The organism is Trinickia sp. LjRoot230, assembly GCF_964253315.1.
Lineage (GTDB): Bacteria > Pseudomonadota > Gammaproteobacteria > Burkholderiales > Burkholderiaceae > Trinickia.
In genome coordinates this window covers 230,136-287,806 of the sequence record NZ_CAXUQX020000002.1, presented here as the reverse complement: position 1 = coordinate 287,806, position 57,671 = coordinate 230,136, and the positions used below count along the sequence as shown (strand labels likewise).

The 57,671-nt window shown below is 60.6% G+C and carries 36 protein-coding genes and 1 pseudogene (2 of these 37 cut by a window edge); 20 read left to right on the top strand and 17 right to left on the bottom strand.

Going from position 1 to position 57,671, the window contains the following annotated elements; translation table 11 throughout:
- The 7 genes in view from ACSQ20_RS20375 to ACSQ20_RS20345 are tightly spaced (at most 49 nt apart) and all read left to right on the top strand, a layout consistent with a single transcriptional unit that may run on beyond the window.
- Nucleotides 1-3,600: the 3' portion of a tetratricopeptide repeat protein gene (locus ACSQ20_RS20375; protein WP_436023637.1), read on the top strand. It extends 327 nt beyond the left edge of the window; only the last 3,600 of its 3,927 coding nucleotides appear in the window; the start codon falls outside the window, past its left edge; its stop codon occupies nucleotides 3,598-3,600.
- 46 nt (nucleotides 3,601-3,646) lie between these two features.
- The gene (locus ACSQ20_RS20370; RefSeq protein WP_436023635.1) at nucleotides 3,647-4,198 is read left to right on the top strand and encodes a penicillin-binding protein activator LpoB; all 552 of its coding nucleotides are present in this window, start codon (nucleotides 3,647-3,649) and stop codon (nucleotides 4,196-4,198) included.
- Nucleotides 4,199-4,247: 49 nt separating this feature from the next.
- Nucleotides 4,248-5,660 (top strand): PelD GGDEF domain-containing protein, encoded by a 1,413-nt coding sequence (locus tag ACSQ20_RS20365; RefSeq protein WP_436023633.1) that lies wholly within the window; start codon nucleotides 4,248-4,250, stop codon nucleotides 5,658-5,660.
- A complete protein-coding gene (locus ACSQ20_RS20360; protein ID WP_436023631.1) occupies nucleotides 5,653-6,681 on the top strand; it encodes a hypothetical protein in 1,029 nt (342 codons plus the stop codon). Before ACSQ20_RS20365 ends, ACSQ20_RS20360 begins: the two co-directional genes overlap by 8 nt.
- Nucleotides 6,678-8,330, top strand: a complete 1,653-nt coding sequence (gene pelF, locus ACSQ20_RS20355) for a GT4 family glycosyltransferase PelF (protein ID WP_436023629.1) — start codon at nucleotides 6,678-6,680, stop codon at nucleotides 8,328-8,330. Before ACSQ20_RS20360 ends, pelF begins: the two co-directional genes overlap by 4 nt.
- On the top strand, nucleotides 8,330-9,703 hold the full coding sequence (gene pelG / locus ACSQ20_RS20350) for an exopolysaccharide Pel transporter PelG (RefSeq protein ID WP_436023627.1): 1,374 nt from the start codon (nucleotides 8,330-8,332) through the stop codon (nucleotides 9,701-9,703). Before pelF ends, pelG begins: the two co-directional genes overlap by 1 nt.
- A gap of 19 nt (nucleotides 9,704-9,722) precedes the next feature.
- Complete coding sequence (locus tag ACSQ20_RS20345; protein WP_436023625.1) at nucleotides 9,723-10,628, top strand: endo alpha-1,4 polygalactosaminidase; 906 nt, start codon at nucleotides 9,723-9,725, stop codon at nucleotides 10,626-10,628.
- A gap of 23 nt (nucleotides 10,629-10,651) precedes the next feature.
- Here the strand turns inward: ACSQ20_RS20345 and ACSQ20_RS20340 are convergent, their stop codons facing one another.
- Complete coding sequence (locus ACSQ20_RS20340; protein ID WP_436023623.1) at nucleotides 10,652-12,283, bottom strand: hypothetical protein; 1,632 nt, start codon at nucleotides 12,281-12,283, stop codon at nucleotides 10,652-10,654.
- Nucleotides 12,284-12,506: 223 nt separating this feature from the next.
- Complete coding sequence (locus ACSQ20_RS20335; RefSeq protein ID WP_436023621.1) at nucleotides 12,507-14,012, bottom strand: hypothetical protein; 1,506 nt, start codon at nucleotides 14,010-14,012, stop codon at nucleotides 12,507-12,509.
- Between the two features lie 447 nt (nucleotides 14,013-14,459).
- Here ACSQ20_RS20335 and ACSQ20_RS20330 point away from each other — a divergent pair, with 447 nt between their 5' ends.
- Both ACSQ20_RS20330 and ACSQ20_RS20325 read left to right on the top strand, forming a co-directional pair.
- Entirely contained in the window at nucleotides 14,460-15,275 is an 816-nt protein-coding gene (locus ACSQ20_RS20330; RefSeq protein WP_436023619.1) for a creatininase family protein, read from the top strand.
- Between the two features lie 83 nt (nucleotides 15,276-15,358).
- Nucleotides 15,359-16,495, top strand: a complete 1,137-nt coding sequence (locus ACSQ20_RS20325) for a hypothetical protein (RefSeq protein ID WP_436025765.1) — start codon at nucleotides 15,359-15,361, stop codon at nucleotides 16,493-16,495.
- A 21-nt stretch (nucleotides 16,496-16,516) separates the two neighbouring features.
- On the opposite strand, the gene ACSQ20_RS20320 is transcribed toward ACSQ20_RS20325, so the two are convergent.
- Both ACSQ20_RS20320 and gcvA read right to left on the bottom strand, forming a co-directional pair.
- Nucleotides 16,517-17,911 carry a methyl-accepting chemotaxis protein gene (locus ACSQ20_RS20320; protein WP_436023617.1) on the bottom strand — a complete coding sequence of 465 codons (1,395 nt, stop codon included), beginning with the start codon at nucleotides 17,909-17,911 and terminating at the stop codon, nucleotides 16,517-16,519.
- Nucleotides 17,912-18,357: 446 nt separating this feature from the next.
- Nucleotides 18,358-19,287 carry a transcriptional regulator GcvA gene (gene gcvA, locus ACSQ20_RS20315; protein ID WP_436023615.1) on the bottom strand — a complete coding sequence of 310 codons (930 nt, stop codon included), beginning with the start codon at nucleotides 19,285-19,287 and terminating at the stop codon, nucleotides 18,358-18,360.
- Nucleotides 19,288-19,360: 73 nt separating this feature from the next.
- Between gcvA and ACSQ20_RS20310 the strand changes: the two genes are divergently transcribed.
- The 5 genes from ACSQ20_RS20310 (at nucleotide 19,361) to ACSQ20_RS20290 (ending at nucleotide 25,431) form a co-directional block, all read left to right on the top strand.
- A complete protein-coding gene (locus ACSQ20_RS20310; RefSeq protein WP_436023613.1) occupies nucleotides 19,361-20,758 on the top strand; it encodes an aminotransferase class III-fold pyridoxal phosphate-dependent enzyme in 1,398 nt (465 codons plus the stop codon).
- On the top strand, nucleotides 20,755-21,552 hold the full coding sequence (locus tag ACSQ20_RS20305; RefSeq protein WP_436023611.1) for an enoyl-CoA hydratase-related protein: 798 nt from the start codon (nucleotides 20,755-20,757) through the stop codon (nucleotides 21,550-21,552). Before ACSQ20_RS20310 ends, ACSQ20_RS20305 begins: the two co-directional genes overlap by 4 nt.
- Nucleotides 21,549-22,694: an acyl-CoA dehydrogenase family protein gene (locus tag ACSQ20_RS20300; RefSeq protein WP_436023609.1), complete on the top strand. Its 1,146-nt coding sequence runs from the start codon at nucleotides 21,549-21,551 to the stop codon at nucleotides 22,692-22,694. Before ACSQ20_RS20305 ends, ACSQ20_RS20300 begins: the two co-directional genes overlap by 4 nt.
- Nucleotides 22,681-24,597 (top strand): AMP-binding protein, encoded by a 1,917-nt coding sequence (locus tag ACSQ20_RS20295; protein WP_436023607.1) that lies wholly within the window; start codon nucleotides 22,681-22,683, stop codon nucleotides 24,595-24,597. The genes ACSQ20_RS20300 and ACSQ20_RS20295 overlap by 14 nt, the downstream gene beginning before the upstream one ends.
- Nucleotides 24,598-25,077: 480 nt before the next feature.
- Entirely contained in the window at nucleotides 25,078-25,431 is a 354-nt protein-coding gene (locus ACSQ20_RS20290) for a hypothetical protein (RefSeq protein WP_436023605.1), read from the top strand.
- A gap of 104 nt (nucleotides 25,432-25,535) precedes the next feature.
- On the opposite strand, the gene ACSQ20_RS20285 is transcribed toward ACSQ20_RS20290, so the two are convergent.
- The 10 genes from ACSQ20_RS20285 to ACSQ20_RS20240 all read right to left on the bottom strand — a co-directional run bounded on the left by ACSQ20_RS20285 (nucleotide 25,536) and on the right by ACSQ20_RS20240 (nucleotide 38,716).
- Nucleotides 25,536-28,376: a hypothetical protein gene (locus ACSQ20_RS20285; protein ID WP_436023603.1), complete on the bottom strand. Its 2,841-nt coding sequence runs from the start codon at nucleotides 28,374-28,376 to the stop codon at nucleotides 25,536-25,538.
- Between the two features lie 231 nt (nucleotides 28,377-28,607).
- Nucleotides 28,608-30,968, bottom strand: coding sequence for a TAL effector repeat-containing protein (locus ACSQ20_RS20280; protein WP_436023601.1), 2,361 nt, complete (start codon nucleotides 30,966-30,968; stop codon nucleotides 28,608-28,610).
- A gap of 335 nt (nucleotides 30,969-31,303) precedes the next feature.
- Nucleotides 31,304-32,971 (bottom strand): hypothetical protein, encoded by a 1,668-nt coding sequence (locus tag ACSQ20_RS20275; protein WP_436023599.1) that lies wholly within the window; start codon nucleotides 32,969-32,971, stop codon nucleotides 31,304-31,306.
- 585 nt (nucleotides 32,972-33,556) lie between these two features.
- Complete coding sequence (arsB, locus tag ACSQ20_RS20270; protein WP_436023597.1) at nucleotides 33,557-34,639, bottom strand: ACR3 family arsenite efflux transporter; 1,083 nt, start codon at nucleotides 34,637-34,639, stop codon at nucleotides 33,557-33,559.
- The gene (locus ACSQ20_RS20265; protein ID WP_436023595.1) at nucleotides 34,623-35,138 is read right to left on the bottom strand and encodes an arsenate reductase ArsC; all 516 of its coding nucleotides are present in this window, start codon (nucleotides 35,136-35,138) and stop codon (nucleotides 34,623-34,625) included. Before ACSQ20_RS20265 ends, arsB begins: the two co-directional genes overlap by 17 nt.
- Before the next feature lie 19 nt (nucleotides 35,139-35,157).
- Nucleotides 35,158-35,595 carry an arsenic resistance N-acetyltransferase ArsN2 gene (gene arsN2, locus ACSQ20_RS20260; RefSeq protein WP_436023593.1) on the bottom strand — a complete coding sequence of 146 codons (438 nt, stop codon included), beginning with the start codon at nucleotides 35,593-35,595 and terminating at the stop codon, nucleotides 35,158-35,160.
- A 4-nt stretch (nucleotides 35,596-35,599) separates the two neighbouring features.
- Nucleotides 35,600-36,097, bottom strand: a complete 498-nt coding sequence (locus ACSQ20_RS20255; RefSeq protein WP_436023591.1) for an ArsI/CadI family heavy metal resistance metalloenzyme — start codon at nucleotides 36,095-36,097, stop codon at nucleotides 35,600-35,602.
- Nucleotides 36,094-36,429 (bottom strand): ArsR/SmtB family transcription factor, encoded by a 336-nt coding sequence (locus ACSQ20_RS20250; protein ID WP_436023589.1) that lies wholly within the window; start codon nucleotides 36,427-36,429, stop codon nucleotides 36,094-36,096. The genes ACSQ20_RS20255 and ACSQ20_RS20250 overlap by 4 nt, the downstream gene beginning before the upstream one ends.
- Nucleotides 36,430-36,554: 125 nt before the next feature.
- Nucleotides 36,555-37,736, bottom strand: coding sequence for a chromate transporter (locus tag ACSQ20_RS20245; protein WP_436023587.1), 1,182 nt, complete (start codon nucleotides 37,734-37,736; stop codon nucleotides 36,555-36,557).
- Between the two features lie 2 nt (nucleotides 37,737-37,738).
- Nucleotides 37,739-38,716: a chromate resistance protein ChrB domain-containing protein gene (locus ACSQ20_RS20240; RefSeq protein WP_436023585.1), complete on the bottom strand. Its 978-nt coding sequence runs from the start codon at nucleotides 38,714-38,716 to the stop codon at nucleotides 37,739-37,741.
- A 140-nt stretch (nucleotides 38,717-38,856) separates the two neighbouring features.
- On the opposite strand from ACSQ20_RS20240, the gene ACSQ20_RS20235 reads away from it, so the two are divergent.
- From ACSQ20_RS20235 to ACSQ20_RS20210, 6 genes and pseudogenes are all read left to right on the top strand, one after another.
- The gene (locus ACSQ20_RS20235; RefSeq protein ID WP_436023583.1) at nucleotides 38,857-39,918 is read left to right on the top strand and encodes a DMT family transporter; all 1,062 of its coding nucleotides are present in this window, start codon (nucleotides 38,857-38,859) and stop codon (nucleotides 39,916-39,918) included.
- A gap of 747 nt (nucleotides 39,919-40,665) precedes the next feature.
- Nucleotides 40,666-42,867, top strand: coding sequence for a type I secretion system permease/ATPase (locus ACSQ20_RS20230; protein ID WP_436023581.1), 2,202 nt, complete (start codon nucleotides 40,666-40,668; stop codon nucleotides 42,865-42,867).
- Nucleotides 42,851-44,275 carry an HlyD family type I secretion periplasmic adaptor subunit gene (locus ACSQ20_RS20225; protein WP_436023579.1) on the top strand — a complete coding sequence of 475 codons (1,425 nt, stop codon included), beginning with the start codon at nucleotides 42,851-42,853 and terminating at the stop codon, nucleotides 44,273-44,275. The genes ACSQ20_RS20230 and ACSQ20_RS20225 overlap by 17 nt, the downstream gene beginning before the upstream one ends.
- A gap of 244 nt (nucleotides 44,276-44,519) precedes the next feature.
- Nucleotides 44,520-51,182, top strand: a complete 6,663-nt coding sequence (locus ACSQ20_RS20220) for an Ig-like domain-containing protein (RefSeq protein ID WP_436023577.1) — start codon at nucleotides 44,520-44,522, stop codon at nucleotides 51,180-51,182.
- Between the two features lie 270 nt (nucleotides 51,183-51,452).
- Nucleotides 51,453-52,805: a TolC family outer membrane protein gene (locus ACSQ20_RS20215; protein ID WP_436023575.1), complete on the top strand. Its 1,353-nt coding sequence runs from the start codon at nucleotides 51,453-51,455 to the stop codon at nucleotides 52,803-52,805.
- Nucleotides 52,806-52,987: 182 nt separating this feature from the next.
- Nucleotides 52,988-54,052: pseudogene (locus ACSQ20_RS20210) on the top strand (IS3 family transposase); the annotation flags it as partial.
- A gap of 222 nt (nucleotides 54,053-54,274) precedes the next feature.
- Here ACSQ20_RS20210 and ACSQ20_RS20205 read toward each other — a convergent pair.
- The 3 genes from ACSQ20_RS20205 to cysN all read right to left on the bottom strand — a co-directional run.
- Nucleotides 54,275-54,799: an aspartyl/asparaginyl beta-hydroxylase domain-containing protein gene (locus ACSQ20_RS20205; protein WP_436023573.1), complete on the bottom strand. Its 525-nt coding sequence runs from the start codon at nucleotides 54,797-54,799 to the stop codon at nucleotides 54,275-54,277.
- 116 nt (nucleotides 54,800-54,915) lie between these two features.
- Nucleotides 54,916-55,824 (bottom strand): cupin-like domain-containing protein, encoded by a 909-nt coding sequence (locus ACSQ20_RS20200; protein ID WP_436023571.1) that lies wholly within the window; start codon nucleotides 55,822-55,824, stop codon nucleotides 54,916-54,918.
- 122 nt (nucleotides 55,825-55,946) lie between these two features.
- Nucleotides 55,947-57,671: the 3' portion of a sulfate adenylyltransferase subunit CysN gene (gene cysN, locus ACSQ20_RS20195; RefSeq protein ID WP_436023569.1), read on the bottom strand. 186 nt of this gene lie beyond the right edge of the window; 1,725 of the gene's 1,911 nt are visible here — the last part of the coding sequence; its start codon lies off the right edge, out of view; its stop codon occupies nucleotides 55,947-55,949.

Below are 57,671 nucleotides of genomic sequence, written 5' to 3'. Positions count from 1 at the left end.
GCACAACGGTATTTTGGATTGGCCGCCGAAGACCCGCGTCGTGCCGCGGCGCTTGCCGATTGGCGCACACGCATCGCGGCCGCATCCCAGGCTGACACTTCCGTGAGCGAACTGACATGGCTCGCGCAGCGTGCAGTGGAGGCAAACGATCCGCGCTTGGCCGCAAAGGTCTACGCGCGCTTGTCGCACGTCGATGCGGCCAGACGCAAAGAGTGGGACGCGAACGTCGCGCGTTATGCGCTTGAAAGCGGGGACTATCGCGCAGCAGCAGCAGCGTGGTTCCGGCAACAAGATGAGGCGGGCGATCGGGCAGAGATGCGTCGCTGCTTCTTCGCCGGCATTCACGCCCTACGTGCAGGCAACCTGATGAACGAGGCCCTCGATGCGGCAAACACGCATCTCGGCCCGCTTGCTGACGATTCGGCCACGTTGATCGAACTCGTGGACCTCGCGCGCGCGGCAAACCGTCCCGACGCTGTCGATCGCTTCGCGAAGATGCTTGCGCGTTTTGCGAAAAGCGATGCACCTGTGCGCGCTGTCGACGCATACGCCTATATGGACGGACCATTGCCGCAAAGGCCGCGATATGCGTCGGCCATCGTATTGGCGCGTGCGGGTGGTGAGCGGGGGCATCCGTATCGTGTCTTGCGTATTGCCGCCTCGGCGACCTCAGCTACTTCGGCGACCTCAGCTGCTTCGGCTACGCGTCAAGAGACAGCGAACAAAGCATCCGGCGATGTTGCCGATATCGTCTACCGGGCATTCGTTGAATCCGGCGACACGGCCAGCGCCGAGCGAATCGCCCGACAGCAAGTGGAGCGTGATCCGCGTTCGACGAAATGGACGCAGCGCTTGGCCGAAGTCGCGCAATGGAACCGCAATCCGGCATTGGCATTGCACGCGTGGCTTGCCTATGCGCGCCTGTCCAACGCGCCGGCCGCGTGGCAGAACGTGTTGCGCATGGCGCCCATGCTTGATGACGACGAGGCCTATCTGGCGGCTGCGATTCACGATGCCCGCACCTCGCCGGCCGACCTGAAAAAGCTCGATGCTGTTACGGCGGCCTATGAACGTCTGGGACGCCCCGATGAAGGGCTCGCGTTTTTGCGCTCAATGCCACGCACCGATCATGTCGATGCGCTCGATACACGCATTGGTCAACTGGCGGAACGCGCGGGCCATGACGATCAAGCGTTGGCTGCTTATCGCTCGGTGCAAGCGCATCGACCGGGCGATATCGACGCTGCGTTACGTACCGCGAGCGTGCTTTATCGACGAGGTGATCATCGTGCGTCGTTCGCAGCGTTGGCCGCCGTAAAGCATGCCGCCACCGATAAGAACGTGGCCTTTTGGCGTAACTATGGCGAGCTCGCAAGGCTTCTCAAGCGCGATCGTGAGGCGAACGAGGCTTACCGTCATTTGCTTGCCGGCGGCCAGGCAACGGGCGAAGATCTCGGCGACATGACGCATTTTTACGACGCCTACCCGATCGACGCAGGACGCGTCGCCGAACTGCGTTTTCACCGCGATCACAGCATGCTTGCGTTGCAAGATGCGCTTTCTTATTACACCGAGGCCGGTGCGATGGACCGCATCGCCGCGCTGCTCGCAACGCTCAGCTCGCAAGATCGAACGGCCGTACAAGCGTCGCCAGCGGTGCTCGGCGCCCGAGCGGAATACTTCCGGTTGACCGGCCATACGCAAGAAGCGATCGCCGATCTGCGCACGGCACTCGAGTTGCCCGGCGCGAGCGACGATTTGCGTGCGGCCTATCTGTGGATGTTGATCGACTTCGGCACCGACGCACAGGTGGCCGTTGCGCTGCGTCACATGCAAAGCGGCAGCGCATCGAGTGCATCGCTGTGGGGGCCGTTGGCCGCGGCGGCGATGCGAGCGCATCGGCCGGTTGTCGCGCTCGAATACCTGCGCCGTCAATCGGCGCTGCTTTCGCGTGATCCGCTATGGCTGCTCACGTATGCCGACGCTCAAGAGATGGCGGGTCGCGGCGACCTTGCATGGTCGATTCGACAACGCGTCTGGGAGCAGCTTGCGCGCGAGCGGCAGCAGCCCGTCGCGACCAATGGCCGCACACGTGCGCGACAAGCGGTGACGGCGTTGCGCGCGGCGCCGAGTGCCGATGCGCAGGACGAATTGCGCGCTCGGCGCGTGGCGCTGTCGACGACGTTCACCACGGGCGACAAATCGCTCGCTTTGCTCGATGAGTTGCTCGCCGATCGGGGCGTGAGCAATGCCGGACAAACGCCGGTGTCCTTGCTCGGTTCGGTACCCGGATTGCCGGGGCCGATGCCGGGAAGCGAAGCCGACGTGGCTCGCAGCCGACGCCTGCGTAATGCGGCGGCTAAGGAAGTGGCGATTGCGTGGGCCGTGTCGCACGAGGCGAATCCGCTTGCCAAGCGATGGCTGGCTCAGCAGTACGCAGCAAGATTGCTGCGACCTGCCGACGCGCAACTCACGATCGCGCTGGCCGACAACGACGTGCCTCAAATGGAGCGTCTGCTCGCAGCCGAACGTTCGCGCTTGCCGATCTACGATCGTATCGATGCGGCATTGGCCGCCGATCGGCCGGGCGAAGCAGTGCACCTCGCGTATACCGGTTTGGACGGTGCGCCCGCGGACGACGAATTGCATACGCGGTTCGTAGAGGCAACGATGGCGTGGCCGCAATCCATCGATGCGGGCGTGACGAACCATGTCGAGCATCCGCTCGATTACGTCGAGCAAACGCTGGCTGCGACCCGCAAGCTGTCGGAGCGCTACATGATCGGCGCACTCGGCGTTCAGCGGTTCCAACGCTCGACCGATTCGAGCCAGCTCGTCAATGTGCCGTCGGTTGACCGGTCCATCGCTTTCTCGCTGCAACGGCAGACACTCGATTCGATGCTGTCCGTGACTGCGGGCCGTCGCGAAGCGCTGAACAGTTTTTATACGCTGGAGCTTGCGGCTCAAGCGGGCCGCAATTCGCCGCTGACGCTCGGCATGCGGTTCGGCCGCAACCGGATGGCGGACGAAAATCAACTGCTCGCTATCGGCGGGATGAAGGATGAGCTCATTGGCGATGCCACTTGGCGCATCACGCAACGCATGTCGATCACGGGCAGCGTCGAGGCCGATCGCTTCTATAGCCAAGCGCGCAATTTCCTGGGCAGCGGTGTGCTTGCCACTGGCGAGATCAGCTACCGCATTCGCACCAACTATCCGGACTACACGGTGCGCCTCGTCGGTATGCGCGGCAACTATCACGCGAGCGGCAACGCGGATAGCCTCGTTTCAAGGCTCATTCCGCTTGCGAATCAACCTGCGACAGCGATTGATTTCATGCCGTCGACCTACACGCAATACGGGCTCTTTTTCGGCTTCGGCAACGATTTGCTGACGCGGTACACGCGCGCCTGGCGTCCGTATCTCGATGTTGGCATCGTGCACGACTCGAATCAGGGCTGGGGGCCGGGCGTCAACGTCGGATTGGCCGGCACCGTCTTCGGCGGCGACCACGCGGCGCTCTTTCTCGAGCATCAACGCGTGTCGCGTCAAGGTACGCCGGTCACGCAGGTAGGTGTTCGTTATAGCTGGTTTTATTAAGCCGCGAGGCGGTTTGCAAGTAACTGAATCAATGAGGAGTCATTCGATGAACAGCAAGAAAGGGTGGGGTCGCTCGATGCAACGGTTTGCGCTCCTCGCGCTGGCGGTCGCGACGATCGGCGCGTGCGGTACGATCCAGCAAACGGCAGCGCCGGCGTTGACTACGCAGGACTCGATCGCTGTCGTGCCGATGGTGAACTTTACGGAAACGCCGGCTGCCGGCGGCAACGCAGCGGCTATCGCCGCCGGCGTGCTGCGCGTCAATGGTCTCGCCAACGTACGCGTGGCACCGGCCGATGAACAATCGAACACGATGTTCGATACGGCGCAGCGCGAGCTCGGTGACAAGAAGCTTGCATGGGCGCGCGAGCAGCACATCAAGTATGTGCTCAGCGGCGCGGTCGAAGAGTGGCGCTATAAGACGGGCGTTGATGGCGAGCCGGTTGCCGGCGTGACGTTCGAGTTGACCGACACGGCATCGGGCCGTGTGGTCTGGAGTGCCACCGGCACGCGTTCGGGATGGAGCCGCTCGAGTTTGTCGGGCACTGCGTCCGCGCTGATTGGCGGCTTGCTTTCGCCGCTGCGCCCGCGCTCGTGAGCCCAAGCTTACACCGCGTTATTTTGGATCGTAGGACCGGGAGCCGATCATGACCACTGCCAGTGCACCGCTTGCTTCGACGCCGGCAAGGCCGCGCTATTCGAATCCTTTCGGAAATCTAGGGCGTTTGCGGCGGTTCATTGCGCCGGCGGTGGCTCGCCCGTTCGCGATTGTCGAAACGATTGCGTTCATGCTCGTCGTGCTCGCGCTGGCCCATTGGCTTGTGCCTGACGACCCATTGCTCGCGCATAGCGGCTTCCCGTGGCTATGGCTGGCACCGCTCGTTATAGCCCTGCGCTATGGCACGTTGCTCGGCATCCTTGGCGGTGCGTTGCTGGCCGCGGGTGCATTGTTGCAAAAACATGGCGTCGATGCAGCGTGGCAAACGCCGTTCATCGTGGGCGGCCTCGTGCAGACCATCGTTGCGGGACACTTCGGCGACACGTGGGGCAATCGCACGGCGCGCGCAACGGCGCTGAACGACTATCTGAACGATCGTCTTGTTGCGCTGACGAACAGTCATTACCTGATGCGGCTTTCGCACGAGCGCCTGGAAAAGGATTTGCTTTCGAAGCCGACGACGTTGCGCGACGCGATTACCGAATTGAGGCGCTTGTCGATTACACGCGGCCTCGAAGCGACGGCGCAGGAGCAAGGCGAAAGCGGCGCGATGACCGGTGCGCAAGCACTGCTCGAATTCGTCGCGCAATCGTGCCAGATCGACGTTGCAGGGCTCTTCCCGCTGCGCGACGGCAAGGTGATCGGTATACCGCTCGCTCATATTGGCGAGCCGTTCGAGCTCGATCTGCACGACGAGCTTGTTACGCGTGCGCTGGGGACCAAACAAGTTGCGCATTTGATGGACGCCGCCGAAACGGCGGCCGGCACGCAATTGCTCGTATGCGCGCCGCTCGTTGCGGCTGACGGCAGCACGCCAGCCGTACTCGCCATCAAGCGGATGCCGTTTCTTTCGCTCAACTTCGAGAACCTGCAGTTGCTGCTCGTCATGCTCGGCTACTACGCCGACGGCGTCGAGCATGCGGCGCTCGCACGCACCATCACAAGCGATGTACCCGATTGCCCGGTGGATTTCGCGCTCGAACTTGGGCGGCTTGCGAGGCTCGAGCGGGAGTGCGGCATCGCATCGTCACTCGTCGCGCTCGTGTTTCCGCAGGACGAAGCGGGTGATTCGCTGTTCGAGCATGTGCTACGACGCCGTCGCTCGCTCGATCTGATTTGGGCTGTGCGCAAGCCCGGTGCATCGGTCATCATCAACTTGATGCCTGCCACCGACAGCACCGGCGTCGACGGCTATCTTGCCCGGATCGAATCAAGCCTGCTGGCGCAGTTCCGGCTCGATTTCGAAAGCGCACGCGTCGGCGTGCACACGCTGCATTTGACCGACACCAAGCCGGGCAGCGCACTCGCTCGATTGCTCAAGCGAAGTGGCGTCGATGTCTAAGCCCGCCTACTATTTGCTCGTCGCCGGCGCATTGCTCGGGCTCGCCGCAGTGACGGCGCTTCAGCTCGTCGCGGTATGCGGTATTGTCAACCGCGTGGATCAGGGCGATCCGTTTTTCGCAGTGGTGGCCATCGCATTCGGTGGTGGCGCGGTGCAAGCACTGCTGTGCCACGCGCTGCTACCCGCTGCATATCGCGAGCCGCGCGGTTGGGCCTTACTGTGGCTATGGCTTGCCTGCTCGTTCGTGCCGCTGTTGGGCGGAATGGTCGTGCTTGCGAGCTGCGTGTGGGCCGCCTGGTTTCCGGGTGAAGATCATAAAGACCGATACGGCGATATCGCCGCTCCGCAGTTCGTGTCCTATCTGATCTCGCGCGTGTCGCACGGCGGAGGGGCTCGCTTGCAGGCGCGGCTCGTCAATACACAGGTGGCGGCACAGGATCGGTTGTCCGCGCTGGTGGCAATCCAAAGCATGCCGACGCGGACCACCGGGCCGTTGCTGCGTGATCTGCTGGCTGATCCGATCGAAGACGTGCGGCTGATCGCCTACGGCGCGTTGGATCGCGCCGAGAACGAAATCATGCAGCGCATTTTTCGCACGTCCGAAGCGCTCGAACAAACGCGTGCCGACGCTCGGGAAGAACGTCACACGCTGCACCGGCAACTTGCGGAACTGTACTTCGAGCTCGTTTATCAGAATCTTGTTCAAGGTGCGGTTTATCGACATACGTTGGAGCAGGCGGATCGGCATGCCACCATCGCGCTCGAAAACGACGACAACGACGCTGCGTTATGGCTGATCCGAGGCCGTGTCGCGCTTGCCAACAACCAGGCCGAGGCCGCTGGACGTTACATCGGCAAAGCAGAGGCGCGCGGCTTCCCGCGGGAGCGCCTTGTGCCGTGGCTTGCCGAGGCTGCGTTCTTGCGTGGCGAATACAGCCGCGTGTCGGAACTGTTGGGCTCGCTCGGTAACACCGCCGCGCTTCCCGTCCTGAAACCCCTCGTGCGCTATTGGTCAACATGAAATCGTCATTGCTTCGCCGCTCCGCCGATGCCGACGTTTGTCTGCTGCTGGAAGGCACGTTTCCGTATGTGCGCGGCGGTGTGTCGAGCTGGGTGAACGACATGATCCGGTCGTTTCCCGATACGCGCTTTGCGATTGCGTTTATCGGCAGCCGTGAAGAGGATTACGGCGCGCCCGCCTATGAATTGCCCGATAACGTCGTGCATTTCACCGAGCAGTTTCTTTACGAGTCGAAAGCGGTGGCCGACCACGGAACCGCGCGTGAAATTGCAGGCGACGAAAAGGCATTCAAAAAATCCGCGGAGTTGCATGCCGCGTGGCGCGGCGAACATCATGCCGACGGCGCGGTGCTCATGAAGGAGATCGCGGATTTGATCGGCGATGACAAGGCGCTCAACGAGAAGGCCTTCTTATCGAGCCGCGCTGCGTGGAATTACATCGTCGATCAATACGGCCGCAATTGTACGGACCCGTCGTTTACCGATTACTTCTGGACTGTGCGCATCATGCACCAGCCGCTATGGCACTTGGAACGTCTGGCGCGGACACTGCCGCGCGCCAAGGCTTACCAAGCGGTGTCCACGGGTTACGCCGGTTTTCTCGGTGCGCTGCTGCATTACCGGACCGGTCGGCCGTTGATCGTGTCGGAGCATGGCATCTATACCAAAGAGCGCAAGATCGATTTGCTTCAGAGCGAATGGATCAGCGATAACCGCGGCGCCTTCGAGAAAGACGTCTCCAAGATCAGCTATTTCCGGGAATTGTGGGTCCGTTTTTTCGAAGCGCTGGGCCGGATGGCCTACGATGCCGCCGATGAAATCGTAGCGATTTACGAAGCGAACCGGTTACGTCAAATCACCGACGGGGCAGACGCCGCGAGAACGCAGACCATTCCCAATGGCGTCGATGTCGATGCATTCGCTCCGTTCGTTGCCGAGCGCGCGCCGCGCAAGCGGCGTGTGGTCGCGATGGTTGGGCGCGTCGTGCCCATCAAGGATGTGAAGACGTTTATTCGCGGCATCTTTATCGCCTCGCGCACGATGCCCGATATCGAAGGTTGGATTGTAGGGCCCGAGGAAGAGGACCCGGTTTATGCGGACGAATGTCGCGCGCTTGCGCAGAGCCTGGGTCTTTCGGAACACATCGTGTTCCAGGGCTTTCGCCGCATGTCCGATATGTTGCCTCAGATCGATCTCATTGCATTGACGTCGATCAGCGAGGCATTGCCGCTGGTCGTGCTCGAGGGTTTTGCGGCAGGCGTTCCGGCCGTTACGACCGATGTCGGATCATGTCGTCAATTGATCGAAGGAGACTCGAGCGAGGACCGCGCCATTGGTACGGCTGGCGCGATCGTGCCGATTGCCAATCCTGCCGCGTTCGCACAAGCGGCGCTCGACATGCTCGGAGACGACGCGCGTTGGCAGCGTGCTCAGCAAGCAGCGCTTGCCCGCGTGCGGCGCTTTTACACGAAGCAGGCGATGATTGATCGATACCGTGCCTTGTACGAGCGGCTTTGCTCGCTGCCCGATCGCGAGCCCGGCACTGCCGGCGGCTCGCAAGCAAACCCTCGTGCCGGTTGTCCGATGCATGCGGGTAACGCAATCAATGCGGTGCAGCCGTCCCCGTCCCACTTGCCGGAGAAGCGTTAATGGCTGGCATTGGTTTTGAACTGCGCAAGATTTTGAAGGGTCAGACGTTGACGGGCGCTGCACGCGCCTACGCCTATGCGGGGCTGATCAGCTCCGGGCCGCTGATTCTATCAATCTTAGGAATCCTAATGATCGGGGTGATGAGCCTCGATTACACCATTCCGCGCTACGCGATTGTGCAATTTCAGGTGTCGGTGACTTATCTGATTGCGTGCAGTTTGATTGTGACCGGGCCACTGCAACTCTCGTTTACGCGCTTCATCTCGGATCGCCTGTTCGAAAAGCGCGACGACCTCGTGCTCTCGACCTACAACGGTGTTGTGCTGATCTCGACTTTGGCGTCGGGTGTCGTCGGGTTCATTGCAGTCGCGATCGGGTTTCGCGGCGAACCGCTGGCTTACCGCATGCTGATGATCGCCGGTGGCGTTGTCATCAGCAATATCTGGATTGCCGTCATCTTTTTGTCGAGCGTCAAGCAGTATCGCCAGATCCTGTTTGTCTTCGTCGTAGGGTACGCGTGCACGGTGGCGTTTTCGCTGTCGCTCAATCGTCTCGGTATTTCCGGTCTGCTCGCGGGGTTTGTCGCCGGACACGTCGTGTTGCTGATCGGACTGTCGGGGCTCATTTATCGCAACTACCGCAGCACGCGCTTCATCTCGTTCGAGATGCTCGATCGACGCTTCGCGTATCCGAGTTTGGCGCTGGTGGGCCTCTTCTTCAACGTAGGGGTGTGGCTCGACAAATTCATGTTCTGGTATGCGCCGAGCACTGGGGCGCAGGTGATCGGGCCGCTGCACGCTTCGGTGATTTACGACATCCCCGTTTTTATCGCATACATTTGCGTGATGCCTGGCATGGCTACGTTTCTCGTGCGCATTGAAGCGGATTTCGTCGAGTATTACGACGCCTTTTATGATGCCGTGCGCAGTGGTGCGACGCTGCGCCATATCAACGACATGCGCGACATGATGGTGACGAGCGTGCGCGCGGGGCTTTACGAAATTGTCAAAATTCAAACGGTGGTGTTGCTGTTCGTCGTCGTGTTTGGCGAGCGTGTGCTCAGTGCGCTGCATATTTCGACGCTTTATATGCCGTTACTGCTGGTAGACGTGATCGCCGCGAGTTTGCAGGTGTTGCTGCTTGGCGTGCTGAACGTGCTGTTCTACCTCGACGAGCGGCGCACGGTGCTCAAGATTTGTACCGCATTCGTGGTGCTGAACGGCGTACTGACAGGCATCACGCTTTGGATGGCTCCCGATTTCTACGGATACGGATTCGCGCTTACGCTGCTGATTCTGGTCGCGACCGCCGTGCTGTTGCTCGATCGCATCTTTTTGAGGCTTGAGTACGAAACGTATATGCTGCGCAATTGACGACTATTTCTTTGCGCGCATGACCACGTCGAAAATCACGCAGCGAAGCAAGCGTTGGCTCGCGGCGTTTGTATCGTTCGCCTCGTTTGGCGCAGCGATGATGCTGCCCTCAGCGCGGGATGCTCGTGCGGAGCAACGGGGCAGCGACGCAATACCGCTGAATTCGGTTGCGTTTTTCTACGGCGAAACGGTGCCTGTCGAGCGATTCGCGGGTTTTGATGTGGTCGTCGTCGAGCCTGACGCGGCGTTCGACCCGAACCGATACCGGTCACACGGGCCGCAGTGGTTCGCCTATGTGAGCGTGGGTGAGGTAACGCCAGACCGCGCTTACTATCAAGCGATACCCAAGCGGTGGCTAACGGGCCGCAATGCCGATTGGGATGCCACCATCGTTGATCAATCGGCGAGCAGGTGGCCTGCGTTTTTCGTCAAGCATGTGATTGCACCGCTTTGGCAGCGCGGATATCGCGGGTTCTTTCTCGACACGCTTGATTCGTACCAGATAGTTGCAAAGACCGATCCGGAGCGTGCGCGGCAGCAGGCCGGCATCGTTGCTGTGATTCGTGCCATCAAGGCGCGCTATCCCGGTGCGCGACTGATTCTGAACCGAGGATTCGAAGTGCTGCCGCGCGTTCACAATATGGTTTCAGCAGTGGCTTTCGAATCGCTTTACGGTAGCTGGGATCAGCGCAACGGTCGATATGGCGAGGTGTCGGTTGCCGATCGCACGTGGTTGCTTGGGCAGGCAAACGTCATCCGCGAGCGTTATGCCTTACCCGTCATCTCCATCGACTACTGCTCGCCCGAAAACACCGCGTACTGCGGCGAGTTGGCCCGCAAAATCAGCGACGCAGGGCTGATACCGTACGTGACGGACGGTGCGTTGCGTACGGTGGGTGTCGGGCCGGCTGGCGTCACGCGATAGGGTACCGCGGGTTTTCGCAACGCTTAAACTTTTGCGGTGCCCGTGTCTGGGTCGACGTTAATGCCGGGGGGGTGGGTGAGCGCAACGACGATGGCATCCAGTTGACGCTTTGCGTCCGGCTTAACGGCGATTGCCTCAATATCGGCGGCGTAGGTAAACCGTCGAAAAACTTGCGCGTTGGCGACGATGATGTCCATTGCTTCCTGCGGGCCGTGCTGAAAGATATTCGACATCTGATGCCCATTGAAGAAGCCGGTTATAACTCCGAGGTTATCGCCAAACGTTGCGATGCTGCGCGGATCTTGTTGGAGCTGAACTGCATCGTGCAGTACGCCTGCGAGAGTACGAAGCACGTCGGCTCCATTGGGATCCGTTGCGAGGTCATATAACTGCTCGTGCGACACCTGCTGATGCAGAATGTCGCTATGCCGTAGCAGCATTTTTAGCGCACTGGTGCCACCTTCGGCACACGCGATAGTAACCAGCTCTTCGTGACTGAAACGATACGGTGCGTTCTGAATGTCGCGTAGCGCTCGCAGTGCGTTGTCTCCGCCGCTGTTGGAAACCATGTATAACTGCTCGTCGTTGTATTCGAATAATTCCTTGAGCTCACGCCGGTCCATAGCCAAGTTCACCTCTACGACGAGCTGCTGCAGTCCTGTGAGCCCTTCGCACTTTACCACTTCGATGAGTTGTGCATGCGCTTGGCCGTGGTCCGCAAGCCGCCACGAGATCGACCAATTGGCGCCAACGCTTTGTCTTGATTCCCGCAAGACGCGCATCAGCATATCTAACAATTGTATCTTGCCGACGAGGTTATCCGTAGCAGTTGGGGCATCACTAGCATTTACACCGGTGGTGCTGAGTTGCTTATCTGTGAATTCGGACGTGTCAACAAGCACTCCGGCGAGTATATCGAGTACGTCGGCTGCGTTCGGCCCTGTGGCGAGCACATACAATTGTTGAGGCGACGCGTGCTGATACAGAACAGCCTCGTGGTGCAAAAGCACTTTTAACGCATTGGCGCCGTCTTTCGTACTCGCGATATCCACTAGTTGCTCATGAGTGAAGAAATGCGGTCCGCTGTGAATGTTGCGTAGCGCTTCCAGTGCGTCGTCGCCGCCGGCGTCAAACACTTGGTCTAACTGCTCTGGCTCGTAACCGATTGGGTTTCCGAGTTCGCGCCGATTCTGCGCTGCGCGCAGACGGGCCTCGAGTTGCTGCAGCCCGGCGGCTCCGTTGCGCTTTGCGACTTCGATGAGGTGGAAACGGTTCCGCCCCTTGTTGGTAAGTGACTCGTACACGTCATACAGTGTCTGCAGACATTGGAGCGCAGCATTCCCCTGCGCGTTGCAGACGTCTTCCAATTGATAGGGGGCGAAGCTGTGGTCTCGTACCAGTTTGCCTTTGATCTCGGCGAGAGCGGTTCTGATTTCATCTGTGTCCGCGGTGTTCGCCGCGGCCGTCTTAAAGGACGCGGCGTCGCGAGCGCCGTCCCGTGCCCCCGCCCCTGGTGGGTTGATTGCGGGCTGCAGCGGGGGCGGGGAGGGCGGTTCAATTAATTCACTCGGGGGCGAGGCAGGCGTGCGTGCTTCGGTTGTCCTGTTCTCATCGCGATGGTTGTCACTCGCGCCTGCTCTTCCTACACCGGTCATGGTCTCGAGCTCCTATTCATTGGTAAAAAGAAAGTGGCTCGAATCTTGGACCCGTCGACAAATTTGTCACGTCCGCTTGCGAAGCGGAAATGTCAAATACGAAATTTTTTATAACCGCTGCTGAGTGAAGCAATAAGCGCGAGCGCGAAGCAGGACGCCGCCGCCGATACTGCGACGAACCCGCGATAACAGCACGCGGGCGTTCGCGATATTTAACTTGGCGCTACTCGGTGGCTGCGTCTGGCCGGATATGAACGCCTGGGCGGTGCGTAAGCGCGAAGATGATCGCATTCAGTTGGTACGTTCCGTCTGGCTTAACGGCGATCCTCGTAATCTTCTCGGACAGGGTAAGCTGGCGCAAGATCGGCGCATTCTCAATGATGATGTTTAGCGCTTCTTGCGAACCGTCGATCATTATGTCGGACACTTGTGTCCCGTCGAGAAAATGGTGTATCGCAACGGATTCATCTGCGGAATCGGTATTCGCGACGTTGCGCCGCTGTTCTTCAAGGTCGGCCGCGTCGTGAAGCACGCCGGCAAGGGTATGAATGACGTCGGCTGCATTTGGCCCAGTTGCAAGCTGATACAACTGCTCGCGCGGCGCGTGCTTCTCCAAGACCTCCGCGTGCTGCGTCAGCGTTTTTAATGCGTCGACGCCTCCCTGCTTGGTGACGATATCCAGCAGTTGTTGACGACTGAAGTTGTACGGTGCCCGATGAATATTGCGAAGCGCTCCCAGTGCATCGTGTCCGCCAAGTTGAACAACCCTGTCTAACTGTGCTTTGTCATAGCGGAAAGCATCTGCGAGCTGCCATCGATTGTCAGCGTTAGTTATTTCATCCCAACGTAGCTGCAGCCCAGCCGTCCCCTCGTTCTTTGCAACATCGATGAGTTCAACGCGTGATTGCGAGGCGTCCGTGCGTTGCTCATGGAAGTCAGCATATTTGGGGAAAAGGTTCCGCAGCATCGTGAGGCATTCGAGTTCCTTGTCGCCTTGCGCCTCGCGGATGTCTTCCAATTGACTGCGAGCGAAGCCGTGATAGTCCACGAGCTCGCGCTTGATCTCATCAAGAGGTGATTTGGCCGCATCCGTTTCGCTCGGTGCCACTGCCTTGAGAGGCTCCTTGTGCCTCCTGCGCGGCTGTTCTGCAAGGCTGGCCGCGTCGTGAAGCTCGCCGGCGAGGGTATGAATTGCCTCAGCTGCATTTGGGCCGGTTGCAAGCTGATACAACTGCTCGCGCGGTGCGTGCTGATACAAGATCTCCGCATGCTGCGTCAGTATTCTTAACGCGTCGACGCCGCCGTGCGTGGCCACGATATTCAACAGTTGTCGACGATCGAAGTCGTACGGAACGCGGTGAATATTGCGCAGCGCTTCGAGTGCTTCGTGTCCGCCAAGTTGCACCACCTTGTCTAACGGCGCTTTGTCATAGCCGAAAGTGCCTTCGAGTTCCAGCCGATTCGAAAGCTTCCGCAGCCCGGCCGTCCCCTCGCTTTTTGCTGCGGCGAAGAGTTCAACGCGTAATTGCCATGCGCTCGCACGTTGCCAGTGGAAGTCGGTAAATTTGGGGACGAGGTTCTGAAGCATCGTGAGGCATTGGAACGCCTCGTCGCCTAGCGCGTCGCAGATCTCTTCCAATTGATAGGGAGCGAAGCTATGATCGTCCACTAGCTCGCGCTTGAGCTTATCAAGCGGTGCTTCAGGTGCATTTGTCTCGCTCGGTGCCACTGCCTTGAAAGAAGCGTTGCGTCCGCCCGTTCTCGCCCCCATCCCCGGCGGAGCGATCGCGGGTTGCGACGAAGGCGCGGAGGGCTGTGAGCCTGGTTCGCGCCCGCTTGTAGCAGGCGTGCCTCCTGCGACTACATTCGTCCAATCGTGATTCTCGCCACTCGGGCCTGTTATTCCTACACCGTTCATGATCTCGGGCTCCTATCCGTTGATAACGAGAAAGTGGCTGGAATCTTGGACCCGTCGACAAATTTGTCGCGACCGCTTGCGAAGCAAAAAGACCAAATACGCAATTGAGGTTGGATAGAAGTGTTTTGCAACTGCCGAGAGGCGAAGCAATAAGCGGCAGTGCGAAATCAAACGGCCGTCGGTCGCCGGTGGAGTACGATCGAGCACGCCCACAAACGACTTGCATCGTTCCAAGCAATTAGCCATCGAGGAGTCACCATGCGCTTCACTGCGCGGCTATCTTTCGCCACCATCGCTTTGCTTGCGGCAGTTCATGCCGCAATCGCGCAAGCACCGAAAACGGTACAGATCGAAGATCTGACCTGGACCGAGTTACGCGACGCCATTCGCGCCGGCAAGACTACCGTCATCATTCCGATCGGCGCAACGGAGCAAAGCGGGCCTTACGTCGCACTCGGCAAGCACAACGTGCGCGTCAAGGCACTGTCCGCGCGCATCGCCGAAGGTCTCGGCAATGCGGTTGTGGCACCGGTCATTGCCTATGTGCCGGAGGGGAGCTATGCACCGCCGAGTTCACATATGCGCTTTGCCGGCACCATCACCGTTCCCGATGATGTGTTCGAAAAGACACTCGAATCCGCGGCGAACAGCCTGAAGATTCACGGCTTCACGAATATCGTCTTTCTCGGCGATCATGGCGGCTATCAGAGCGACATCCGGCATGCAGTTGCGCAACTCAACAAAGCTTGGGCCGGCTCCGATGCGCGCGCGTTCGTCCCGCCCGAGTACTACGGCACGAGTTCTGATGGCTACGCGCAGATTCTGCGTCAGCACGGTGTGCCGGATAGCGAGATTGGTACGCATGCGGGGCTCGCCGATACATCGCTGTTGCTCTCTGTCGCGCCGCAGATGGTGCGCGTCGACCGGCTGCGCAGTGCTTCGAAACCCGGGCCGGCGGATGGTGTTTACGGTGGTGACCCGCGGCGCTCAAGTGCCGAACTTGGCCGGCTGGGAATCGATGCGATCGTCTCGCGCACAATCGATGCGATCAGAAAGGAAGCGGGTGGTCACTGAGATCTTCGGTGCCGCTGTCCTGTGCATATACCGAGAGGGGTTTTGTCATGCCGTTGTTTGCTCATCGTTTCTCGCGCTTCGCGATGGCATGGCTAGCCATGCTGGCCGGTTACTGCGCCATATGCAATGCCGATGCCGCATCCGCCGTTGTCACCGTACCCGGCATGCCGCCCGTTGTGAACCGAGCGAATTTGTACGGTGAAGCGCGAGCAGGGCATATGAGCCCCGCGGTGGCTCGCGCATTGCCACGCATTTACGTGCCGAACTTGCGCTCGAATGACGTGTATGTGATCGACCCGGCAACATACAAGGTCATCGACAGGTTTCATGTAGGCGCCAGTCCGCAGCACGTCGTGCCTTCATGGGATTTGCAAACGCTGTGGGTTGCCAATAACGCCGAAGGCCGGGTTGACGGCAGCCTGACCCCGATCGATCCGAAAACGGGCAAGCCCGGCCGCGAAGTCGTGGTCGACGACCCCTATAACATGTACTTCACGCCCGATGGCAAGGAAGCGATTGTCGTGGCCGAAGCACATGCGCGGCTGGACTTTCGCGATTCGCACACGATGGCGATGAAGTCGAGCCTCGAAGTACCGCAATGCAGGGGCATCAACCATGCTGATTTTTCGATCGACGGCACCTATGCGCTTTTCACATGCGAGTTCGGCGGCAAGCTTGCGAAGATAGACCTCGTTCACCGCAAGGTGGTGGGTGATCTGCAACTCGAAAAGAAGGGCATGCCGCAGGACATACGGATTTCACCGGACGGGAAGGTATTCTATGTTGCTGACATGATGGCCGACGGCGTGTTCCTCGTCGACGGCGACAGCTTCACGAAGATCGGCTTCATCAAGACGGGCGTGGGCACGCATGGACTGTATCCGAGCCGCGATGGCACGAAGCTATATGTCGCAAATCGCGGCACCAATCTGATTCATGGCCCGCGTCACGGGAAAGGCAGCGTAACGGTGATCGATTTCGCGACACGCAAAGTGCTCGCGACCTGGCCGATTCCTGGCGGCGGCAGCCCCGATATGGGCAACGTCAGTGCGGACGGCAAGACCTTGTGGCTATCGGGCCGATTCGACGACGTCGTCTACGCAATCGATACCGCGACGGGTTCGGTGAAATCGATTCCTGTCGGGATGGAGCCGCATGGGCTGACGGTCTGGCCGCAGCCCGGGCGCTATTCGCTTGGGCATACGGGGAATATGCGCTGAGGCCAACGACCGTTCGCTGGGCTAAGCCGGGAGTTCGGCGCTCGTTTTAAAAAACGCGACGTGCATCTTTAGCGCTTGTGCCTGCTCTACTAATGAACCGGCGGCGGCTGTTGCCTGTTCTACTAGCGCGGCATTCTGTTGCGTTACCTCGTCCATCTGCGAGACCGCCCGGTTGACTTGCTCGATGCCGGCAGCCTGCTCCGCGGAAGCCGATGCAATTTCGCTCATCAACGTAGCGACGTTATCGATCGAATCCGTTACTTGCGCCATTGCGCCGCTTGCTTGAATGGCCTGTTCGGCACCGGTCGTCACCGAGGTGCTAGTCGCCACGATCAGCTCCTTGATCTCTTTTGCTGCCGTGGCGCTGCGTTGCGCGAGCATTCTTACTTCGGATGCGACCACAGCGAAACCGCGACCCTGTTCACCGGCGCGCGCCGCTTCGACAGCTGCGTTCAAGGCCAGGATATTGGTTTGAAAAGCAATGCTCTCGATAGCCGAGATGATGTTTGTCATCTTTTGCGATTCACCTGAGAGCTTTGAAATCGTCTCCGAGACCAGTTTGACGTCGCGATTACTGTTGGTTGCCCTATTCGACGCGTTTGACGCAAGCGCCTTGGCTGCATCGGAATTGGCGGAGTTCTGCTTTACCGTGGCAGTCAACTGCTCCATGCTGGATACTGTCTGTTGAAGCGATGCGGCCTGCTCTTCAGTACGCTGCGAAAGATCGGTGTTTCCGGTCGATATTTGCGTTGACGCAGTGAGTATCGAGTCAGATGCACTGCGGATGTGGCGTACGACGCCGCTTACCTTTTCATTCATGGCAGCAAGTGCGCCAAGCAGACGTCCTACCTCATCGACACTGTACACACGCGCATGAAAGGTGAGGTCTCCGGCGGCAACGGCTTCGGCAACTCTGACCGCCTCGCCGATCGGTTGCGTAATGCTGCGCGTGATGACGACAGCGGAAATTGCCGCCGCGAATAGCGCGATCGTCGTAACGATCACCACGGACCATTCTGCTGTCTCGGCCAAGCTACTGATGGCGGCACTGCGCTCGACGGTGCGTGCGGATTGCATGTTGATCAGCGCCTTTAGTGCAACGCCGATCGGTTTATCGGCACCGGCCACCGCTTTATCTCTTTGTTCGATCGGAGCGCCGCTATTGACCAAATCGGATAGTTTCACCATCGACCGGCGATAATTCTCTACGCCAGTTGCGGCTGCTTTCAACTGCTCGTCTTCATCCGACGTGATGTTTCCAAGCGAGCGGAACGACTTGATCGACTCGTCTATGTCGAGCATGTTATCGGCGAACTTTGCGCTGTACGCGCCCCCCCGCAAGACGTAGTCCTTGTAATTGTGTATCCCTTCACCGAGCGCATCTTTTGCGTGATTTGCTAGCTTGAGCTTTGCCATTGTCCGCGATTCGAACGTGATCCATTCACCTGCGATGGCGGATACCTTGTAAAACGCGGTGGCACCGAGAAGCGTCGTGAGCAGCGTGGCGAACGCAAAGGCGACGCTCAGCCGCGTACCGATCTTGACGTTTTTGAACATATGCGCCGTCCTAAATGAGTTGGTCTGCCGACGTAAAGGCTCATCCTTCACAGGTCGGCGGTGCGCTTGCGCTGACCACAACCGACGAATCGGATCGAAAACTCCACCGCTAAAGTGTTGTATCGGCTGCTGCGCGTGGTTCTGTAGGTTTCGTGGTGCACGCCAATCGTTTGCGTCAGGGTTTCGGAGCACAGGGCATTGCGCTGCGAGACGTGAACGCTCCACGTGCTCTTCGTCCTTCTGTCAATTTGATGCTTCGAAGATTATCGAAGCATGGAAGCGAAACGAACTCTTGGAGCGCCGGCTCAAGCCGGTAAGCGCCATCCGTTTTCCGAATGAATCTGCGCCTCGACACGCAGCCAGTCGCAAAACGCGCCGACTTGGGGGCGGGCTATAGCAGTGCGATGCGTCAGCAGATGGTACTGGTATGGTCCCGCGATGGGCGTTCCCGGCGCTATCGCTAGCGAGCGGGTGCGGACCGCATCGGCAGCGAGCACGTCCGAAGCAATGGCGACGCCTTGTCCTGTTGCGGCGGCGTCGAGCGTGAGGTAGGTGTGGGAGAAGCGCAGGCCCTGGCGAAGTCTCGATTGTTTCGCTGCTTGCCCCTGGGCGGCAACCCAACGAGGCCAATCGATCTGCTCAGGGATGCGCGGCTCGAATTCGTCGTGCAAAAGAATTGCCGTCAATACGTCAGCCATCGTTCGCCACCGACGGCACAACGCGGGCTGAGCGACTGCGCAGAAGGTCTCCGTGAGCAATGGCTCCGCCAGCAAGCCCGGGTAAGGACCGGCCCCCAGGCGAATCGCGACATCCACACGGTCGCGTATGAAATCCACGGGCGGCACCGAAGCCAGTAGACGCACTTCGATGTCTGGATGGCGCTGTCGGAATCCACCAAGTCGCGGCATGAGCCAGCGGGTGACAAAGGACGGCATGGCGCTGACGGTCACCTCCGCCGAGTTGACGGATTCCCGCAATTCAAGCGAGGTCCGTTCCAATCGTTCGAGCATGGCCCGAACCTCCAGAAAATAGCGGCTCCCGGCTTCCGTCAGTTCCACGGACCTCGCGCCTCGGACAAAGAGCGGCGCGCCGCACCAATCTTCAAGCTGGCGGACCTGATGACTAACGGCGCCCGCAGAAACACATAGTTCCGCTGCCGCTTTTGCGAAGCTTGCATGCCTTGCTGCTGCCTCGAAAGCTCGAATAGCCAGCATAGGAGGAAGTTGGAGTGACATGGCTTAATTATTTTGAGGCTCAGAGCAAAAACATTTGGTTTGTACCGCCAATCGACGACGACTAACCTTCGATGTGTCAATTCCAGACCCAGAAATACTGAGTCAATCAAAGATTGGAGTCAACATGGATCTGAGCATCCACGCAGAGGCGAATCTCGCCTTGGACCCTGCATTTCGTAAGGTGCTTGTGCCTTGGGCGGTACAGGGCGGGCTAAATCCACCAGTCGTCACACACGGCAAGGGTTGTTATTTCTTCGACGATCATGGCAAGCGCTACCTTGATCTGACGAGCGGCTACGTGGCCATGCCGTTGGGGCACGGGCATACGAAAATCGTGAAGGCCATCCAGGACCAGGCCGAGCGCATGTGTTGGGTCGCGTCGAGCTATTTCAACGACGTGCGCGCCGAGTACGCGGAACTGCTGAACAGTATCTCGCCGTGGGCCGAAGGCATGCGCGTGCATTTCGCATGCGGCGGCGCCGAGGCGAACGACGACGCGGTAAAGATCGCGAGGCTGGTGACCCGGCGCCCCAAAATCTTGACGGCCTACCGCTCGTACCACGGAGGCACCATCGGTGCGAGCTCGATGACCGGTGTCGATCGTTGGCGCGATCCCTTTCCGGCGTTACCGGGCATGGTGAAATTCTTTGCGCCTTACCCCTACCGCAGCCCCTTTCACACGCTCGATCCCAAGAATGAAACTCGATGGGCGCTTGAGCATCTGGGGCGCATTTTGTCACACGAAGGCGCGCAGAACGTTGCCGCCATTCTCCTTGAGCCCATGACGGGCTCTAGCGGCGTCGTCGTCTATCCGGATGGTTACCTCGAGGGGGTGCGAGCCCTGTGCGACCGATACGGCATTCTGCTGATCTTTGACGAGGTGATGACGGGCTTCGGCCGTACCGGCGCAGCCTTCTGCGCCCAGCGCGTCGGTGCGTTGCCTGATCTCATCTCTTTCGCGAAAGGCGCGAGTTCCTCCTATACGCCGCTAGGTGGCGTGCTGGTCCGCGAAAGCGTAGCCAAGTTTTTCGACGCCGAATTGTTCGACATCGGGCACACCCATTCAGGCCACGTGCTTGCCGTGGCGGGAGGGCTGGCCGCGCTGAAGGTCTTCATCGAAGACGGGCTCTTCGAGCGGGCGAGGGAAATCGAGACCTGGCTCAGCGATGGACTGAACGAACTGGCAGCGCGCCACCCGCAGATCGGGGAGGTACGCGGCATGGGCGCGCTGTTCGGCATCGAGCTGGTACGTGACCGGGAAACACGCGAGCCGCTCGTGCAGTGGCATCACCCGGCGGGCTCTCTACCTATGAAAGCTTTCTACAGCGAACTGCTCAGCCGGGGCGTCCATGCCTATGGACGATACAACGTCGTTATCGTGGCGCCCCCTCTCGTGATCTCACGGTCCGAACTCGACCAAGGCTTCGCTGCGCTAGACGCAGCGCTTACCGCGATGGAGCACGCACGATGAACTACGACGATATTCTGTACAACGAGCACGCCGGGGTGGCGACCATCACGATCAACCGCCCTGCGGTCCTGAACGCCTTCAGAGCCCATACGGTGGAGGAAATGCTGCATGCGTTTCAGCGCGCCGGCTGGAATCGCGACATCGGCGTGATCGTGCTGACCGGGGCGGGGCCGAAGGCCTTCTGCGTTGGGGGCGATCATGCTAATCACGACGATAGCGGTTACGGCGGCCGAGGTACGATCGGACTGCCCGTCGACGAACTTCAGAGCGTGATTCGCGACGTGCCGAAGCCCGTCATCGCACGAGTGAATGGCTACGCCATCGGAGGCGGCAATGTACTCGTGACGGTATGCGATCTTGCGATCGCGAGCGCATCCGCCGTATTAGGGCAGGTGGGGCCGAAGGTCGGGTCAGTCGATCCGGGATTCGGGACCGCACTGATGGCGCGCGTCGTCGGAGAGAAACGCGCCCGCGAGGTCTGGTTCCTTTGCCGTCGTTATTCCGCCGCCCAGGCGTTGGACATGGGGTGGATCAATGCCGTCGTGCCGCAGGCGGAACTGGACGCAGAGGTGGCGCGCTGGTGCGACGAGATTCTTGCACTAAGCCCCAAAGCGCTGGCCATCGCAAAGCGTTCGTTCAATGCCGACTCGGAGAACATCCGTGCCATCGGCGCACTGGGATTCGAGGCGCTTTCGCTTTATTACGGGACGGAGGAATCGCGCGAAGGCACTCAGGCCTTCCTGGAAAAACGGCCCGCTCGATTCCGCCGTCAAGGACAGGGAGGTACGGCATGATTCGCGACGCCGATATCCTGGCTGGTCTATTGGACACGATTCAGCGCTTTGTCCGAGAACGGCTTGTTCCCGCGGAGGATCACGTCGCCGCGTCAGACTGCATCCCGGAGGAAATCGTGCGGGATATGCAGGAGATGGGCCTCTTTGGCATGACCATTCCCGAGGCATATGGTGGATTGGGACTGACGATGGAAGAAGAAGTCAAGGTCGCCATCGAACTCGGTCAGACCTCTCCTGCTTTCCGTTCGCTGGTTGGCACAAACAACGGCATCGGATCGCTCGGCATCATCCTGAGCGGCACCGAAGCGCAGAAGGAACGCTACCTGCCAAGACTGGCGTCAGGCGCGTTGATCGCGTCGTTTGCGCTGACTGAACCCGACGCCGGTTCCGATGCCGCGAGCCCGCGTGCGACTGCCCGATGGTCGTCCGATCATTGGGTGCTCAATGGCACGAAGCGGTTTATTACAAACGCCCCTTTGGCAGGGCTATTTACAGTGTTTGCTCGAACGTCCTCCGGCATTTCGGCCTTTCTTGTCGAGAGATCGAGCCCCGGGCTGAGTATCGGTCCAGCCGACCGAAAAATGGGACAGCAAGGGACGCATACGGCCGATGTCATGCTCGAGGAGTGCAAAGTGCCCGCCGACGCATTGCTAGGCCAAGAAGGGCAGGGCTTCAAACTGGCAATGCGAACGCTGGACCGTGGGCGCCTGCATATCGCCGCGGTGTGCACCGGAATTGCCATCCGGGTTATCCGGGACGCGCTTGCGTACGCAGCGCAGCGCAGACAATTCGGAAAGCCGATCGCCGCGTTTCAATTGGTGCAAGCGATGCTTGCGGATTCGCAGACAGAAGCTTATGCCGCTCACGCGATGGTGCTTGACGCCGCCCGCCGGCGTGACGAGGGCGACGACGTCGTGCTGGAAGCCGCATGTTGCAAGCTGTTTGCCAGCGAGGCGTTGGGACGAATCGTTGATCGGGCCGTACAGATTCACGGCGGGGCGGGCTACATGCGGGAGTACGCCGTGGAGCGTCTCTATCGCGATGCGCGCCTCTACCGAATCTACGAGGGCACGTCACAGATCCAGCAGCTTGTCATTGCGCGCGAAATGATCGGTCGGGAAGAAGCCCATGCCTGCATATGAGTCGCTATGGCAACCTCCTGAGCATTGGATACGCAGCACGCTGATCGGCGAATTGTGCCAACGCGTCGGAGTGGCATCTTTTGAAGCGCTTCGGCACGCCTCGCTCGTGGCGCCAGACTCGTATTGGTCTACCGTGGCCAGTCATCTCGATTTTCGCTGGCGCAATACGCCGACGCGGCTCGTCGACTTGTCCGCAGGGGCCGCCTTCCCATATTGGTTCCCAGGTGGCGAACTCAATTGGGTCGACAATGTGTTGGCCAACGCGCGGGGCGCTATCGCCGACCAAGCGGCGGTCATCGCTGAAAACGAAGTGGGCGAAGTCACGAGCGTGAGCTACCGCGCGCTTGCCCGCGACGTATGTCGGCTTGCCGCCGGGCTGCGCGCCCGCGGTATACATGCCGGTGACCGCGTCGGCTTGATGATGGCGATGGGTAGCGCTTCGGCGACCGCCTTTCTCGGCATCGCGGCGATCGGTGCGATCGCTGTGCCGCTTTTTACTGGCTTCGGCGCTGACGCCGCAGCCGCACGGCTCCGGCTAGCCGGGGCAACTTGGCTGTTAGCCAGCGGCGGCTACAGCCGCAGAGGAAAATACGTCGACTTGACTACCACACTCGACGCTCTGCGCGCATCGCTTCCTCATCTGAAAATTGCTGTGCATGGAAATGCCACAACAGCGCCTTCGCGCTTCATCGATTGGTCCGCGCTCTTCGCCGAGCCGTTGGACACGCTGCCGGCCTTCGATGCCAATCATCCGTTCATGATCATGTTTACCTCCGGCACGACAGGCGAGCCGAAAGGAACCGTTCACGTTCACGGCGGCTTTCCTCTCAAGATTGTGCATGACTGCGCCTACCATTTCGAGATTCGCGCAGGTGACCGGTGGCTTTGGCCAAGCGACATGGGATGGATCGTGGGGCCGATCACAACCGTGGGCGCCTTGTGCCGAGGCGCCACACTAGTTTGTTACGACGGCGCGCCTGATCATCCCACGGCAACGCGAATTCCTGAACTCATGGACCGCCATCGCATCAGCCACTTTGGCGCATCGCCCACGTTGATCCGCACCCTGGCAGCGAGCCTCGGCGTTTTCGATAAAGCAGTGCTGGATGGCCTCAGCGTTTTGATCGTCGCCGGGGAAGTCATTGACCACGAGCATTTCGAATGGTACTTCCGCAACGTCGGCCGATCGCGGCTCCCTGTCATCAACTATAGCGGCGGCACTGAAGCATCGGGAGGGCTTGTTGCCAATGTACTCGCCCTGCCGATCGTTGCATGCGGCTTCAATGCCGTCTCGCCCGGTGTCACCGCGTATGCGGCCGACAGCGCAGGGGAAAAGGTCATGGATAGACCTGGTGAAATGGTGATTGACGCACCATTTGTCGGCATGACAGCGGGTTTCTGGCTGGCCAATGACCGTTATCTGGAGACCTATTGGAATGCATTGCCAGGGCGATGGAGCCACGGTGATTTACTCCTCGAACGCGGCGATGGCCAGTGGTTCATCCTTGGCAGGACGGACGACACGCTGAAGATCGCGGGCAAGCGCGTTGGGCCTGCGGAGGTCGAGGCCATCGTGCTTGATCTGCCCTACGTACGCGATGCTGCCGCGGTAACGGTGCCGCATCCTGTGAAGGGAGAGCAACTTGTTATCTGCGCCAGCACGTCGGCGCCGGCCTCGGACGGACTGTCGCGCGCGGTGATCAAGCACGTGGAGGCAGCGCTTGGCAAGCCGTTCCGGCCGGCCGCTGTGCTCTTCGTGGATGACCTGCCCAGAACCAGAAACGGCAAGATTGTCCGAAGACTGATAAGGGATGTGCTCCGCGGCACGCCGCCAAGTGATCTGACTGGCGTGGAAAATCCAGAAGCGTTGGCATTTCTATCCAAGTTGAACATGGACAATTAAAGCGGCTTCCTTACCGGGGCTTACGCACGAAAATGTGGGAGATGTTGAGGAGAAGGAAAATCCATCGGGTTTATGTTTGAATGCGTGACGCCGTGTCGCGTAGCGCTCCCTTGGGCCGTGTTTTTTCGGACTTCGCGACCATGCTTCGCGCGCAAAGAGTCCGCCGCATGGTGGACGTGCGAATGTTGGGCCGCTTAGTCATTTTCGCGGAGCCCACTTATGACACGCATTTCGGGATCGCCTGACCCAGTCGATCCAAGACATCAATCAGGCGCGGAGAGCACGTCCGACCCATCCGCAAAGCCCACCCGGCAAGTCAGGCCTGGAGCGCTCGGCGCGTTGCCTTCGAAGCCGGAAGACCCGGGGGCGGACGCGCAGGGCAAAGCCCCGGCTCTATTTGCACCTGCACGGTCGCCGGAAACAGACAGGGAAACGCTCCCGAAGCTTGCGGCTCAGATTCCATCTTTGCCGGAGGCACCCATGCAGGCGGTCCTCGATCGATTTTCGGAGCTCAAGGCCGCGGGTTTGAGTGCCGCCGACATCGTCAAGCTCGCAAACGGTCGGGTGACGGAGGCGGGCAGGGAAAAGCTCCCGAAGCTTGCGGCTCAGATTCCACCGTTGCCGGAGGCACCCATACAGGCGGTCCTCGATCGACTCTCGGAGCTCGTCGAGGCCGCGGGTTTGAGTGCCGCCGACATCGTCAAGCTTGCAGGCGGTCAGGTGACAGAGGCAGACAAGCGGGGGGTTGATTCCGGTCACACGCTGGAAAAATACGAGAGTGGTTTGGACTCTACAGTCGCGCCCAAACCCAACGACGACGCTGAGCAAGCGTAATCGCGTTGCGAGGCATCTTTGTCTTGAGCGTTTCTCCCGCAAGCGGGAGAAACGCTCATCGACTTGAAAAACCGCCGCTCAGACGAACCACTCGTGACTACGCTTCAGCCGGCCGACCGATCATCGGAGTTCGATTCCGACGCCAGCGCTTCGAGCCGTTGATAGAGTTCGAATAGCGCGTCGTTCGCCTGGCCGGCAATTTCATCCGCGAGGGCAGCAGTATTGACGTTGCTGGTGCGCCTCTCAGCCGCCGAACGGGCCGACAAGGCTCGCCCGACGACCTCGACCGCGGCGTGAGCCGCATCCCACGCTTCATACAAAGCAATGGCGCTCCGCTCCTGGTCCGCCAGTTGGACTCGCGCGGAATCAAGTTTTTTTCGCGCCGCCTCGCTCGCCAGGTTCGCGTCGCGTTCGGCGTCGCCAAGCGCTGTCGCATCGGCGTGTTGCCGGAGTTTCGTTGCGGACGCAACTTCCGATATCAGCGCGTCGAACTCGGGGGAGCGGGCGTCGGAGGGCAAGTCCTGGTTCACCCATCGCAATGCGAGCTTTTTGAACTCACCGCTGATTGTCCCGAACATGTCCGCGGGGAACAAGGAATCCAATTCCTGCAGCATCGCGCGGCCTTGCCATTTTGTTTTCTCTTCCGTTGCGCGCACTGCGCTGCTTTCCGCGCGATCGGCGGCTTCACGCGCATGCGCGAGATCCTCCCGCGCCAGAGCGATTGCGTCGCGGATGGCTGCGAGTCTTGCTTCAAGGTCCTCGAGAATCGAGGGAAGGGCACGTGCCGATGCGTCGAACGTGGTTTGGCTATGGGCAACCGAATCACGAAAGTTCGACACGACGCGTGGTGAAGCTGCGAGCGCGGCAGGGGAGGATGCGTCGCCGTTCTTCTCACCGATCTCGAAGCTGATCGATTGTGGCTGGAACAGCCGTTCGTCGCGATAAAGCCGCAAGGGCGCGGCATCCGTCGATTCAGCGACGGTAGCCGAGAGATGTTCATCGTTGTCGTCTCGGCGACGATCGTCAAACCGCGCCAACGCCACGGGTACTTTGAGCAAATCCGCTAAGGCTTGCAACGCTTCGTTCTTGATATCGCGCCATTCGGTGGGCAGCGAGTCGGGATGAATGACAATGCCCGAAGGCGGGAGTGCACCGGTGCGGCGTAGATAGTCGGCGAATTCGCGCACCGATTTATGGGTAACCCTGCAGCGCAGACGCGGATGATAGGTAAGTGCGACGCTGAATCGGTCCGGACGCGCTTCGGACGGCTCTTGCGTATCGCCGGACAGCGTCATGATCTCCAGCCTGATGTCATATTGGTCGGCGATGGCCTGCGCGAGCGACGGCGAATGAACATTGGAGGAATCGAAGGCCAGCGCGTGATCGACGTGTCGCGAGCCGCCGCGTGCCCGCAGGTGGGCGTCCCAACTGCTGAACAAGGCATCGAAACGTTCGACCACGGGGATCGAGTCGATTGTTCCCAGTACTTGGGGCGACGCCGGATCGACCTCGGGCTCGAGCAGCGGACGTGAAATGACCACCGTGCCGTCGCGCGGCATATTGGCGTAGGTCGTTGGCGCGCTGTCGACATCCCGCGTCGGGCTCGCGACGATGTCGTCGCCCCAGAACGGCGCTTCTCCTGACCACGCGATGCGCAAGCCCGTGCGGTCCGCCAGCGATTGAAGCTGCTCGCGCAGATGGGGATCGTAGTGGCGCAAAAGCACTATTTCGTCGTTCGGGATTCGACGATGCAATGTCCAATATCGGAACATCCAGACGACCGCCTCGAGTTCCCTGGCGTCGGCCACGCCGAAATACATCCGCGGCAAATAGACAGCGGGTTGGCCATCGATCAGCGTGCTCTCAACCGTCACCGGCACATTGCTAGCGTCGGCAATATACTGCGCCGTTTCCGGGAGGCATCGCCCGACAACAATCGGCGCATCGTCGTTGTCCGCGAACTGCTGCTCGATCCGGTCGGCGGCTTCAGTGATCATCGATGCCCGTTGTTCGGGGCTTTTTGCGCTGCTTAGGTCGCATTCGGCCGAGAAGTAAATTAGCGATGTGCCGACGCCCTCATCGTCCGGCTTCGTGTCATCGATTGCTTGAGCGACTTTCCAGCGCACCGTTATCGCATCGTAGACAGGGCCCGTATCCGTGATCCGCGATGTTGCCACTTCAGTGTGGGTCAGCGCGAAACCAGCCTGTTCCAGATACGCACCGGTCCGCGTATTTTCGATGCTTTGCCTGAGGCCCCATAGGTGCTGCGGCAGCAGTTCGTTGAACTGTCCGACGTTGTCGCCTGATCGGTCCCACTGCCAATGAATCGAACGTACGTTATCGCCGAAATGCTCGAGCGCTCCGCGAATGAAATCGAGGCTGTTCAGACCTTTGACGCGATGCTCTCGTCCGTTTGCATCGGCGAAACGCGTGACGTCCTGCACATGCAGCGTGCCCTCGTCATCGAGGGTGGCGTGAGCGAAGAAGGACGGATGATCTCGCGTGATGATCGAATAGGTGCTCGCGCTTTGATGCACGAACGGCCGAAGGGAAAGGACCCGTGCGCCGATGATAGGCAGTGGCGGGTGTTGACCCGGTGTTGGCGCGTTGCGTAATGCACGGGCGCTTCGTGCCGCATCCAGCAAGGATGCAAACAGAGCGGCGCGTTCGCTCGTGAAATACTGCTGCGCTGCCGACCCGGCTGTCAGCGCGAGGCGTCCTGCCGAGCGCCCCGGTGGAAGCATGAGACGGGGAGAGAAGATCCTATCGGCCGATTTCGACGCATTTGACACTGACGAGGTGGTCCGCAGGCCATGCAGTCGTAGATCTGTTGGCGGCGTAGGCCGTCCGTTCGGCGAATGTTGCGCGTCGGCCTTGTCGGCCGAATCCGTATGGCAATCGACGTGTGCGCTGCGATGCCCGCCGGTATCGATGGGAGAGCTCATGTTTCGAAGAGATCAGTTGGTCGGTGATACGGGTTCCAGGCTTGCGGCCGATCGTTTCTTATTGATTCGATCAGCGCCCGGCGCTTGAAGAAGAACCCAAGCCGGACGGATCCGGTGCTCCCCCTACCATCGGCTCCTGATGACTGCATAGACCTGCCTCCGAAACTGGGAATAACAGAATGTGAGACCGATGCCCGCATCGAAGCGGCACACACTACCTGTATGACGCCTTCAGCTTGCGCCGGCCGCCTGTCTGAGGGCACCTGCCGCACCTCGCGTTTTGCTGGCCAGCGCTATGATGCGCTCCCTGGAGTACCCCGCCTCCGTGAGCGCTGGATGATGCGTAACGAGCGCCTGCAAGGCCTGGGCACCGCCTTTGTTGGCCGCGATCCTGACGATATCGGCGGCACTGAAGCCCGCGGCTTCGAGTGCATAACGATGATCGAGGACCGCTTGCAACGCTCGGGCGCCGCCAATATTGGCCGCGATTTTGACGATGTCAGCGGCATCGAAGCCCGCGCCCTCGAGGTCGGAACCCAGGTCGAGTACCGCCCGCAGGGCCCGGGCGCCGCCTCTGTTGGCCGCAATCTTGACGATATCGGCGGCACTGAAGCCTGCGGCCTTGAGATCTACACGATAGGCAAGGAGCGCTTGTAGGGCCTGGGCGCCGCCAATATTGGCGGCGATCTTGACGATGTCGGCGGTATCGAGGCCAGCGGCTTTGAGCGCCGGATGGTGAGTGAGGACCGCCCATAGAGCCTGGGCGCCGCCATCGTTGGCCGCAATCTTGACGATGTCGGCGGCGTCGAGACCCGCGTCCTTGAGCGCTCGATGATGGTCGAGGACCACCTGCAGGGCCTGCGCCCCACCGATGTTGCTCGCGATCTTGATGATGTCGGCAGCACCGAAGCCCGCCCTCTCTAGATCTGGACGATGAGTGAGGACCGCCTGCAAGGCTTGGGTGCCGCCTTTGTTGGCGGCGATCCTGACGATGTTGGCAACACTGAAGCCCGCAGCTTCGAGCGCCGGACCATGGTCGCGGACCGCCTGCAGGGCCTGGGCGCCGCCGGCGTTGGCCGCTATCCTGACAAGGTCGGCGGCACTGAAGCCCGCGGCTTTGAGCGTCGGACCATGATCGACGAGCGCTTGCAGGGCCTGGGCGCCGCCAGCGTTGGCCGCGATCCTGACGATGTCGGCGGCACTGAAGCCCGCGGCTTCGAGCGTCGGACCATGATCGAGGAACGCCTGCAGGGCCTGGGCGCCGCCATCGTTGGCGGCGATTCTAACGATGTCGGCAGCACTGAAGCCCGCGGCTTCGAGCGCCGGACCATGGTCGAGGACCGCCTGCAGTGCCTGAGCACCGCCATTGTTGCCTGCGATCCTGACGATGGCGGCGGTATCGAGGCCAGCGTCGTTGAGGTCCGGGCCCAGGTCGAGGACCGCATGCAGGGCTTGCGCGCCGCCATCGTTGGCAGCGATCCTGACAATGTCGGCAGTATGCAAGCCAGCGTCCTTGAGGTCCGGACCCAGGTCGAGGACGGCCTGCAGGGCCTGGGCACCGCCGTTGTTGGCCGCGATTCTAACGATGTCGGCAGCGCCGAAGTCCGCGGCCTCGAGCACCGGACCGTGAGTGAGGACCGCCTGCAGAGCTTGGGCGCCGCCATGGTTGCCTGCGATTCTGACGATGTCGGCGGTATGCAAGCCCGCGTCCTTGAGGTCCGGACCCAGGTCGAGAATCGCCTGCAGGGCCAGGGCGCCGCCGATGTTGGCCGCGACCTTGACGATGCCGGCGGTAGAGAGGCCCGCGTCCTTGAGGTCCGGGCCCAGGTCGCGGAGCGCTTGCAGCGCCCCGGCGCCGCCGATGTTGGCCGCAATCTTGACGATGTCGGCGGCACCGAAGCCCGCGGCTTCGAGCGCCGGACGATAGTTGCGGACCGCCTGCAGCGCCTGGGCGCCGCCGTTGTTGGCCGCTATCCTGACAATGTCGGCGGCACCGAATCCCGCGTCCTTGAGGTCCGGACCTAGGTCGAGGACCGCCTGCAGGGCCTGGGCGCCGCCGTTGTTGGCCGCGATCTTGACGATATCGGTGACACTGAAACCCGCGGCTTCGAGCGCCCGATGATTGCCGCGGAGCACTTGCAGTGCCTGGGCGCCGCCGGCGTTGCTTGAAATCCTGACGACGTCGACAGCACCGAAGCCCGCGGCTTCGAGTGCCGGACCATGGTCGAGGAGCGCCTGCAGTGCCTGGGCACCGCCAGTATTGCCCGCGATCTTGACGATGTCGGCGGTAGCGAGGCCCGCGCCTCTGAGGTCCGGACCTAGGTCGAGGACCGCCTGCAGTGCCTGAGCGCCGCCGTCGTTGGCCGCGATCCTCACAATGTCGGCGGTACGCAGGCCCGCGTCCGTGAGCGCTGGATGATGGATGAGGACCGCTTGCAGGGCCTGAGTCCCGCCATCGTTGCTCGCGATCCTGACGATGTCGGCTTTCCTCAGGTTGTAAGGGGGCGTGGTCAATCGCTGGTGATTGTATTGAATGAAATCCAGCGTTTCCCGACCGCCACTCTTGCTTCCGATTGCCAATCGTTCAGGCACGCTCAGATCAAGCGGGTTATGCGCTTGCGCGCCCGGCTGATCGGATGGAGACGGCCGGTTTGAATGGTCGGCAGCGCCTGTCCCCTGCGCTTGTCGCGGCGACGGCCGCAATCCTTGGAGGCGAGCGTTCGGCGCTGAAGCGGCGGGCGAACGAGGTGGATCCGACGGCGGCTCGCGCCCGGCGCTTGGAGAAGAACCCAAGCCGGACGGATCCGGTGCTCCACCCCTACCATCTGCTCCTGATGACCGCATAGACTCCGCCTCCGAAACCGGGAATAACAGAATGCGAGACCGATGCCCGCATCGAAGCGACACACACTACCTGCACGATGCCTTCAGCTTGCATCGGCCGCCCGTCTGAGGGCACCTGCCGCACCTCGCGGTTTGCTGGCCAGCGCCATGATGCGCTCCCTGGAGTACCCTGCCTTCGTGAGCGCTGGATGATGGGTAACGAGCGCCCGCAAGGCCTTGGCGCCGCCGTTGTTGGCTGCGATCCTGACGATGTCGGCGGCACTGAATCCCGCGGCTTCGAGCGCTGAACGATGATCGAGGACCGCTTGCAAGGCTCGGGCGCCGCCAATGTTGGCCGCGATTTTGACGATGTCAGCGGCATCGAAGCCCGCGCCCTCGAGATCGGGACCCAGGTCGAGTACCGCCCGCAGGGCCCGGGCGCCGCCGTTGTTGGCGGCAATCCTGACGATGTCGGCGATAGCGAAACCGGCCTCCTTGAGGCCCGGACCCAGGTCGCGAACCGCCTGCAGGGCTCGGGCGCCACCGGTGTTGGCCGCAATCTTGACGATGTTAGGGACACCAAAGCCCGCGGCCTTGAGTGCCGGACGATGGTCGAGGACCGCCTGCAGGGCGTGAGCGCCGCCGTCGTTGGCCGCTATCTTGACAATATCGGCGGTAGCGAGACCCGCACCCTTGAGGTCCGGACCCAGATCGAGGACCGCCTGCAGTGCTCGGGCGCCGCCATCGTTGGCGGCGATCTTGACGATGTCGATCGTAGCAAGGCCCGCGTCCTTAAGGTTCGGACCCAGACCGAGAACCGCCTGCAGGGCCTGGGCGCCGCCGGTATTGGCCGCGATCTTGACGATATCGATGACACTGAAACCCGCGCCCTTGAGCGACGGACGATGGTGAAGGGCCACCTGCAGAGCTTGGGCGCCGCCATCGTTAGCCGAAATCTTGACGATGTCAGCGGCACTAAAGCCTGCGGCCTCGAGCGCCGGACGATGGTCGCGGACCGCCTGCAGGGCCTGGGCACCGCCGATGTTGGCCGCGATCTTGACGATGTCGGCAACACCGAAGCTCGCCGCTTCGAGCGCAGGACCATGGTCGAGGACCGCTTGCAGAGCTTGGCTGCCGCCTTTGTTGGCTGCGATTTTGACGATGTCGACGACATCGAGGCCCGCGGCTCTGAGGTCCGCACCCAGGTCGCGGACCGCCTGCAGCGCCTGAGCGCCGCCATCGTTGGCCGCGACTTTGACGATGTCGTCGGCACAGAAGCCCGCGGCTTCGAGCGCAGGACCATGGTGGAGGAGCGTTTTCAGGGCCTCGGCGCCGCCTTTGTTGCCTGCGATCCTGACGATGTCGGCGGTACCGAAACCCGCGTCCCTGAGGTCTGGACCACAGCCGAAGAGCGCCTGCAGGGCCTGGGCACCGCCAGTATTGCCCGCAATCTTGACGATGTCGGCAGTAGCGAGGCCCGCGTCCTTGAGCTCCGGACCCAGGTCGAGAACCGCCTGCAGGGCCCGGGCGCCGCCGTCGTTGGCCGCGATCCTGACAATGTCAGCGGGGCGCAAGCCCGCGTTCGTGAGCGCCGGATGATGGATGAGGACCGCCTGCAAAGCCTGAGTCCCGCCATCGTTGCTCGCGATCCTGATGATGTCGGCTCTGCTCAGGTTGCAAGGGGGCGTAGTTAATCGTTGGTGATTGTATTGAATGAAATCCAGCGTTTCCCGACCGCCACGCTTGCTTCCGATTGCCAATCGTTCAGGCACGCTTAGACCAAGCGGGTTATCCGCTTGCCCGCGCAGCCGATCAGGCGAGGGCGGCCTGATTGAACGGCCGGCAGCGGCTGCCTCCCGACTTCGTCGCGACGACGGCCGCAATCCTTGGAGGCGAGCGTCCGGCGCTGAGGCGGCGGGCGGACGCGGTGGAACCGACGATGGCCCGCGCCCGGCGCTTGAAGAAGAACCCAAGCCGGACAAATCCGGTGCTCCACCGCTACCATCCGCTCCTGACGACCGCATAGGCCTGCCTCCGAAACTGGGAATTACAGAACACGGGATCAATGCCCGCACGCAAGCGGCACACCCTACGCTGCATGATGACAACTCATGCGAATGTTCACGAAGTCGCCCCTCCCATTCCGAAATGAGACTGTTGCGTGCAGGACGGGGCGCGCCCCGCCATGGATGTCCGAATTTGATTCGTCCATCCCGCCGATGGGCATTCGCCTGCGGCGCATTAGCTGCAATAAAACATCCCTCTCATGCGTTTCCTGCATGCATGCGCATGCCGGCAACCCGGCGATCGGCCGCGCGCCTCAGGGCACTCGAATCAGGATAGGGTGCGCGTCATCGTCACGCTGATTGGCGATCATGACCGCGTTCGTACCAGGTGCGGCTTGAGTTCACCACCTTGACGACCAGCAGCATCACCGGCACCTCGATAAGCACGCCGACAACAGTCGCCAGTGCTGCGCCCGAGTGAAAGCCGAACAGGCTGATTGCGGTGGCTACGGCGAGCTCGAAGAAGTTCGATGCGCCGATCAGGCAGGACGGGCCGGCCACGTTGTGCGCCACACCCAGCCGCCGATTAGCAAGATAGGCGAGCGCAGAGTTGAACAACACCTGCACGAGAATCGGTATCGCCAGCATCGCGATGATCAGCGGCTGCCGGACGATCACTTCGCCCTGGAACGCAAACAGCAGAACCAGCGTCGTAAGCAGCGCGGCGATCGACCATGGACCAATGCGAGCGAGCGTTGCGCTCAGCACCGCGTTGCCTTTGGCGAGGAGCGCCTTGCGCCATACCTGCGCGATGCCGATCGGAATCACAATGTAAAGCACCACCGACGTAAGCAACGTGTTCCACGGTACCGTGATACTCGACAGACCCAGCAGCAGCGCCACAATCGGCGCAAAGGCGATGAGCATGATGCCGTCATTGACTGCCACCTGTGAAAGGGTGAAATACGGATCGCCCTTACACAACTGACTCCAGACAAAAACCATCGCCGTGCACGGCGCCGCGGCCAACAGGATTAGGCCGGCGACATAGCTATCGAGTTGCTCCGCCGGCAACCATTGCACAAAAGCATGTCGCACGAATAGCCAGCCGAGCAGCGCCATCGAGAAGGGCTTGACGGCCCAGTTTACGAACAGCGTGACGCCGATGCCTTTCCATTGATTGCGCACTTGGTGCAACGCTCTGAAGTCGATCTTCATCAGCATTGGCACGATCATGACCCAGATGAGGATGCCCACCGGCAGGTTGACCTGCGCGAGTTCCATGCCTCCGATCGCCTGGAACACCGCCGGCTGCCATTGGCCCAGCAGGATGCCCACAACGATACATAGCGCCACCCAGACGGTCAGGTAGCGTTCGAAGAAACCGATGGATGGCGCACGCGCAGAGGCGGCGGTCTTATCGAGAGAGGACATCGGGATCGGTCTCACCAATCTTCTTCATTTCACGCTGAATCGCATCGCGCTCCAGCACATCGAATGGCAGCCCCGCAAAGACATGCACGCGGTTGAGGATCTGCTGGAACACCTTGTCGAACACCGAGCGCTTTTGCTCGTCGCTGCCCTGGAAGGCTGCCGGATCTTCGAAACCCCAGTGCGCCGACACAGGATGGCCGGGCCAGATCGGACAGACTTCGCCGGCAGCCTGATCGCACACTGTGATGATGAAGTCCATGGGTGGGGCGCCAGCCACGGCGAATTCGTCCCAGCTCTTGCTGCGAAGCCTGTCGGTCGGATAACCGGTCTTCGCGACCTGCTCAATCGCGAACGGATTGACGACACCGCCTGGATGACTGCCTGCGCTGAACACGTTGAAACGGCCTTGACCTTTGGTACTCAACAGCGCTTCAGCCATGATGCTACGCGCCGAATTGCCGGTGCATAGGAAAAGAACGTTGTAGGTTTTCGCTGGCACGGTTGGCGTTCCTCTGGCGTCAAATATCTTTGGTCATAAAAGTTGCGGAAGCCGGACACAGCGAAGCGAACTCATCAGTCCTTTTCAGTGGCTCAGGTGCGGTGTCGCGCGCGGCTTGCCGATAACCGTGCCGCTCGAAGAACACAGCTGCGGTCGTGGTGAGCAGGTAAAGACGTCTAACGCCGGCTGCGGCCGCATGCGTTTCGATTGCATCGAGCGCAGCGCGGCCCAGACCGTTCGAACGTTGTACATCAGCGACCGCGAGCGAGCGCAGTAGTGCCGTGTCACCGAATATCTCAATGCCGACGCATGCATGCAGGTCACCGCTGCCGTCTGCGTGCACGAGAAAGTGAGGCAGCTTGTCGAAGACAAGATCGGCCGTCGGCAACGCATACGCCTGCAGCAGCGCGATGATGGCCGGCAAGTCACTGGCGCGCGCCGGGCGAAAACGGTTCATGGTCTTAGCAGCAAGACGATTGATTGGATTGACTGGACGAACCGCATGCCGCCGAGCCGCCTTGTTTGGACGACTTGGCAGGACTGCAACAGGCTCCCGCGCTTGCCTCGTTGCGGGATTCGCCGTACATCGGCACCGCGCCTAGCGTTCGGTACGATTCCCAGGCCACCCCTTGCGGATCGACGCTCCAGTACTTGTCGGATTTCGCATAGCAGCAGTTCGTTCCAACCTGCGCCTCAATAGGCAGTTCCGCTGCCGCGAGCCGGGCGTGCATCTCCGTCAGTTCATCCTCGGTTTCGACCTGGATGCCGAGGTGATCTACGCCGGTCTTTGATGCCTCGACGCCGCGCTGCGAAATCGCGAAGTTCACGCGCGGATCATCGAGCATCCACTTCGCGTAGTCGTTCTCGAGCACGGTGGGCTCGGCGGCAAAGAGCGCCGAATAAAAGCGTACGCTGGCCGAGAGGTCCGCTACCCTGACGTGGACATGAAAGCGCTTCATGATTGCTTCTCCGAAGTATCCGAGCACGCTGTGATCGGCGAACAACGGTTGCCGCCGCAGCAGTTCTCGGTGAGATAGGCGAGCAGCCCATTCATCGTTCTGAAACCCGCGTAATAGATGACGAAGCGGCCTTCCTGCCGGCTTGTCACGAGTTTCGCGTGCGCCAGCTCTTTCAGGTGGAAAGACAGCGACGACGGCGGCACGTTCAGCAACGTCGCAATTTGCCCAGCGGGCAGTCCTTCGGGACCGGCCTGAACCAGCGCACGAAAGACGGCCAAACGAGATTCATGCGCCAAAGCCGCCAAGGCCTCAATAGCTTGTTTCGTTTTCATAATTCGATACTAGTCGAAATATAGAATGAAAACAAGCGTCCGCCTACAATGCAATGAGCGAACATCGAAGGCAATCACCTCCCCATCGCCAACAGGATGCGGGGCGATTCATTAGTCATGTGCTATCAGATGGCGTTCGAATGAATCAGCGGATAAACGACAAGGCCCAGGAGCGCAGCCGCCGTGACGATAACCGGCTCCTGAAGTTTTTTGAAGCGCCATAGCAGAACGATCGTGACCAGGGCGACGATGAGCGTCGGCACATCGATGATCGAACGCTTGGCAATTACGATCACCGAACCCGTGATGGCGCCGACTGCCGCTGCGGTAATGCCGTCGACGAATGCCTTGACGCCTGGCAGGCGACCGTATTTCTTGAAGTACGGTGCAGGGATCACCGTGAACAGATAGCAGGGCAGGAAAGTGCCGAGCGCCGCGACGAGCGCACCCGGAAAGCCCGCTACGAGGTAGCCGATAAAGCCGACCGTGATGACGACCGGTCCGGGTGTGATCATCGCTACAGCGACCGCGTCGACGAATTGCTTGTCGTTGAGCCACTGGTGCTCGGTCACAACACCACCGTACAGGAACGGTACGATCGCAAGCCCCGAGCCGAACACGAACGCGCCGGCCTTCATGAAAAACACGCCGATTTGCGTGAGCTGCGGCCAATCGATGCCGGCAACGATCCCGCTCGCCGCCGGCAGGCTCGCGGCTGCAACGGCGTTGATGCCCCCCTTGTGAAGCCACTTCGGCGGCGCGCGCCACAGCCACCCGATCAGCCCGCCGGCGATGAACAGCCACGCAATCTCCGATTCGGTCACGAACGTGACGATCGCAAGTGTCAGATAGATCACCCATAGCAGTTTGTCTTTGCCGACCGTCTTCGTGGTGAGCTTGTATGCGCTCATGGCGATGATGCCTACCACCGCGGCGCCGACACCGTAGAACACGGCCTGCATCCATGAAAGACCGCCGAAGTGCGCATAGGCCCAACCGAGCGCGACCACCATCAGAAACGACGGGAGGACAAAGGCGAACCCCACGAGGGTGGCGCCCAGAATCCGGTAGTGAACATAGCCAAGGTAGATCGCTAGTTGCGCAGCCAACGGCCCAGGTGCGAGCTGCGCGAGCGCGAGTCCTTCCTTGTAGTCCGATTCGGAAATCCATCCTCGCTGTTCGACGAGATCACGCCGCATGTAACCGGCGAGCGCAACGGGGCCTCCAAAGCCGAAAGTGCCAAGACGCAACATGTATCGGACGAGTTGACCCAATGAATACGAAGCGGATGCTGAGGTGGTCACCATGCTCAAGAACCTCTCCCTGTTTCTTCCGTTGCACTCGCGGCAAAATGCGAATAAAGCGCGTCCAATACCGGACTCATCTGCTCAAGCAGTTGATCGTCATTCTCAATGCGCTGGCGCATGCCCGCCATCACGGCTTCGAAGCCGACCGCCTCGGGTGCGGCCGGCCCGCCCACGTCGAGTGCATGTACGATTTCACCCAGCCGCAGCAATGCCGGATCCTTGTTGAGGCCGAAGCTTGCGAGCAGCACCTCGAAGGTCACACGCTCACCCACATGCGTGAACGCCGCACTGTCGAAGTCAAAGCCCAGTACACCGTCCGGGCACGCATCTGGCGAGGTCAGCCAGAGGAAGTGCGCGTTGGGATCAATGAAGCGCCGAATGAGCCACGCGCTGGCTACACGATCGACCCATATCCGCTGCCGCGTAGCCCACGTCCGGCCCTGATACTCGTCGCGCGAGCGCTGAGGGATGGGACGTTCGGCCGAATGGGGCTCGCCGGGCGAGAGTGCCGTATCGACGAGCGCGACGAAGTCCTGCAAGGCCACCTCTGCGCGCGTTGCGGCATCGTCCGGGAAATAGTCGATTGCCCGGATCGCCTCGTAGTCCTTGCGCAAGCGGCGCAGCAGCCGGGTCAACTCTGCGGCCGATTGGCCCGAGATCGTCTTGCGGGCCTCTGCCAGCGAGCGGATGAACGTGTCGTAGTCGCTTTCGCGGTCGAATAGTGTCCTGAACTCGTCCTCCTGCGACGCATCGCGGCTCGGCGCGCGCAGCAGATGTGCGGAACCGCCGCTTTCGGCGATAGCCCCAGCGAGCTCCCGCAGCTTGTCTTCATGCGCCTCGCTGTAGGGCAACAGATAGATGCCATCTCGCAGCACCGCGCAGCCTTTTGCCTTGAGTGCCCGGTAAAAACGCATCCGTGCCGTCGCATTCTCCGTGGGCAACGTCAGCACAAGCAGCGACCAAGTCGATATCAAATTCATGTCGAATATGCTACATAGAGGTAGCGATTGATACAAGTTTACTTTGAGATTCGATTCGAGCGAGCCATACATCCGAGCGATGACGATCCGCTAGACTGCGCTTAGGCGCCGCGCGCCACGACCCCACATACTCGGACGCCATGAATTCAAGACTTAACGCAGTGTTTATCGCCCTTGCTGCCGCCGGGCTGTTTGGCGCGGCCACGCCGCTTGCCAAAGCGCTTCTCGGTTCCATGTCTGCTTTGATGGTCGCTGGTTTGTTTTACTTCGGCAGCGGCATTGGCCTCGGCATCGGGATCCTTGCCAGGCGGCTGCGGCGGCCCAATCAGAGCGCAACGGCCAGCCATTGGATCCAAAAAGCCGAACTGCCGTGGCTAATGGGCGCCATTCTCGCGGGAGGTGTCGTGGGGCCCGCGCTGCTGATGCTGGGTTTGTCGAGCACGTCAGCCGCAACGAGTTCGCTACTGCTGAATCTTGAAAGCGTGTTGACCGCCGTGATCGCCTGGGTGGTTTTCCGAGAGAACGTTGATGTCCAGGTGTTTCTCGGGATGGTGGCTATCGTCGCCGGAGGCGTGCTGTTGTCGTGGCACCCGGGCCAGGTGGCCATCCCGGTTGGCGCGTTACTGATCGTTGGCGCCTGTGCGTGCTGGGCGATCGACAACAACCTGACGCGCAAGGTGTCCGCGAACGATGCAATGGTGATCGCTTGCTTGAAAGGCTTGATCGCCGGACCGGTGAATTTGGGCATCGCCTTTGTCACCGGGGCGACGTTGCCGCCCGCCAGCGCCGTCGGCGCAGCAATGCTCACCGGCTTCGCAGGCTACGGCGTGAGTCTCGTGCTATTCGTCGTTGCGCTTCGGCATTTGGGCACGGCTCGAACGGGCGCGTACTTCTCGGTTGCGCCATTATTCGGCGTGGCGCTGTCGCTCGTGATATGGCCCGAGCTACCGTCCGTATTCTTCTGGGGGGCCGCAGTTTTGATGGCGCTCGGTGTTTGGCTGCATCTGCGAGAGCGACATGAGCATGACCATACTCACGACTTGCTCGAACATACGCATCGGCACCGCCACGACGAACATCATCAACATGAGCACGAGTTTTCGTATGCCGGCGACGAACCGCATACCCATCCTCATGTTCATCTGCCCATTACGCACTCGCATGCGCATTTCCCCGACATCCATCACCGTCATCAGCACTAGATGCTGTCGGACAGGAAAAATTCGTCGTCAAATCGTGGCTTTAAGACTGTTTTGGCGAAAACTTAACGAATCACGGCCGAACCACACTTAACCTCTACAGTCGGTTGGTTGTCGAGGCTGGTTTTAAATGTCCAGGTTGGGGGTGCGGACAATTCATTTGCTCGCGATAGCCATGCAGTTCATGGCCTTGACGACTCGCTCGAGATAAGAGACAGCCAAGTCCTTCCGATTACCAACGGAATGTTTCAAAGATGAAACGTGCCCGTTAACGTACCCGGCTGAGCAGACACCCATCACATTGAATCGGAAGTGCGCCACACCAGACGGATGTCTCAAAAATGGCACGTCTTCGACGCCGGACTCGACTGTCGCCGCACTCATTGCCTATACGTCCAGTTACCCCGGTTTCCGGGGCGAGCGGCGGGGGGCATGGTGCCTCGCTCATAGCGGCCCTGTCACTCCGCATGGTGAGATCCGTCTCACTTCTGAGACCAACATGCCTTCCTGTTTCATTCGCCCACTATATCCATAGCTCACCGTTGTGTCTCGTACCCTAGCCACGGCATATGGCCCAGTACTTGCATCTGCCTCTGATACAAAGATAAGCAGTCGCGCCGAACAACGAACACAAAACAAATATCAACGGGGTACATCATGTGCAAGAGCGAGCGCCTGACAGCGGGGACTTCAGCGCCTATTGGGCTGCCGCGTCAATCAGACCGTCACCAGCGCACTGGCGTGCTGTAAATGCATGCCGCCGCTACAGAAGCCGCAGCGGAAGCAGCGGGACAGTGTGCCACGCGAGGGTGGGACCTGCCACCGACGTCCGGTGTCGAAGACGATCCGCTGCTGGGTTGCCTTCTCATACTGACTCGACTGTTCAACCAGCCGGTGGGGGCCGACACCCTCATCGCCGGCCTGCCGCTGATAGACCACCGGTTGACGCCGGAGCTATTCATTCGAGCAGCGGCTCGCGTGGGCATGTCTGCCAAGCAAGGCAGGCGTGCGCTGGAAGGCATCTCCGACCTGGTCTTGCCCGCAGTCTTACTGCTGAACGACAGGCAGGCATGCGTGCTGGTACGCAGAAACATCTGTGGCAGCATGCAAGTCATCCTCCCCGAAACAGGCGCCGGAGAAGAAGAGGTCAGCCTGGAGGACCTGGAACAACGTTATGCGGGCCACGTGCTGTTCGCTCGCCCCGCTCACCGGTTTGACCAGCGCGGCGCGCAGAGTGCCGTGCCTCGCCCTCGCCACTGGTTCTGGGGTGTGGTGGGGCAGTCTTGGCCGATCTACGGCGAAGTGATGCTTGCGTCGATGCTGGTCAACCTGTTCGCGCTGGCCATGCCGCTTTTCACGATGAACGTATATGACCGGGTGGTGCCGAACCACTCGCTCGAGACATTGTGGGCGCTGGCGGCGGGCATCATGTTGGTGATCGTGTTTGATTTGCTGATGCGTACATTGCGCGGCTACTTCATCGACGTGGCTGGCAAGAAAATCGACGTGATCCTCTCCGCCAACATGTTCGAGAAAGTACTCGGCATGCAGATGACCGTGCGCCCGCCCTCCGTCGGCGGGTTCGCTTCCCAGATACAGGAATTCGAAGCGGTAAGGGACTTTCTCACTTCGGCCACCGCGGCTGCCCTGATCGATCTTCCGTTTTCGGTTGTATTCATTGTGGCGATGTTTTGGGTCGGCGGCACGCTCGGATGGCTGCCGCTGATGGCATTGCCGCTCGTGATCGGAGCAGGCGTCGCAGTGCAAGGGCCGCTTGCACGGGCCGTGCAGGCCAGTCAGCGCCACGCGTGCCAACGGCAAGCGCTTCTCATCGAAACCCTGGTGGGCCTCGAAGCAATCAAGGTCACTGGCGCGGAAGGACCGATGCAAGCCAAGTGGGAGCAGTTGCTCGGCCAAATGGCGAGGCTCGGGCTCCGGTCACGTTTTCTGTCGGGTTGCGCGGTCAACTTCGCCATGTTTTCCCAGCAGGCAGCCTATCTCGCCGTGGTTTTGTGCGGCGTCTACATGATCGCCGACGGCAAACTCACCACAGGCGGCTTGATCGCCTGCACGATTTTCACGGGCCGTGCGTTGTCGCCGATGAGCCAAGTGGCGACGCTCCTGACCCGCTACCATCAATCCCGCAATGCACTGGCATCGATCGATGGGTTGATGAATCTGCCCGGTGAGCGCCCGGCCGACAAGAGCTTCGTGCATCGTCCGGCGCTGCGCGGTGACATCGAGTTCAGGAACGTCAGCTTTTCATACCCCGGCCAGAGTGGCGTGTCGCTCGATGGCGTTTCGTTCCGGATCGCTGCTGGTGAGCGCGTCGGCATCATCGGACGCGTCGGCTCGGGCAAGACCACGATCGAAAGACTCATCCTAGGGCTGTACCCGCCCAGTTCGGGAAATGTGCTTGTTGATGGTGTTGAGCTGCGTCAGTTCGACCCTGCGGCGCTGCGCCGAGGCATCGGGCACGTGCCTCAAGATGTGATGCTGTTCAACGGCACCGTCAGAGAGAACATCGTACTGGGCGCACCCAGTACGGATGACGCCGCCGTGCTGCGTGCCGCGCAAATCGCGGGCGTGAGCGACTTCGTCAACCGCTTGCCGAACGGATTCGATCTGGTCGTGGGTGAGCGCGGCGAAGCATTGTCGGGCGGTCAGCGGCAGGCCATCGCGATTGCCCGCGCAGTGTTGCTTTCGCCACCGGTGCTAGTGCTCGATGAGCCCAGCAGCGCGATGGACAACCGGTCCGAAGAGTTGCTCAAGGCGAGACTCGCGGCCGAGCTCGAAGGCCGCACACTGCTGCTCATTACTCATCGTGCATCGCTGCTCACGTTGGTCAACCGCCTGATCGTCATGGATCAGGGCCGCGTCGTCGCCGATGGGCCCAAGGAACAGGTACTGGCTGCCCTTGCAGGGAGGAAGCTCCATGTCGCTGCTGGCTAAGCCTGAAGGCGCGGATCCATTGCCGGCGTGCCGCCGCGTCGGGCTTAAAGAGCTGGCCGGCCGAATTGGCGCAGCCATCAAGCCACGCGTGGACGACAGCGCGTTCATGCGGGAGAGCTGCGCAGCGGCCATGGAAGGGCCACGCTATTTCACCCACTGGATTCTCTGGTCGACGCTGGCCTTCTTCGTCGCTGCGTTCATTTGGGCTGCGTTCACCAACGTGGACGAAGTGACTGTTGGAGAGGGGAAGGTGATTCCGTCCAGCCGGGTGCAAGTGGTGCAGAACCTGGAGGGTGGCATCGTGTCCGAAATCATGGTCCGCGTGGGGCAGGTCGTACAAAAGGGCCAGCCGCTCATGCGCATCGACGATACGCGTTTTACCTCGTCGTACAAGGAAGGGCAGGCCAAGGATTCCGCATTGATTGCCCGGATCGCGCGCCTGACTGGCGAGGCGAACAACACCCCCTTCGTTGCGCCTGCCCGATTGGAGCAGACAAGCCCGAAGCTGCTGGAAGAAGAAAAATCGCTGTATGAGTCCCGCCAGCGTGAATTGCAGGCCAATTTGGCCGTGCTCAAACAACAGGCCGACCAGCACCGGCAGGAACTCGCGGAAAAACGCTCACGCGAAGTGCAACTGCAGCAAAGCTACAGCCTTGTCGCGAAGGAACTGGCGTTGACAAGCCCGCTTGTGCAGAAGGGTGCGGTGTCCGATGTCGAAGTCCTTCGGCTCGAACGCCAGGCCAACGACATGAAAGGCGACCTCGATGCGACGCGGCTCGCGATGCCGCGACTGGACGCTGCCTATCGCGAGTCTCGCCAGAAGATCGATGAATTGACTGCGCACTTCCGTGCCGACGCGATGAAGGATCTGAATCAGGCGCGCGGCGAGCAGGCGGCTCTGAGCGCGGCCAATATCGCTCTGGAAGACCGTGTCACCCGCACGCTGGTGCGGGCTCCGTTGAAGGGCATGGTCCAGCAGATCAAGATCAATACCGTCGGCGGCGTGGTTCAGCCCGGCATGGATCTCCTCGAGATCGTGCCACTGGGCGACACGCTGTTGATTGAAGCGCGTGTGCGCCCGTCGGATATCGCGTTTTTGCATCCTGGGCAGGAGGCCACGGTCAAGCTCTCTGCGTATGACTTCTCCATTTACGGAGGCTTTCCTGCGACCGTGGAGGACATTAGCGCCGACACGCTGGTGCCCGAACGACCCGGCGAGAAACCGGACAGTTACTACCGGATACTGGTTCGCACCAGGCAGAACAAGCCCAGTGGGCAGAGTGAGCCGGTCATGATCGTGCCGGGCATGATCGCTACGGTCGATATCCGGACTGGGCGCAGGACCGTGCTGCACTACCTGCTCAAGCCCGTAATCAAGACCAAGGAAACGGCGCTGCGCGAGCGTTGAGAAGGCTGCAAACGAAGATCGATTGAAGACGTGGCCGCCACACAGGGCCTATGACGAGAGAGCAAGCGTGACCGACATCGCCGGCGCAACTCATACAAAGGCTAACGACAAACCTGCCTCGCGTGTCGGTTCGCAATCGACCGAACGCCTGGTCATCCTATTTATTGCACATTGGCGGCGCACCGCGGTACCACACGCGGCGGGCATCTTACGCTGAGACGAGTTTAACGATAACGGGGGCATCATGACGACCATTACGAATGGAATTACGGTTTCCATCAGTAACACGCCGCAAGCCGGCAATGATCTATTTACGTCGGCCCAGACAGGGCTCACCGACAATGCGCTCGGCGTCGTCTACCTTAACGTGATGGCCAACGATCTCGGCGGAGCGGCCAAGACGCTCTACTCGATCGACTCCGGTGCCGAAGCCACGACAGCGCTCGAGCAAACAGCCCTGCTGACACAAGACACCGCCAGGGCGGAATCCGTCAGCGCAGACTACAGCGCACACGGCGCACACCTTTGGATCACATCGGACGGAAAGGTGGGATACGACGCGAGTCACCTGGATTCAGCCTGGCTCTCGAACAGCTTCAATACTGTCGGATACGCAAAAGATAGCTTTACCTATGCGATTCGGCTCGGCAACGGCACCCTGAGTTGGGCGACTGCCTATGTCGACATTGCGCCGCCTGCACCCGTCGTCACGCTGGCGCATGACACTGGCGTTTCGGCCGCAGACCACATCACATCCGATAGCGCGCTCGCGGTCAGCGGGCTCGCGCATGGAGCGACGGTGCAGTACAGCAGCGATAACGGCGCACACTGGACCAGCAGCTTCGGCGCCGTGGAAGGCGTGAATGCCGTGCAGGTAAGGCAGATTGATGTGGCCGGGAACGTCTCGGTTGCGACCACCTTGAATTTCACAATCGATACGGCAGCCGGCGCGGCGCCGAGGGTGGCGCTCGCCACCGACTCGGGCAGCAGCGCTTCCGATCACGTGACCAACGTCGGTACCCTGACGCTCGGTGGCGTCGAGAGTGGCGCGACCGTGCAGTACAGCATCGATAGCGGGGCTCACTGGAGTAGCAGCTTCGGAGCCGTGGAAGGGGTGAACACCGTGCAGGTCCGGCAGGCCGACGTGGCCGGCAATGTCTCGGCGGCAAGCAGCTTCAGCTTCACGCTCGACACGACCGCCGCGGCACCCGGGGTGACGCTCGCGACCGATTCCGGCAGCAGCGCCACCGATCACGTGACCAACGTCGGTACCCTGACGCTCAGTGGTGTCGAAAGCGGCGCGACCGTGCAGTACAGCATCGATAGCGGGGCTCACTGGAGTAGCAGCTTCAGCGCCGTCGAAGGCGTGAACACCGTGCAGGTCCGGCAGGCCGACGTGGCCGGCAATGTGTCGGCGGCAAGCAGCTTCAGCTTCACGCTCGACACGACGGCTGCGGCACCCGGGGTGGCGCTCGCGACCGACTCCGGCAGCAGCGCCAGCGATCACGTGACCAACGTCGGTACCCTGACGCTCGGTGGTGTCGAAAGCGGCGCGACCGTGCAGTACAGCATCGATAACGGGGCTCACTGGAGCAGCAGCTTCACTGCTGCGGAAGGGACGAATGATGTCCAGGTCCGGCAGACCGATGTGGCTGGCAATGTGTCGGCGGCAAGCAGCTTCAGCTTCACGCTTGACACGACCGCTGCGGCACCCGGGGTGGCGCTCGTCACCGACTCGGGCAGCAGCGCCGCCGATCACGTGACCAACGTCGGTACTCTGACGCTCGGTGGTGTCGAGAGCGGCGCGACGGTCGAATACTCGACCGATGGCGGCTCCACATGGAACACCGGCTTCTCGGCACAGGAAGGCCTGAACAACATCGAGGTTCGCCAGACCGATGTGGCCGGTAATGTGTCGGCGGCAACGGACTTCAGCTTCACGCTCGACACGGCCGCGGCCGCACCCGGGGTGACGCTCGCGACCGACTCCGGCAGCAGCGCTTCCGATCACGTGACCAACGTCGGCACGCTCAGCCTCAGTGGCGTCGAGAGCGGCGCGACCGTGCAGTACAGCATCGATGGCGGCGCTCACTGGACCAGCAGCTTCACTGCTGCGGAAGGGACGAATGATGTCCAGGTCCGGCAGACCGATGTGGCTGGCAATGTGTCGACGGCAAGCAGCTTCAGCTTCACGCTCGACACGACCGCCGTGGCACCCGGGGTGTCGCTCGCGACCGACTCGGGCAGCAGTGCCAGCGATCACGTGACCAATGTCGGCACCCTGACGCTCGGTGGCGTCGAGAGCGGCGCGACCGTGCAGTACAGCATCGATAGCGGCGCTCACTGGAGCAGCAGCTTCAGCGCCGTCGAAGGCGTGAATACCGTGCAGGTCCGCCAGACCGATGTGGCTGGCAATGTGTCGGCGGCAAGCAGCTTCAGCTTCACGCTTGACACGACCGCTGCGGCACCCGGGGTGGCGCTCGCCACCGATTCCGGCAACAGCGCCACCGATCACGTGACCAACGTCGGTACCCTGACGCTCGGTGGCATCGAAAGCGGCGCGACGGTCGAATACTCGACCGATGGCGGCCACACGTGGAACACCGGCTTCAGCCCGGCTGAGGGCCTGAATAGCATTGAGGTCCGCCAGACCGATGTGGCCGGCAATGTGTCGGCGGCAAGCAGCTTCAGCTTCACGCTCGACACGGCGGCTGCGGCACCTGGGGTGGCGCTCGCGACCGACTCGGGCAGCAGCGCCAGCGATCACGTGACCAACGTCGGTACCCTGACGCTCAGTGGCGTCGAAAGCGGCGCGACCGTGCAGTACAGCATCGATGGCGGGGCTCACTGGAGCAGCAGCTTCACTGCTGCGGAAGGGACGAATGATGTCCAGGTCCGGCAGACCGATGTGGCCGGCAATGTGTCGGCGGCAAGCAGCTTCAGCTTCACGCTCGACACGGCGGCTGCCGCACCCGGGGTGGCGCTCGCCACCGACTCCGGCAGCAGCGCCTCCGATCACGTGACCAACGTCGGTATCCTGACGCTCAGTGGCGTCGAAAGCGGCGCGACCGTGCAGTACAGCATCGATGGCGGGGCTCACTGGAGCAGCAGCTTCACTGCTGCGGAAGGGACGAATGATGTCCAGGTCCGGCAGACCGACGTGGCCGGCAATGTGTCGACGACAAGCAGCTTCAGCTTCACGCTCGACACGGCGGCTGCGGCACCCGGGGTGGCGCTCGCCACCGATTCCGGCAGCAGCGCCTCCGATCACGTGACCAACGTCGGTACCCTGACGCTCGGTGGTATCGAAAGCGGCGCGACCGTGCAGTACAGCATCGATAACGGGGCTCACTGGAGCAGCAGCTTTACTGCTGCGGAAGGGACGAATGATGTCCAGGTCCGGCAGACCGACGTGGCCGGCAATGTGTCGGCGGCGAGCAACTTCAGCTTCACGCTCGACACGGCGGCTGCGGCGCCCGGGGTGGCGCTCGCCACCGATTCCGGTAGCAGCGCCACTGATGACGTGACCAACGTCGGTACTCTGACGCTCGGTGGCGTCGAGAGTGGCGCGACGGTTGAATACTCGACCGATGGCGGCTCTACATGGAACACCGGCTTCAGTCCGGCTGAGGGCCTGAATAGCATTGAGGTCCGGCAGACCGATGTGGCCGGCAATGTCTCGGCGGCAAGCAGCTTCAGCTTCACGCTCGACACGGCGGCTGCCGCACCCGGGGTGACGCTCGCGACCGATTCCGGCAGCAGCGCTTCCGATCACGTGACCAACGTCGGTACCCTGACGCTCGGTGGTGTCGAAAGCGGCGCGACCGTGCAGTACAGCATCGATAGCGGGGCTCACTGGAGTAGCAGCTTCAGCGCCGTCGAAGGCGTGAACACCGTGCAGGTCCGGCAGACCGACGTGGCCGGCAATGTGTCGACGGCAAACAGCTTCAGCTTCACGCTCGACACGGCCGCGGCCGCACCCGGGGTGGCGCTCGCGACCGATTCCGGCAGCAGTGCCACCGATCACGTGACCAACGTCGGCACGCTCAGCCTCAGTGGCGTCGAGAGCGGCGCGACCGTGCAGTACAGCATCGATAACGGGGCTCACTGGAGCAGCAGCTTCAGCGCCGTCGAAGGCGTGAACACCGTGCAGGTCCGGCAGACCGATGTGGCCGGTAATGTCTCGACGACAAGCAGCTTCAGCTTCACGCTCGACACGACCGCTGCCGCACCCGGGGTGGCGCTCGTGACCGACTCCGGCAGCAGCGCCAGCGATCACGTGACCAACGTCGATACCCTGACGCTCGGTGGCGTCGAGAGTGGCGCGACCGTGCAGTACAGCATCGATAACGGGGCTCACTGGAGCAGCAGCTTCAGCGCCGTCGAAGGCGTGAACACCGTGCAGGTCCGGCAGACCGACGTGGCCGGCAATGTGTCGGCGGCGAGCAGCTTCAGCTTCACGCTCGACACGGCGGCTGCCGCACCCGGGGTGGCGCTCGCCACCGATTCCGGTAGCAGCGCCTCCGATCACGTAACCAACGTCGGTACCCTGACGCTCGGCGGTGTCGAAAGCGGCGCGACCGTGCAGTACAGCATCGATGGCGGGGCTCACTGGAACAGCAGCTTCAGCGCCGTCGGAGGGGTGAACACCGTGCAGGTCCGGCAGACCGATGTGGCTGGCAACGTGTCGGCGGCAAGCAGCTTCAGCTTCACGCTCGACACGGCGGCTGCGGCACCCGGGGTGGCGCTCGCGACTGATTCCGGCAGCAGCGCTTCCGATCACGTGACCAACGTCGGCACGCTCAGCCTCAGTGGTGTCGAGAGCGGCGCGACCGTGCAGTACAGCATCGATAGCGGGGCTCACTGGAGCAGCAGCTTCAGCGCCGTCGGAGGGGTGAACACCGTGCAGGTCCGGCAGACCGATGTGGCTGGCAACGTGTCGGCGGCAAGCAGCTTCAGCTTCACGCTCGACACGGCCGCGGCCGCACCCGGGGTGACGCTCGCGACTGATTCCGGCAGCAGCGCTTCCGATCACGTGACCAACGTCGGCACGCTCAGCCTCAGTGGTGTCGAGAGCGGCGCGACGGTGCAGTACAGCATCGATAGCGGGGCTCACTGGAGTAGCAGCTTCAGCGCCGTCGAAGGGGTGAACACCGTGCAGGTCCGGCAGACCGATGTGGCTGGCAATGTGTCGGCGGCAACGGGCTTCAGCTTCACGCTCGACACAACGCCTCCAGCGATCCTGTCGTGGAGTTACAGTGGGAACAAGCTGACTGCCACCACCGATGCTTCCAACGTTTGGAACGTCGCGGTCCACGACAACAATACTTCGGCTGACTATGCCGCGACACAGCAGGGTGGGGGAACTTGGGCCTTAACCCAGGCGGGACTAAAAAGCGACAGCTTGACGGTGACTGAGTGGGACCTCGCAGGCAACACCAGGAGCTCCACACACGCAGCCCCCGCCGGCGTAGCCGGATCCGAAATCAACCTTGCGCTAACTGAACTGTCCAGCCATCCGACCGAGCTCACAGTGACGATCGCCGGCATTCCCTCCGGCTGGCAACTGAACGCCGGAACCGAGCTCGGCAACGGCACATGGCTCGTCCCGACGAACGATCTCAGCGCTCTCGCGGTCACGCCGTCAGCGTCCTTCACTGGCGCTACGGTGCTCACGGTGACCGAGAACTGGACCAACGCGGACGGCAGCCATGCGACCGTCACGGTTGCCGACAATGTGGAGGCATACGCGGCAAACTCGCCGATTTTCGCGTGGTCGGGCGACGACCACTTGACGGGTTCCGCCGGCAACGACCTGTTCGTTTTCGCGCAACCAATCGGAAACGACACGCTGCATAATCTCGACCTCGCAGCGGACAAAGTCGATCTCGTGGGCTTCACAGGCATCACGGGTTTCAGCGACGTTCAGACGCACATGACCGATGATGCCAACGGCAACGCAGTGATTGCACTGGGCGCTGGCGAAACCATCACGGTAATGGGTGTCCATTCCGCTGACCTCACCGGCGACAACTTCGTGTTTGACCAGGCGCCGGTCATGATCAACTCGGGCCTCATGACGGTGAACGATGGTGCAATGCTTCCCCTCGGCGGAACGATCAACAACACGGGTACGATCGCGCTTGCGTCAACGGGCGACGGAACCGACCTCGAGGTCCTGGTGAAGAGCGCATCGCTGGAAGGCGGCGGACACCTTACGCTGTCCGACGATAGCCACAACGTCATATTTGGCGGCAGTCCCGACGCGACGCTGATCAACGTCGACAACACGATCGCCGGTGCCGGCCAGATTGGAACGGGCCAATTGACGCTCGTCAATGAGGGGACGATTGTCGCCAACGGTGCCAACGCGCTCGTGATTGACACAGGAAGCAATGTCGTAGTCAACACGGGCACGCTTGAAGCAACGGGCAGCGGGGGTCTCGTGATCGACAGTGCAGTGGCCAATGCGGGCCACCTATTGGCCAACAACGGCAACCTGGCGATCCATGGTGATGTCACCGGCAACGGAAGCGCGACGATCAGCGGCGCGGCGACACTCGAGTTCGGCGCTGCATCGACGGAAAACACGACGTTCGCCGACGGCGCAACGGGCACGCTCAGGCTCGATCAATCAGGCAGCTTCACCGGTACGGTTTCCGGGTTCGGCGCTGGCAACACCCTGGATCTTGCGGACGTCTTGTGCAACGACCACACGACACTCAGCTTTACGACCAATGATGCGGGAACGGGAGGCACGCTGACCGTCAGCGACGGCGTGCACTCGGCTCAGATCGCGCTGCAAGGCGGGCTGTCTGCCGCCGGTTTCCAGTTCACTCATGATCAAGGCAGTGGCACCGTCGTGACTTACGTTACGCCACCGCTGCCCCACGTTCAGGAATATTAGGCAACCAGAATACCCCGCGAGTAACGCTTGAATTAATCATCGAGCATTGAAAGCCTTCCTCACGGGGTCACATTTCTCAACGCATTTCCCGCGACAGTTGACGGTGCCGAGACACCGCACCGGGTATCTGGTGAGCGGGGATACGTTTATTGAAAGCGCAACACATCTCCAGTAACATGCGTCGGCCACATGGTTCCGAGCATCGCGAATATCTGTTTGTGCTTGAGCGGCAGTGAAAACCAGCCACCGTCAGGTTACCGGAAATGCGCAATGAATAGAAATAGTCCATTGCTAGCCAAGCTTGTACTGGTATCGGCGATTGCAGGTTCACCTTCACTCGCAGGCGCGCAGAGCCTCCAGGAAGCAGTCGAACAGGCGATAAGAACCAATCCCGAAGTACTAGCCACAACTCATCACCGACAGGCAGCAGACCAGGGCTTGAAGCAGGCTCAGGCCGGTTACTGGCCTCGCCTGGACGTCGACACGGCCATCGGCAGGGAGCGGCGCGACGACGAAGAGACGCGCCTGCTCGGCTTGAATCGAACCACCTTCACGCATAGCACCGCCAACGTGACGCTGTCGCAAATGCTGTTCGACGGGTTCGCCGTCAAAAGTGAAGTGGCGCGTCAAAGCGCGCGCATCGATTCCTCGGCCTATGGAGTAGCCACCACCGCAGAGGACGTGGCGCTGCGTGTGGTGGGCGCCTACCTTGAAGTTCTGCGCCGCAAGGAGACAACGGCTGCCGCCGAAGACAACATCGAATCCCACCTCCGTATCTACGACCAGATCAAGCTGCGCAGCGATCGCGGCGTCGGACGCCGTGCCGATCTTTATCAGGCGGAAAGTCGTCTGGCTCTGGCTAGGGACAATTTGCGATCCGAGCAAAGCAGCCTGAAAGATGCCGAGGTTGCTTACGCTCGTCTGGTGGGCATGCCGCCGGATGCTCTTGCCAAGCCGGTAGCACCGGAGAGCGAGTTGCCGCAAACCGAACAGCAGGCGCTGGACACGGCGTTGGCCAACCACCCTTCGCTCGCAGGCGCCGAGGCGGACGTCGCTCAAGCCAGGGCACAGTACGACGTCGCCAAGTCGGCGTTGTGGCCACGCCTCGATCTGGAGCTCAGCACGAGCCATGACCGAGAGGGCGTTCTCGGGCCAATAAACGATCGCCGCGTGATGCTGCGCCTTCGCTACAACATTTTCCAGGGCGGGGCTGGTAAAGCCCGAATCGGGGAGACGCACGCCCAGATCCGGGAAGCCGAAGAAGTACGCAGCCGTACGCGTCTGGAGATACAAGAAAGAGTCTCGCTTGCGTTCAATGCGTACCTCACGGCACGCGATCGGGTGGTCGTGCTAAAGCAATACGTCGATTCCAGTGCGGCAACCCGGGAGGCGTATTTGTTGCAGTTCGGAATCGGGCAACGATCGCTACTCGATTTGCTCAATGCGGAGAACGAGTACTACAGTGCACGCGTTGCTTATGTTGGCGGCCAGTATGCGGAGGTGGCGAGCGCCTACCGGGTGTTCGCCGGCATGGGGCAGTTGCTGGCCACGTTACATATTGTGTTGCCTGCAGAGGCCTGGTCGTTAGGCAGTGCACAAATGCCGTTTGTACCAAACCGCTGACGCAGTAGTGAGAGCGAAGCGAAGATCAGCGTCTGGCGTTCCGTCAGGACGGTTGTCCGGTGGTCGGGCACAGAGAAGTGGCGAGCAGGCTCCCTGGGAGCAGGATGGATGCGCCCGACCGGGCATTCCAATCAGTCGCTGTGGAGGTGCGGACGAAAACTTGGACTACCTGGAGGTAGTTCATGTACTCATACGAAGACCGCGTTCGAGCAGTTCGGCTCTACATCAAGTACGGTAGGAGCGCAGCGGCAACTATTCGCGAGCGGGGATATCCTTCACGCAAGAATTTGGCGCGATGGTACCGCGCGTTCATTGAGGTGGGCGATTTGCCGGCGGGCTATCGCCGCTCCAGGCCAAGATACTCCACCGAACAGAAGGAGATCGCGGTTGAGCATTATTTGAATCATGGCCGTAATTTCGCGGGGACCACAAGAGCACTTGGATATCCGTGTCGCGCAGTGCTGGCCGCGTGGGTCGACGAGCTGCGCCCCAATATTCGGAAACGTCTTGTCAGCAATGCTCCGAATGTGCCGTCATCCCAGTGTTAAAGCAGGCCGCGGTCATTGAGTTGTGCACCAGAAACGGAGGTGCACGCGTGGTCGCGGAAAAGATATAGGCGTGAGTAGGCCGACGCTATACAACTGGAAAAACAAGCTACTCGGTCGTGAGGCTCCGGCATCCATGAATCCCATAAGAATCCAGCAAAAAAAGGCCTGGGCGTCGACCCGCAGCTCCTGAGCAATCGGGAGAAGACGACGCTGGTTGATGCCCTGAGACAAATCTATGCGCTGCCAGAACTGCTCGCTGTATTGGGTCTTGCCCGCAGTTCCTACTTTTACCATCGCGCACGACTGCTTGTTGCTGACAAGTATGCTGGCGTGCGTCGTGTCATCACAGACATCTTCGAACTCAATTACCGTTGCTATGGCTATCGCCGGATACGCGCGGCGCTGGGTAAGCAGCAGGTCTTCATATCGGAGAAAGTCGTGCGACGTTTGATGAGGCAAGGAGGCTTGGCCGCTGGCAGTACCCGCCGGCGTCGCTACGGCTCCTATCAAGGAGAAATAGGCCCCGCGCCAGAGAACCTCATCAATCGCGACTTTCGGGCAGCAGCGCCGAATAAGATCTATCGCCTGTGATCGACTGTTTCGATGGGCTCGTTGAGTTGGTCGATCGGCACGCGTCCGGACGCCGAGCTTGTGAATACCATGCTGGATGCGGCGATCGGGACGGTGGCAAAAAGCTCCAACATCTGTTTTAGTGATAATTTAGATTATGTCAAATATTGGGGTAATCTCAAGGTGACCTGCCGGGATCGGCGGCCCGACGCTCGCCGACGCGATTCTCGACCGACTGGTGCGCCGCCGTTGAGTGACGGATTTACACCGCCGCTAACGACAGGCAAGCAATCAGGCTAGGATGGCCTGTCAGACTCACAATTCTGAAACTAAGCTACACGGCACACCTACCTAATATTGCAGTAGGTGGGGATCGAAGGTTACTGTATCGCTTAGATTCTTTTTGAAATCAAGCAATAAAACAACACGTGTTGACTCGCTTCGGTTCCATGCTTCATGTTCAATCGTATCGTCGAAAACGAACGCTTCACCAACCTTCCAATTTCGCGACTCATCCCCTACACGTATTCCGCAGTTTTCAGGCACAACTAGCCCCAAGTGGCATCTTAATACCTGATTGGTATAGCCTACGTGCGGCCTGAGATAAGTCCCCGCCGCGAGGGAAGAAAACCCGGCAGTCAACATACCAGGAATATTTTCTAATATTCGTGCTGTGCTTGGGCATAAATCGCAGTGTTCTGCTATTCGTTGGCCAAATTTATAAAATCCGAAAACGGTCCATTTGCCGTTGTATATCTCTTTTTCTGGCCAATCCATGAAATACGTTTTTTCAAGATTTTGCAGCTCGGAAAGAATAGATGGATAGTTGTCTTCAAGATTCTTGACGAAAGGATAGACTGATTGGCCGTAGAACATTTCACACTCCTCTTTATTTAAGATCGACTGCGCACTCACATCCAACCCGGCGGCAGGAGTCCTGTGGCACCTATGCCATTTACCCGGAACACTTAACAACACACCCTGGCCAATCGTCACCAATTCTCGCGCGCTATAAGTCGGCTTAGTGAACTGATCGTTATGGGCATTCCTATCCGAATATACGCAAGTAGTTTTGCCTGTTTCTGCATGACAGCTTTCAAAGCCGGTTCATTCCAGTCACCTAGTCGCTTTAGCGGCGTGCGGAAGCAATGTGCGAGCGTAATGCCGAAATTTGCATCGGCAGTGTCAATGCCGTGCCACCAAAATGGTGGAAGGTATAAGACATCGCCAGCATTAAGTATTCCTTCATATTTTACGATTTGGTTCTCATTCGGGAAAAAATGCGTTCTACAACTAAGGTGATGAAAGTTAGCCTCGATAGGTTTGGAGTAAAGGCCCCAGTTTTCACTGTTAAGTCTGAACAATGACACACGCTTCGATCCGACGATCTGTGTGGTTAATGTTTCGTCGGTAAGGTGGTAGTGCCATTCGGTTGATGCATTTTTGTATATGAAAAGCCTCCTGCGCGGATAGACACGCGGACGCAGATCGCGGTGTTGATCCAAAAAAGAATAATCGCCGAGATCGTTTGGCCAGTTCCTCGGGACCGGTATTGATGGAATTGAGTATGTCTCATCGTCCCGTGCAATTTGCATCTGTTTTAAGCATGCGGATAGTTTTTGACGTCGAAAGGCCATCTGGCGATAGGGTTCAATCGGAATTGGATTGAACGTTTGTGACATCGGCACTTCCATGTCAGAAAATTCATCCAGGTAGCCCGGGATTCCCCATTTTGCCACCGCCGGCCATTTTTCTACGGCACCCTTGATCAGGACGGGTTTATGTTTACGTACGAATTCGTCCCAAAATTCCTCTTTGTTCAATGATTCTGCTTCCAGCATTGGCAACTCACGGACCGCCCCTGGCACGAGGTCAATAACCTTAACAATTTTCTCAATCATGATGCACTCTCTTTTATGATTTACGCAATTTCATTCGCGCAGATAGATGCATTACTAAATATGTTAATAAAAAGAGCCGCCAAGCATTCTCGCAACCGCCCGTGCTTTGTCATCCCCTTTCGTCAAACGCTCCCGAAAAGCCCAATCGCGGTCAGTTGCTCGAGAATCTGCTCGACTGCACCGTCGGTGTCGACCATGGTCGTATCGATACGGAGATCGGGCGCATCGGGCACTTCGTAAGGTGAATCGATTCCCGTGAAGTTCTTCAGCTCGCCAAGCCTCGCCTTTTTGTAAAGTCCCTTCGGGTCGCGCGCTTCGGCCACGCTCAACGGCACGTCGACGAAGACCTCGACAAACTCGCCCGGATTCATCAATTCGCGCGCCATCTGCCGCTCCGCGCGAAACGGCGAGATGAATGCCGTGATGACTATGAGCCCCGCGTCGACCATCAATTTCGATACCTCGGCGATGCGCCTGATATTCTCCACGCGATCCTCCGCGGTGAAGGCCAGATCTTTGTTCAAGCCATGCCTCACGTTATCGCCGTCGAGCAGGTAAGTTCGCTTGCCCATCGCGTTTAAACGCATTTCGAGGCGGTTGGCAATCGTCGATTTGCCCGCGCCCGACAATCCAGTCAACCAGATGACCGCACTGCGGTGCCCGTTGAGCAGGCAGCGCGCACGCTTGTCCACCGCGTGCGCTTGCCAATAAATGCTGCTCGTCCGTTGCAGACCCGCGCGCAACATGCCGGCTCCGACCGTGTCGTTGGTGATGCGGTCGATCAGGATGAAGCCCCCCGTATCGCGATTGCGCTCGTAAGAGTCGAAGGCGATCGCGCGGTCGAGTTGCAACTCGACCACGCCAATTTCGTTGAGCGCCAGGGTCTCGCTTGCCAGGTGGCCAAACGTGCCGATATCAATCTTGTATTTGAGCGGCAGCACCGTGGCCGCCACCGTAGCCGCGCCGATCTTCAAAGTGTAGCTGCGTCCGCGCAGCATAGGCTGCTCATGCATCCAGACCAGCGTGGCCTCGAACTGCTCTGCGCATTGCGCGGGCGACTCCGGCAAGACGATCAGATCGCCGCGGGAGACGTCGATCTCGTCCGCCAGTGTCAGCGTGACCGACTGATGAGCGACCGCCTGTGCGAGGTCACCGTCGGCCGTAACGATACGCGTCACCGTGCTCTCGCGCCCCGACGGCAGTACGCGTATGCGCTGGCCGCGTGCGAGCACCCCCGAGGATACCGTCCCCGCGAATCCGCGGAACTCCGCATGCGGCCGGTTGACCCATTGCACCGGCATGCGCAACGGCTGCGTCTGCAGATACGTTTCGTCAATCGACGCTTCGTCGAGGCACTCCAGAAGCGTGGGGCCGCCATACCAAGTCGTTCTCGCACTCTTTCGAACGATGTTGTCACCGCAAACAGCGGAAACGGGGATGAGCGTCACCTCGCGCACACCGATGCGCTCGGCAAGCGCTCGGTACTCACGCGAGATTACGTCGAATGCGTCCCGCGAATAGTCGACGAGATCCATCTTGTTGACGGCAACCACGACGTGCCGGACTCCGATTAGCGAAATCAGATAACTATGCCGCCGCGTCTGCCGCAACAAGCCCTTGCGCGCGTCTATCAGGATCACAGCAAGATCGGCCGTCGACGCTCCCGTGACCATGTTGCGCGTGTACTGCTCGTGTCCTGGCGTATCCGCAACGATGTATTTGCGCCGTTCGGTGGCGAAGAAGCGATAAGCGACATCGATCGTGATGCCCTGCTCCCGCTCGGCACAAAGGCCGTCGAGCAAAAGCGCGTAGTCGAGCTCTTCTCCGCGCGTGCCGAATCTCTTCGA

Coding starts and splice junctions, on each gene's coding strand:
- ACSQ20_RS20370 (WP_436023635.1), top strand. CDS start 3,647: ATGAACAGCAAGAAAGGGTGGGGTCGCTCGATGCAACGGTTTGCGCTC.
- ACSQ20_RS20365 (WP_436023633.1), top strand. CDS start 4,248: ATGACCACTGCCAGTGCACCGCTTGCTTCGACGCCGGCAAGGCCGCGC.
- ACSQ20_RS20360 (WP_436023631.1), top strand. CDS start 5,653: ATGTCTAAGCCCGCCTACTATTTGCTCGTCGCCGGCGCATTGCTCGGG.
- pelF (WP_436023629.1), top strand. CDS start 6,678: ATGAAATCGTCATTGCTTCGCCGCTCCGCCGATGCCGACGTTTGTCTG.
- pelG (WP_436023627.1), top strand. CDS start 8,330: ATGGCTGGCATTGGTTTTGAACTGCGCAAGATTTTGAAGGGTCAGACG.
- ACSQ20_RS20345 (WP_436023625.1), top strand. CDS start 9,723: ATGACCACGTCGAAAATCACGCAGCGAAGCAAGCGTTGGCTCGCGGCG.
- ACSQ20_RS20340 (WP_436023623.1), bottom strand. CDS start 12,283: ATGACCGGTGTAGGAAGAGCAGGCGCGAGTGACAACCATCGCGATGAG.
- ACSQ20_RS20330 (WP_436023619.1), top strand. CDS start 14,460: ATGCGCTTCACTGCGCGGCTATCTTTCGCCACCATCGCTTTGCTTGCG.
- ACSQ20_RS20325 (WP_436025765.1), top strand. CDS start 15,359: ATGGCATGGCTAGCCATGCTGGCCGGTTACTGCGCCATATGCAATGCC.
- ACSQ20_RS20320 (WP_436023617.1), bottom strand. CDS start 17,911: ATGGCAAAGCTCAAGCTAGCAAATCACGCAAAAGATGCGCTCGGTGAA.
- gcvA (WP_436023615.1), bottom strand. CDS start 19,287: ATGTCACTCCAACTTCCTCCTATGCTGGCTATTCGAGCTTTCGAGGCA.
- ACSQ20_RS20305 (WP_436023611.1), top strand. CDS start 20,755: ATGAACTACGACGATATTCTGTACAACGAGCACGCCGGGGTGGCGACC.
- ACSQ20_RS20300 (WP_436023609.1), top strand. CDS start 21,549: ATGATTCGCGACGCCGATATCCTGGCTGGTCTATTGGACACGATTCAG.
- ACSQ20_RS20295 (WP_436023607.1), top strand. CDS start 22,681: ATGCCTGCATATGAGTCGCTATGGCAACCTCCTGAGCATTGGATACGC.
- ACSQ20_RS20290 (WP_436023605.1), top strand. CDS start 25,078: ATGCAGGCGGTCCTCGATCGATTTTCGGAGCTCAAGGCCGCGGGTTTG.
- ACSQ20_RS20285 (WP_436023603.1), bottom strand. CDS start 28,376: ATGAGCTCTCCCATCGATACCGGCGGGCATCGCAGCGCACACGTCGAT.
- arsB (WP_436023597.1), bottom strand. CDS start 34,639: ATGTCCTCTCTCGATAAGACCGCCGCCTCTGCGCGTGCGCCATCCATC.
- arsN2 (WP_436023593.1), bottom strand. CDS start 35,595: ATGAACCGTTTTCGCCCGGCGCGCGCCAGTGACTTGCCGGCCATCATC.
- ACSQ20_RS20255 (WP_436023591.1), bottom strand. CDS start 36,097: ATGAAGCGCTTTCATGTCCACGTCAGGGTAGCGGACCTCTCGGCCAGC.
- ACSQ20_RS20250 (WP_436023589.1), bottom strand. CDS start 36,429: ATGAAAACGAAACAAGCTATTGAGGCCTTGGCGGCTTTGGCGCATGAA.
- ACSQ20_RS20245 (WP_436023587.1), bottom strand. CDS start 37,736: ATGGTGACCACCTCAGCATCCGCTTCGTATTCATTGGGTCAACTCGTC.
- ACSQ20_RS20240 (WP_436023585.1), bottom strand. CDS start 38,716: ATGAATTTGATATCGACTTGGTCGCTGCTTGTGCTGACGTTGCCCACG.
- ACSQ20_RS20235 (WP_436023583.1), top strand. CDS start 38,857: ATGAATTCAAGACTTAACGCAGTGTTTATCGCCCTTGCTGCCGCCGGG.
- ACSQ20_RS20230 (WP_436023581.1), top strand. CDS start 40,666: ATGCATGCCGCCGCTACAGAAGCCGCAGCGGAAGCAGCGGGACAGTGT.
- ACSQ20_RS20225 (WP_436023579.1), top strand. CDS start 42,851: ATGTCGCTGCTGGCTAAGCCTGAAGGCGCGGATCCATTGCCGGCGTGC.
- ACSQ20_RS20220 (WP_436023577.1), top strand. CDS start 44,520: ATGACGACCATTACGAATGGAATTACGGTTTCCATCAGTAACACGCCG.
- ACSQ20_RS20215 (WP_436023575.1), top strand. CDS start 51,453: ATGAATAGAAATAGTCCATTGCTAGCCAAGCTTGTACTGGTATCGGCG.
- ACSQ20_RS20205 (WP_436023573.1), bottom strand. CDS start 54,799: ATGTTCTACGGCCAATCAGTCTATCCTTTCGTCAAGAATCTTGAAGAC.
- ACSQ20_RS20200 (WP_436023571.1), bottom strand. CDS start 55,824: ATGATTGAGAAAATTGTTAAGGTTATTGACCTCGTGCCAGGGGCGGTC.